Source organism: Aquabacterium sp. OR-4 (assembly GCF_025290835.2).
GTDB lineage: Bacteria > Pseudomonadota > Gammaproteobacteria > Burkholderiales > Burkholderiaceae_C > Pseudaquabacterium.
This window is the reverse complement of sequence record NZ_JAOCQD020000002.1, coordinates 1,753,401-1,810,080: the sequence shown is the minus strand read 5'-3', so window position 1 is coordinate 1,810,080 and position 56,680 is coordinate 1,753,401. Positions and strand designations below refer to the sequence as shown.

At 66.9% G+C, this 56,680-nt stretch carries 52 protein-coding genes, 1 tRNA gene and 1 pseudogene (2 of these 54 only partly in view); 37 read left to right on the top strand and 17 right to left on the bottom strand.

All coding sequences use genetic code 11. The features are described 5' to 3' along the window. The 9 genes from N4G63_RS20155 to N4G63_RS20115 all read left to right on the top strand — a co-directional run. Positions 1-1,008, top strand: the end of a protein-coding gene (locus tag N4G63_RS20155; protein WP_260787089.1) for a xanthine dehydrogenase family protein molybdopterin-binding subunit. Its footprint begins 1,281 nt before the window's first position; the window shows 1,008 of its 2,289 coding nt (coding positions 1,282-2,289); the start codon falls outside the window, past its left edge; it ends in the stop codon at positions 1,006-1,008. A gap of 128 nt (positions 1,009-1,136) precedes the next feature. Further along, complete coding sequence (locus N4G63_RS20150) at positions 1,137-2,081, top strand: chromate resistance protein ChrB domain-containing protein (protein ID WP_338001644.1); 945 nt, start codon at positions 1,137-1,139, stop codon at positions 2,079-2,081. Then, entirely contained in the window at positions 2,078-3,487 is a 1,410-nt protein-coding gene (chrA, locus tag N4G63_RS20145; RefSeq protein WP_443112072.1) for a chromate efflux transporter, read from the top strand. The genes N4G63_RS20150 and chrA overlap by 4 nt, the downstream gene beginning before the upstream one ends. 10 nt (positions 3,488-3,497) lie before the next feature. Then, positions 3,498-4,421 (top strand): Fe-Mn family superoxide dismutase, encoded by a 924-nt coding sequence (locus tag N4G63_RS20140; protein ID WP_260787091.1) that lies wholly within the window; start codon positions 3,498-3,500, stop codon positions 4,419-4,421. A 372-nt stretch (positions 4,422-4,793) separates the two neighbouring features. Continuing rightward, the gene (locus tag N4G63_RS20135; RefSeq protein WP_260787092.1) at positions 4,794-4,928 is read left to right on the top strand and encodes a hypothetical protein; all 135 of its coding nucleotides are present in this window, start codon (positions 4,794-4,796) and stop codon (positions 4,926-4,928) included. Positions 4,929-5,582: 654 nt separating this feature from the next. After that, positions 5,583-6,392 (top strand): nucleotidyl transferase AbiEii/AbiGii toxin family protein, encoded by an 810-nt coding sequence (locus tag N4G63_RS20130; protein ID WP_260787093.1) that lies wholly within the window; start codon positions 5,583-5,585, stop codon positions 6,390-6,392. Beyond that, positions 6,389-7,234, top strand: a complete 846-nt coding sequence (locus N4G63_RS20125; protein WP_260787094.1) for a hypothetical protein — start codon at positions 6,389-6,391, stop codon at positions 7,232-7,234. Before N4G63_RS20130 ends, N4G63_RS20125 begins: the two co-directional genes overlap by 4 nt. Before the next feature lie 195 nt (positions 7,235-7,429). Continuing rightward, positions 7,430-8,107, top strand: coding sequence for a hypothetical protein (locus N4G63_RS20120; RefSeq protein WP_314600117.1), 678 nt, complete (start codon positions 7,430-7,432; stop codon positions 8,105-8,107). Then, entirely contained in the window at positions 8,088-9,314 is a 1,227-nt protein-coding gene (locus N4G63_RS20115; protein ID WP_314600116.1) for an XRE family transcriptional regulator, read from the top strand. The genes N4G63_RS20120 and N4G63_RS20115 overlap by 20 nt, the downstream gene beginning before the upstream one ends. Before the next feature lie 32 nt (positions 9,315-9,346). On the opposite strand, the gene N4G63_RS20110 is transcribed toward N4G63_RS20115, so the two are convergent. Then, entirely contained in the window at positions 9,347-9,670 is a 324-nt protein-coding gene (locus N4G63_RS20110) for a helix-turn-helix domain-containing protein (RefSeq protein WP_260787097.1), read from the bottom strand. Positions 9,671-9,787: 117 nt separating this feature from the next. Between N4G63_RS20110 and N4G63_RS20105 the strand changes: the two genes are divergently transcribed. The 13 genes from N4G63_RS20105 to N4G63_RS20045 all read left to right on the top strand — a co-directional run bounded on the left by N4G63_RS20105 (position 9,788) and on the right by N4G63_RS20045 (position 24,606). After that, positions 9,788-10,336 (top strand): hypothetical protein, encoded by a 549-nt coding sequence (locus N4G63_RS20105; protein WP_260787098.1) that lies wholly within the window; start codon positions 9,788-9,790, stop codon positions 10,334-10,336. After that, positions 10,333-10,842 (top strand): hypothetical protein, encoded by a 510-nt coding sequence (locus tag N4G63_RS20100; protein WP_260787099.1) that lies wholly within the window; start codon positions 10,333-10,335, stop codon positions 10,840-10,842. The genes N4G63_RS20105 and N4G63_RS20100 overlap by 4 nt, the downstream gene beginning before the upstream one ends. 158 nt (positions 10,843-11,000) lie before the next feature. Further along, positions 11,001-12,143, top strand: a complete 1,143-nt coding sequence (locus tag N4G63_RS20095) for an AAA family ATPase (RefSeq protein ID WP_260787100.1) — start codon at positions 11,001-11,003, stop codon at positions 12,141-12,143. Next, positions 12,140-12,655 (top strand): hypothetical protein, encoded by a 516-nt coding sequence (locus N4G63_RS20090; RefSeq protein WP_314600115.1) that lies wholly within the window; start codon positions 12,140-12,142, stop codon positions 12,653-12,655. The genes N4G63_RS20095 and N4G63_RS20090 overlap by 4 nt, the downstream gene beginning before the upstream one ends. 138 nt (positions 12,656-12,793) lie before the next feature. Then, entirely contained in the window at positions 12,794-13,213 is a 420-nt protein-coding gene (locus N4G63_RS20085; RefSeq protein WP_314600114.1) for a ribbon-helix-helix domain-containing protein, read from the top strand. Continuing rightward, positions 13,204-13,869 (top strand): relaxase/mobilization nuclease domain-containing protein, encoded by a 666-nt coding sequence (locus N4G63_RS20080; protein WP_314600113.1) that lies wholly within the window; start codon positions 13,204-13,206, stop codon positions 13,867-13,869. The genes N4G63_RS20085 and N4G63_RS20080 overlap by 10 nt, the downstream gene beginning before the upstream one ends. Before the next feature lie 237 nt (positions 13,870-14,106). Continuing rightward, entirely contained in the window at positions 14,107-15,792 is a 1,686-nt protein-coding gene (locus tag N4G63_RS20075; protein WP_314600112.1) for a hypothetical protein, read from the top strand. Between the two features lie 131 nt (positions 15,793-15,923). Further along, positions 15,924-16,541 carry a restriction endonuclease subunit S gene (locus N4G63_RS20070; RefSeq protein WP_260787106.1) on the top strand — a complete coding sequence of 206 codons (618 nt, stop codon included), beginning with the start codon at positions 15,924-15,926 and terminating at the stop codon, positions 16,539-16,541. Further along, positions 16,538-18,073, top strand: a complete 1,536-nt coding sequence (locus N4G63_RS20065; protein WP_314600111.1) for a type I restriction-modification system subunit M — start codon at positions 16,538-16,540, stop codon at positions 18,071-18,073. Before N4G63_RS20070 ends, N4G63_RS20065 begins: the two co-directional genes overlap by 4 nt. Then, positions 18,066-19,205 carry a virulence RhuM family protein gene (locus N4G63_RS20060; RefSeq protein ID WP_314600110.1) on the top strand — a complete coding sequence of 380 codons (1,140 nt, stop codon included), beginning with the start codon at positions 18,066-18,068 and terminating at the stop codon, positions 19,203-19,205. The genes N4G63_RS20065 and N4G63_RS20060 overlap by 8 nt, the downstream gene beginning before the upstream one ends. Beyond that, a complete protein-coding gene (locus N4G63_RS20055) occupies positions 19,195-20,436 on the top strand; it encodes a restriction endonuclease subunit S (protein ID WP_260787108.1) in 1,242 nt (413 codons plus the stop codon). The genes N4G63_RS20060 and N4G63_RS20055 overlap by 11 nt, the downstream gene beginning before the upstream one ends. Positions 20,437-20,557: 121 nt before the next feature. Next, positions 20,558-23,854, top strand: coding sequence for a type I restriction endonuclease subunit R (locus N4G63_RS20050; RefSeq protein ID WP_314600109.1), 3,297 nt, complete (start codon positions 20,558-20,560; stop codon positions 23,852-23,854). Beyond that, on the top strand, positions 23,854-24,606 hold the full coding sequence (locus tag N4G63_RS20045) for a M48 family metallopeptidase (RefSeq protein ID WP_314600108.1): 753 nt from the start codon (positions 23,854-23,856) through the stop codon (positions 24,604-24,606). Before N4G63_RS20050 ends, N4G63_RS20045 begins: the two co-directional genes overlap by 1 nt. Before the next feature lie 17 nt (positions 24,607-24,623). Here the strand turns inward: N4G63_RS20045 and N4G63_RS20040 are convergent, their stop codons facing one another. The 4 genes from N4G63_RS20040 to N4G63_RS20025 form a co-directional block, all read right to left on the bottom strand. Next, the gene (locus N4G63_RS20040; RefSeq protein ID WP_260787112.1) at positions 24,624-25,526 is read right to left on the bottom strand and encodes a plasmid partitioning protein RepB C-terminal domain-containing protein; all 903 of its coding nucleotides are present in this window, start codon (positions 25,524-25,526) and stop codon (positions 24,624-24,626) included. Continuing rightward, positions 25,523-26,419, bottom strand: a complete 897-nt coding sequence (locus N4G63_RS20035) for a plasmid partitioning protein RepB C-terminal domain-containing protein (RefSeq protein WP_260787113.1) — start codon at positions 26,417-26,419, stop codon at positions 25,523-25,525. The genes N4G63_RS20040 and N4G63_RS20035 overlap by 4 nt, the downstream gene beginning before the upstream one ends. Further along, positions 26,416-27,927, bottom strand: a complete 1,512-nt coding sequence (locus N4G63_RS20030; protein WP_314600229.1) for a recombinase family protein — start codon at positions 27,925-27,927, stop codon at positions 26,416-26,418. Before N4G63_RS20030 ends, N4G63_RS20035 begins: the two co-directional genes overlap by 4 nt. Positions 27,928-28,190: 263 nt before the next feature. Then, entirely contained in the window at positions 28,191-28,442 is a 252-nt protein-coding gene (locus N4G63_RS20025) for a helix-turn-helix domain-containing protein (protein WP_205702781.1), read from the bottom strand. A 517-nt stretch (positions 28,443-28,959) separates the two neighbouring features. Here N4G63_RS20025 and N4G63_RS20020 point away from each other — a divergent pair. Next, entirely contained in the window at positions 28,960-29,754 is a 795-nt protein-coding gene (locus tag N4G63_RS20020; RefSeq protein WP_260787114.1) for a hypothetical protein, read from the top strand. A 168-nt stretch (positions 29,755-29,922) separates the two neighbouring features. Here N4G63_RS20020 and N4G63_RS20015 read toward each other — a convergent pair whose 3' ends face one another. Both N4G63_RS20015 and N4G63_RS20010 read right to left on the bottom strand, forming a co-directional pair. Further along, on the bottom strand, positions 29,923-30,678 hold the full coding sequence (locus N4G63_RS20015) for a hypothetical protein (protein ID WP_314600107.1): 756 nt from the start codon (positions 30,676-30,678) through the stop codon (positions 29,923-29,925). A 288-nt stretch (positions 30,679-30,966) separates the two neighbouring features. Continuing rightward, on the bottom strand, positions 30,967-32,136 hold the full coding sequence (locus tag N4G63_RS20010) for a ParB/RepB/Spo0J family partition protein (RefSeq protein WP_314600106.1): 1,170 nt from the start codon (positions 32,134-32,136) through the stop codon (positions 30,967-30,969). 1 nt (position 32,137) lies between these two features. Here N4G63_RS20010 and tnpA point away from each other — a divergent pair, with 1 nt between their 5' ends. The 4 genes and pseudogenes from tnpA (at position 32,138) to N4G63_RS19995 (ending at position 33,685) form a co-directional block, all read left to right on the top strand. Continuing rightward, positions 32,138-32,482, top strand: a complete 345-nt coding sequence (gene tnpA / locus N4G63_RS20005; RefSeq protein ID WP_260787118.1) for an IS66-like element accessory protein TnpA — start codon at positions 32,138-32,140, stop codon at positions 32,480-32,482. Further along, entirely contained in the window at positions 32,479-32,811 is a 333-nt protein-coding gene (gene tnpB / locus N4G63_RS20000; RefSeq protein WP_260787119.1) for an IS66 family insertion sequence element accessory protein TnpB, read from the top strand. The genes tnpA and tnpB overlap by 4 nt, the downstream gene beginning before the upstream one ends. Before the next feature lie 61 nt (positions 32,812-32,872). After that, positions 32,873-33,181: pseudogene (locus N4G63_RS28355) on the top strand (transposase domain-containing protein); the annotation flags it as partial. Continuing rightward, on the top strand, positions 33,164-33,685 hold the full coding sequence (locus N4G63_RS19995) for an IS66 family transposase (protein ID WP_443112089.1): 522 nt from the start codon (positions 33,164-33,166) through the stop codon (positions 33,683-33,685). The pseudogene N4G63_RS28355 and the gene N4G63_RS19995, both read left to right, overlap by 18 nt. 205 nt (positions 33,686-33,890) lie before the next feature. On the opposite strand, the gene N4G63_RS19990 is transcribed toward N4G63_RS19995, so the two are convergent. From N4G63_RS19990 to N4G63_RS19970, 5 genes are all read right to left on the bottom strand, one after another. Beyond that, positions 33,891-34,148, bottom strand: a complete 258-nt coding sequence (locus N4G63_RS19990; RefSeq protein WP_260787120.1) for a hypothetical protein — start codon at positions 34,146-34,148, stop codon at positions 33,891-33,893. Then, entirely contained in the window at positions 34,124-34,768 is a 645-nt protein-coding gene (locus N4G63_RS19985) for an AAA family ATPase (protein ID WP_314600105.1), read from the bottom strand. Before N4G63_RS19985 ends, N4G63_RS19990 begins: the two co-directional genes overlap by 25 nt. A 106-nt stretch (positions 34,769-34,874) precedes the next feature. Further along, entirely contained in the window at positions 34,875-35,870 is a 996-nt protein-coding gene (locus N4G63_RS19980; protein ID WP_314600104.1) for a site-specific integrase, read from the bottom strand. Between the two features lie 68 nt (positions 35,871-35,938). Next, positions 35,939-37,765, bottom strand: coding sequence for a DUF6538 domain-containing protein (locus N4G63_RS19975; RefSeq protein ID WP_314600103.1), 1,827 nt, complete (start codon positions 37,763-37,765; stop codon positions 35,939-35,941). A gap of 78 nt (positions 37,766-37,843) precedes the next feature. Continuing rightward, positions 37,844-37,920: transfer RNA gene (locus tag N4G63_RS19970), tRNA-Met, on the bottom strand. Positions 37,921-38,195: 275 nt separating this feature from the next. Between N4G63_RS19970 and ftsY the strand changes: the two genes are divergently transcribed. Continuing rightward, positions 38,196-39,437 carry a signal recognition particle-docking protein FtsY gene (gene ftsY, locus N4G63_RS19965; protein WP_314600228.1) on the top strand — a complete coding sequence of 414 codons (1,242 nt, stop codon included), beginning with the start codon at positions 38,196-38,198 and terminating at the stop codon, positions 39,435-39,437. Here ftsY and N4G63_RS19960 read toward each other — a convergent pair. Continuing rightward, positions 39,400-40,350, bottom strand: coding sequence for an AraC family transcriptional regulator (locus N4G63_RS19960; protein ID WP_314600102.1), 951 nt, complete (start codon positions 40,348-40,350; stop codon positions 39,400-39,402). The two genes, ftsY and N4G63_RS19960, sit on opposite strands and share 38 nt — an antisense overlap. A 90-nt stretch (positions 40,351-40,440) precedes the next feature. On the opposite strand from N4G63_RS19960, the gene N4G63_RS19955 reads away from it, so the two are divergent. Continuing rightward, positions 40,441-40,896 (top strand): hypothetical protein, encoded by a 456-nt coding sequence (locus N4G63_RS19955; protein ID WP_260787128.1) that lies wholly within the window; start codon positions 40,441-40,443, stop codon positions 40,894-40,896. Between the two features lie 183 nt (positions 40,897-41,079). Here the strand turns inward: N4G63_RS19955 and ffh are convergent, their stop codons facing one another. Continuing rightward, on the bottom strand, positions 41,080-42,489 hold the full coding sequence (ffh, locus tag N4G63_RS19950) for a signal recognition particle protein (protein WP_260787129.1): 1,410 nt from the start codon (positions 42,487-42,489) through the stop codon (positions 41,080-41,082). A 112-nt stretch (positions 42,490-42,601) separates the two neighbouring features. On the opposite strand from ffh, the gene N4G63_RS19945 reads away from it, so the two are divergent. The 8 genes from N4G63_RS19945 (at position 42,602) to N4G63_RS19910 (ending at position 53,475) form a co-directional block, all read left to right on the top strand. Further along, the gene (locus N4G63_RS19945; RefSeq protein ID WP_260787130.1) at positions 42,602-43,474 is read left to right on the top strand and encodes a cytochrome C assembly family protein; all 873 of its coding nucleotides are present in this window, start codon (positions 42,602-42,604) and stop codon (positions 43,472-43,474) included. Positions 43,475-43,483: 9 nt separating this feature from the next. Next, a complete protein-coding gene (locus N4G63_RS19940; RefSeq protein WP_260787131.1) occupies positions 43,484-43,732 on the top strand; it encodes a PP0621 family protein in 249 nt (82 codons plus the stop codon). Further along, positions 43,732-45,603 (top strand): two-component system sensor histidine kinase NtrB, encoded by a 1,872-nt coding sequence (locus tag N4G63_RS19935; RefSeq protein ID WP_314600101.1) that lies wholly within the window; start codon positions 43,732-43,734, stop codon positions 45,601-45,603. The genes N4G63_RS19940 and N4G63_RS19935 overlap by 1 nt, the downstream gene beginning before the upstream one ends. A 92-nt stretch (positions 45,604-45,695) precedes the next feature. Further along, positions 45,696-47,276 carry a sigma-54-dependent transcriptional regulator gene (locus N4G63_RS19930; protein ID WP_314600100.1) on the top strand — a complete coding sequence of 527 codons (1,581 nt, stop codon included), beginning with the start codon at positions 45,696-45,698 and terminating at the stop codon, positions 47,274-47,276. Beyond that, a complete protein-coding gene (gene ampD, locus N4G63_RS19925) occupies positions 47,263-47,928 on the top strand; it encodes a 1,6-anhydro-N-acetylmuramyl-L-alanine amidase AmpD (RefSeq protein WP_260787133.1) in 666 nt (221 codons plus the stop codon). Before N4G63_RS19930 ends, ampD begins: the two co-directional genes overlap by 14 nt. A 390-nt stretch (positions 47,929-48,318) precedes the next feature. After that, positions 48,319-51,225, top strand: coding sequence for a ribonucleoside-diphosphate reductase subunit alpha (locus N4G63_RS19920; protein ID WP_260787134.1), 2,907 nt, complete (start codon positions 48,319-48,321; stop codon positions 51,223-51,225). Positions 51,226-51,448: 223 nt separating this feature from the next. Beyond that, positions 51,449-52,714 (top strand): ribonucleotide-diphosphate reductase subunit beta, encoded by a 1,266-nt coding sequence (locus N4G63_RS19915; protein ID WP_260787135.1) that lies wholly within the window; start codon positions 51,449-51,451, stop codon positions 52,712-52,714. A gap of 194 nt (positions 52,715-52,908) precedes the next feature. After that, a complete protein-coding gene (locus N4G63_RS19910; protein ID WP_260787136.1) occupies positions 52,909-53,475 on the top strand; it encodes a hypothetical protein in 567 nt (188 codons plus the stop codon). A gap of 19 nt (positions 53,476-53,494) precedes the next feature. Here the strand turns inward: N4G63_RS19910 and N4G63_RS19905 are convergent, their stop codons facing one another. From N4G63_RS19905 to fba, 3 genes are all read right to left on the bottom strand, one after another. After that, positions 53,495-54,628, bottom strand: a complete 1,134-nt coding sequence (locus N4G63_RS19905; protein ID WP_260787137.1) for a hypothetical protein — start codon at positions 54,626-54,628, stop codon at positions 53,495-53,497. A 35-nt stretch (positions 54,629-54,663) separates the two neighbouring features. Next, a complete protein-coding gene (locus N4G63_RS19900; RefSeq protein WP_260787138.1) occupies positions 54,664-55,563 on the bottom strand; it encodes a phosphoribosylaminoimidazolesuccinocarboxamide synthase in 900 nt (299 codons plus the stop codon). Positions 55,564-55,717: 154 nt separating this feature from the next. Next, positions 55,718-56,680, bottom strand: partial view of a class II fructose-bisphosphate aldolase gene (gene fba, locus N4G63_RS19895; RefSeq protein WP_260787139.1) — the 3' portion only. It continues 102 nt past the right edge of the window; 963 of the gene's 1,065 nt are visible here — the last part of the coding sequence; its start codon lies beyond the right edge, outside the window; it ends in the stop codon at positions 55,718-55,720.

Genomic DNA, 56,680 nt, shown 5'->3' with positions numbered 1-56,680 from the left:
CATGTGCAGATGGCGGGCGGTGGCTTCGGCCGGCGTGCCATCCCGAGCAGCGAGTACGTGGTCGAGGCCTGCCACATCGCCCAGGCGGCGCGAGCCGCCGGGCTGCAGGCGCCGGTGCGCACGCTGTGGAGCCGCGAGGACGACATCGCCGGCGGCTACTACCGCCCGATGCACCTGCACCGCGCGCGCATCGGCTTCGACGCGCAAGGCAAGGTGCTGGCCTGGGACCATGCGCTGGTCGGGCAGTCGATCCTGAAGGGCACGTTCTTCGAGCCGATGCTGGTCAAGAACGGCATCGACGGCACCGCCGTGGAAGGCATGCGCGAGCCCTATGACATCCCGATGCGCCTGACCGTGCACCACCCGCAGCTCAATGTGCCGGTGCTGTGGTGGCGCAGCGTGGGCAGCACCCACACCGCCTATGTGATGGAGACGCTGATCGACGAGATCGCCCGCCGCACCCGGCAGGACCCGGTGGCCTACCGCCTGGCCCAGTTTGGCAGCAAGCACCCGCGCCACCGCGACGCGCTGAAGCTGGCGGTCGACCAGAGCGGCTACGGCCAGCGCAAGCTGCCGGCCGGCCGCGCCTGGGGCGTGGCGGTGCACGAGTCGTTCGAGACCGTGGTGGCCTATGTCGTCGAGGCCTCGCTGAAGGACGGCCAGCCGGTGCTGCATGCGGTGACGGCCGGCGTGCACTGCAACCTGGTGGTCAACCCCCGCACCGTTGAAGCCCAGGTGCAGGGCGCGGCGCTGATGGGCCTGGCGATGTGCCTGCCCGGCCATGCGGTGACGCTGAAGGACGGTGTGGTGGAGCAGGGCAACTTCCACAACTTCCAGCTCCCGCGCATCAGCGCCATGCCGCAGGTGGCGGTGCACGTGGTGCCCAGCGCCGATCCGCCCACCGGCATGGGCGAGCCCGGCCTGCCGCCGCTGGCCCCGGCCTTGGCCAACGCCATCGCCGCACTCACCGGCCAGGCGCCGCGGCAGCTGCCCTTCGCGACGGCCTGAGGCCGGGCGACGGCGCGGGCGACGGCGCGGGCGACCGCGCGGGCGGTGGCGGCGGCCACTGCCTGCGCGCCCGACTTGGCCTGATTTGAGAAATATCTATTTCTCAATGAGTAGCGTATGCTTCAGGCATGTGGTGCATGCTCTGCCTGACGCTTCCGACCCAGCCCAATGCCGTGCGGCTGAGAATCTGGCGCGCGCTGAAGACGCTGGGCTGTGGCGCGCTGCGTGACGGCGTCTATGTGCTGCCCGAAGCGCAGGCGGCACTGTTCGACCCTCTGGTGGCCGAGGTGTTGGCCCACGGGGGGCAGGCCAGCGTGCTGGACCTGTCTGCCCGCGACGAGACCCGCCGCGCCGAGGTGCTGGCGCTGTTTGACCGCAGCGAGGCCTACGGCCACTGGCACACGCAAGCGCATGCGCTGCTCGACGCCTTGCCCACGCTGGAAGAGGCCGAGGCCCGGCGGCGCTGGCGCGGCACGGCCGAGGCCTTGCAGGCGCTGCAGCGCATCGACTACTACCCCGGCGCCGCCGCCGAGCAGGCGACTGCCGAACTGGCGGCATTGCGCCAGGCGCTCGACGCACGTTTCTCGCGCGGTGAGCCCGTGGCCAAGGCGCCGCACGGCATTGCGCGGCTGGATGCGCGCAAATTTCAGGGCAAACGCTGGGCCACCCGGGCACGGCCCTGGGTCGACCGCCTGGCCTGCGCCTGGTTGATCCGCCGCTTCATCGACCCCGCGGCCCAGTTCCTCTGGCTGGCCGATCCGGCGGGCACCACGCCCGCACCGCGCGGCGCGCTGGGCTTCGACTACGACGGCGCGCGCTTCACGCACGTGGGCGCGCGGGTCAGCTTCGAGGTGCTGGTGGTGGCCTTCGGGCTGGGGGCCGACGCCCGCCTGCAGCGCATTGCCCGCGCCGTGCACTTCCTGGACGCTGGCGGCATCCCGGTACCCGAAGCCGCCGGCCTGGAAGCCGTGCTGGCCGGCCTGCGCGAGGTGCATGCCGACGACGATCAACTGTGCCTGGCGGCCGCGACGGTGTTCGACGCGCTGCATGCCGCCCCGGCCACCCCGGCATGACCATGAGCCCCCGCGCCGACACCTCTCAACCGGCCAGCACGCCGGCCACCGCGCCCGGCGATCCTGCTGCGCAGCCGCCCGCCGCCGTGGGCTTTGCCGAGGCCTTGCGCTTCTGGCTCAAGCTCGGCTTCATCAGCTTTGGCGGGCCGGCCGGCCAGATCGCGATCATGCACACCGAGCTGGTCGAGCGCCGGCGCTGGATCAGCGAGCAGCGGTTTCTGCATGCGCTGAACTACTGCATGCTGCTGCCCGGGCCCGAGGCCCAGCAGCTCGCCACCTACATCGGCTGGCTGATGCACCGCGCTTCAGGCGGCCTGGTGGCCGGCGCGCTGTTCGTGCTGCCCTCGCTGTTCATCCTCATCGGCCTGAGCTGGATCTACCTGCGCTTCGGCAACGTGCCGCTGGTGGCCGGCATCTTCTTTGGCTTGAAACCGGCGGTGACGGCGCTGGTGCTGCACGCCGCCCACCGCATCGGCACGCGGGCGCTGAAGAACCGCTGGATGTGGTGCATCGCCGCCGCCTCGTTCATCGCCATCTTCGCCTTCGACACGCCGTTCCCGGCCATCGTGCTGGCGGCGGGCCTGATCGGCCACTTCGGGGCGCGGCGCTGGCCGCAGGTGTTTGCGCTGGGCGGCGGGCATGGCAGCGCCAAGGCCAGCTACGGGCCGGCGCTGATCGACGACCACACGCCCACGCCGGCCCACGCCCGCTTCTCGCGCCGCCACCTGGCCCGGGTGCTGGGGGTCGGCCTGGGGCTGTGGGCGCTGGCGATGGCGGGGCTGGTAGCGCTGTATGGCCTGCAGGGCACGCTCACCCAGATGGGCTGGTTTTTCACCAAGGCCGCGCTGCTGACCTTTGGCGGCGCCTATGCCGTGCTGCCCTATGTGTACCAGGGCGCGGTGGACACCCACCAATGGCTCAGCGGCCCGCAGATGATCGACGGCCTGGCCCTGGGCGAGACCACGCCCGGCCCGCTGATCATGGTGGTGGCCTTCGTCGGCTTTGTGGGGGGCTGGCTGAAGCAGGTGTTGGGGCCCGACGCGCTGTTCCTGGGCGGCGCGCTGGCCGCGGCCGTGGTCACCTTGTTCACCTTCCTGCCGTCCTTCGTCTTCATCCTGGCCGGTGGCCCGGTGGTCGAGGCCACGCACGGCAAGCTCGGCTTCACGGCGCCACTGTCGGCCATCACCGCGGCGGTGGTCGGCGTGATCCTGAACCTGGCGATGTTCTTCGGCTACCACGTGCTGTGGCCGCAGGGTTTCAGCGGGCGCTTCGATGGTCTGTCGGCGCTGATCTGCGCCGGGGCCGCCCTGGCGCTGTTTCGTTTCAAGCTGGGTGTGCTGCCGCTGCTGGGGGCCTGCGCGGCCATCGGCCTGGCGGCGCACTGGCTCGTTCCCCTGGTCCGCTGAAGGAGCTCGCATGGATGCACGCACACAGAACCTGCCGTTTGAGCCCGCAACGCTGCACGGGCTGTCGCCCCGCCTGATCACCAGCCACCACCAGAACAACTATGGCGGGGCGGTGAAGCGCTTGAACGCCATCCGCACCGAGCTGGCGGCCTTGGCGCCTTCGGCCGCGCCTGGCTTCCAGCTCAATGGCCTGAAGCGCGAGGAATTGATCGCCACCAACTCGATGCTGCTGCACGAGCTGTACTTCGGCAGCCTGGGTGGCGACAGTGTGACGCTGACGCCGGCCATGGCGCTGGCCCTCGAGGCCAACTTCGGCAGCGTGGCCCGGTGGCGCGACGAGTTCACCGCCATGGGCCGAGCCCTGGGCGGCGGCTCGGGCTGGGTGCTGCTGGTCTACCAGCCGCGCGAGGGCACGCTGGTCAACCAGTGGGCGGCCGACCACACCCATGCGGTGGCCGGCGGCGTGCCCATCCTGGCGCTCGACATGTACGAGCACGCCTACCACCTGGACTTCGGCGCGGCCGCGGGCGCCTATGTCGACGCCTTCATGGCCAACATCAACTGGGCCGCCGTGTACGAGCGCTACCAGCAGGCCGTGCATGCGGCCAGCGAGGCCTTCGGCGCCACGCAGGACGACATCGGCGATGCGCTGCTGCTCGATGTGCGCCGGGCCGGGGTGTTCGACCAGGCGGGCACGATGCTGCCCGGGGCACGCTGGTGCGATCCGTCGACGGTGGCCCGCTGGGCCGGCGAGTTGCCGGCCGACCGCGCGCTGGTGGTTTATTGCGTCTACGGCCACGAGGTCGGGCGGGTGACCGCAATGCGCCTGCGCGCCGCGGGGCTGGACGCCCGCTACCTGCGCGGCGGCATCGACGCGTGGCAGGCCGCAGGGCGGCCGTTGGCCGACAAGCCTGCGGCAGCGTCAGCGCCATGAGCGCGCCGGGCCGCTTCCAAGAGCGAATCCCGCAGCGCGAGGCGCGGAGGGTGGACCAGTGACCACGCCGGCACCGAGGGTCGCGCTGCCGTACCCCCGGTGACCGCGCAACGCGCGGCCGGTCCGATCCGGCCGCCAGCCGCTTCGCGGCGCTCTTCGAGGCCCTGGCCGCAGCGGGTGTGCATGCCGAGCCCGCCGTCTGCCACGACGACTTTGCCGACGAGGTGGCGGCGCCGTGGCGCGGCGTGCAGGCCGTGCTGGTGGGTGCAAGCCCATCGAAGACGGGCGTCGCCGCGACCGGCTCGATGCGATGCTGCGCGAACAGGGCGGCCTGGCACACGACCAGTTGCCCTGCTGTGGGACTGCGACTTCATGCAGGGCGCAGCGCACGCAGACGGCACCCCGCGCTTCGTGCTGCGCGAGATCAGCTTCAGCAGCGTGTCGCCGTTTCCACCCTCGGCCATCGCGCCGCTGGTGGCGGCCCTTCGGCGGCGCACGGCGCACTGAGCCGATCCGCTGCCGGCACCGATTCATTCGCTCGTGCTGAAGGCTCGCCAATTGCGGCCGCAAGGGCGCCGCGCTGCGCGGCCATGGGCATCCTGCAAGCGGGCCCCGGCCGGCTGCCCAGGCCAAGAAAAAAGCCCCGCAAGTCTTTGACCTGCGAGGCTTTTTAGATTTTGGTGGCGCTTCAGGGAGCCACCACCAAGATCCGAAATTTCTCGGCTTCTTTCGAAGCAAATCAAAGACTTACGACGACCTCGACTCTCGGCCAGGGTTGTCAAAAGCGTCACCCCGAAGTGTAACCCCTGTCTGCGGGCGGCTGGGGCCATGGGGCGCTGTTAACGCGGGGCAAATTTCGCTGGCCCGTGGATGGCGGGTTTGTCACTCGTAGCCCAGTTGCAGGGCCTGCGCCTGGACTGCTTGGCCAAAGTGGGAATTGATCCGTGTGCCCGTGGCGGAGTGCAAGGCATCGATGGATCGCGCGACTGTTGAGTAACCTGGTCATGAAACAGCGCGGTATGCTCAATTTGAAGCACCGATCGACTGCATGGCCGTCGTTTTGTGCTTCAATTCGCCATTGACAACGACGTGCGCTGTTGTTGAAGCATGAATCGACAATTCTGTCGGTGATGCATGCTTCAATTCGCTGCGGGTAGTGTTATGGCTGCTGAACTGGAACTTGCCTTGGTGCGCGAAGCGCTGCAGACCCGTCTGCTCGTCGAGCTGATGAGCAACGCCATGCACAAGGAACTGGTTCTGAAGGGCGGCATGGCCATGCGGGCGGTCCATGGCAGTGTGCGCTACACCAAGGACATCGATCTCGATGCCGACGAGCGTGCGTCCAAGGAACGGATCCAGGGCGTTGTCCGGCGCTCCATCGAACGGGCTGTGTCGTCCGGCCTGATTGCCAACGCGGTGGTCACCGCCCCGAAGCAGACCGACACCACACTGCGCTGGAAGATCACCGGCACCCAGCCCAACAGCACGGCACCCATGCACCTGACGGTCGAAGTCTCCCGCCGGCCCAGGTTGGTCGAAGGCCATGTGGTCGAGGTGCCCCTGGACAAGTCGTTCAACCAGACCGGGCGCGATGTGCGAGTGCAGGTGCTGGACTCGCAGCACATCGCAGTGACCAAGGTGCTGGCCCTGACCGATCCGATGCGGATGGCGCCGCGCTACCTGTTCGACCTGAACGTCTTGCTCGAGGCCGGTGTTGAGGATCCAGGCCCGCTGCTCGCGCAGATGCCGGACGCCCAGGAGCGCCTGCCGCTGATCATGGCCGAGCTGTGGCCGAAGATCGAGGCGATGAGCCACGAGCAATTCCGCAACGATGTCGTGCCCTACCTGCCCGCGGACGTTGGCCAGGCCATCGACAGCGAGGCGTTCGACGCCATGCGTGTGGATGTTGGCGTGGCCGTGGAGCGGTGGCTGCAGACCGCTGCCGCCGCATCGCCGGAGGCCGGGTCATGAGCGCCGGCCTGGTGCCCACCAGCCCGGAGCGAACCGACCCTCCGGCAGATCAAAGTGTCGGCGACTGGAAATTCAGGCTGCTGGGCGGCTTGGCCGAGACTGGCACGCTGAGGGTCTTCACGGCCGCCGAGTTCCACAAGCTCGTGCTGCGATACCGCCCCGGCGCATCCACGAGCACGGCCCGGCTGCTTGCTCACTCGCTGGTGCAGGCTGGTGCCCTGCGGCGTGTTGCGTCGGGGGTGTACCTGAACCGGCGCTGCCTGCCGCCGGCCGAGCTGACCGAGATGGCTGGCCGTATCCGGGCTGGAGCCGTCATCTCGCTGCAGTCGGTGCTCGGCGAGTGCGGCTTCTTGAACAACCCGTCATCCATCGTGATGGCCATGGTGCCCACTTCGGCGAGCAAACGGCCGAACCTGGGTGAAGTGAAGACTTCGGGCGGCAGTGTTTTCAGGTTCTACGGCCTGGCCGAGCGCTTCTTCCCCGACACAGCAGATGATCGCTGGGCGCTGTACCAACAGGGTCGGCCTTGCGACATGTTCCGGCCAGAGGCGGCGCTGCTGCAATGGCTGTACCTGGCTGGCATGAAGCGAAGCACGGTGACGCCGCCACCCATGGATGTGGACATGGGGCAGCTCGATGAAGAACACTTGAACCAGCTGGCGCAGCGATGGCAGTTGCAGGCCGAGTTGAGTGCTTGGCACGATCAGGCGAAGTCTGTCGGCTTTGGCGAAGAGCAATACAAGTCCCAGATCACCGTCAGCGAGAAGCCCCATGCAGGAGTGGCTGCCGATGGGGCGGCTGCGCGTGAGCGACTGTTGGCCCGATTGGGGAAAAGTCGTTGAAGTCCGGACGAGCTGGCAGCCGATCGAAGGAAGTTCGGTGCGAGTCCTCGAAAGTCGAAATGGGTTGCCGCCGCATCATTGCGCCGCGCCCCTTGAGGCCCGGATGGGAAAGTTATACCGATAAAAGTGTTGGACACGAAAGTTCATCGTGGTAAATTCTCGTGTAACGCAACTATTTTCAGCGATGAAGACGCCATGAGTTCGTTTGAAACCAAAGGTCAAAGAGCACTTGAGGATCTCATCGCGCAGCATGTCGCTCGCGACGCCTTCATGGCGTTTGAAGATGCCTACTTCGATGGAGATAAAAAGGGGCGCCTCCAGGCCGGTGGGTTTGCGCGTGGTCACAAGCGGTCTGCCGCCGGTTCCATCAAGCACTTCTACAACAACGAAACCTTTCACGAGGCACTGCTGACCCACGGCGCCAATCCGTCTCCCCTTCGAGGGACGAGCCTGGTTGTCGGGCGTCTCGGAATCTTTAACATCGTCCGACTGAATGTGCCCGGTCACAAGTGGACGAATCTGCGCCGTAGTTCGACGAGGGCGGCCTTGGCTGCGCTCAACGAATACATTCAGCGCAAGTACGTCCAAGGGGACTTCTTCGCAGAGGCACGCGATGTTGCAGAGGCCACGCTGTTTGTCTTGGGCGTGATGGATGGCGAAGACGGAAATGGTTTGGCTCAATTGACACAGTGCATGGTGGCGCTTCCGGCTGCCGACATGCGCTCGTGGCTGTATCTGAAGCCCATGACTGAGTTTTTGAAGGTGTACGACCGTGCATCCAATGGCTCACAGGCAGACAACGCAATGCCCAAGCTCAAGGGTTCGCAGCGGAAGAAGAACACTGGCACTGAAGATGACAACGGGAATTCGTGACCTCCAGCCTGCAAGGTTGGAGCAGGCCCTAGCGGCAAGAAGTTTGACGAAGGGGCAGCTTGCCAGCCTCGTGGGGGTGAGCGCGTCGACCGTCACCAAGTGGTGCAAGGGTGATCAGTCGCCGGAAGCGGAGACTTTCGAGCGCATCGCGAGCGTGCTCAACCTGCAGGCCGAGTGGTTGACGCGTCCTGTTCTCAAGGCAATCGCGACGCCGCTGTACAGGAAGAATTCTTCTGCGCTAAAGGCAGGGTTGGCGAAGCTGGGGGCACGTACCGAGTGGGGTCAGGAGGTCGCTACGCGTCTGGCGGAGCACGTGGACTACCCCGACTTGAATCTGCCTGAGCGCAGCTTCACCGAGCCTGATCAAATCCGGAAGTCGGACATAGAGGCTGCGGCCGAGGAGTGCCGCGACCTGTGGCAGCTCGGACGCGCCCCTGTGCAGGACTTAATGCTCGCAGCCGAGGGGGCCGGGATCATCGTGTTTCGCGAGGAGACCGATGTTGCTGTTGTGGAGGGCTTGTCCAGCTGGAGTCGTGAACTGGAAGGGCGCCCCCTGGTGCACCTGTCTGCTGATAAGGCCAATGGTTTTCGCAGCCGATTCGATCTTGCGCACGAGATCGGGCACTTGATCCTGCACAAACACGTGGAGCAACGGTCTGACGACAAGGTCCGCTACAACCTCATGGAGCGACAGGCGCACCAGTTCGCTGGTGCGTTGTTGCTCCCAGCACAGACGTTCGCGAATGACGTTCGCGTGCCGATCAATCTCGATAATTTGCTGAGCCTGAAGCAACGCTGGGGCGCCTCCGTTGGCGCGATGCTGATGCGGTTGCACTTCTTGGGGCTTCTCAATGACGACGAGAAGCTCGTGCTGTTCAAGCGGCGCTCCGCTCGGTGGGGCGCCAAAGCGGAGCCAGGCGATGACGGCTGGGTCCCGGAGAGGCCGCGACTGTTGAAAAGGACCGTGGACCTGCTGGTGCGCGAGAGCGTCCTGCCCGTTGATCGTGTTGCCCCGTTCCTTGGGTTCTCGACCAACGATGTGGTTCAGCTCTGCGGGCTGGAGGCCACCTACTTCTCGGCACCTGGGCGTGTTGTTGAGTTGGCGACACTGAGGTCGGCGCGTACGCCCTCTGAGACAGGCGACGAGTCCGGCCCATCAGTGCGAGCTGCAGCAGTATTGGCATTTGAGGCGGGTCGGCGAAGATAAGCCAGCCTCTGCTGGTGCATCACAAGACTGGCTCAATCCAAGCCAGTCGCTTCACTGGCTGGCCGCATTGCGGCTTGAAGTACCTCCTCAAACCGCCGCACCAGCTCGGTAGCAGAGCACCCCAGCGCCGCCGCGATGCGCACAACCGCCACGAGGTTCGGCGCCCCCTGGCCGCGCTCCAGCTTGCCCATGTACGAGCGGTCGACGCCGGCCAGCAGGGCGAGGTTTTCCTGCGAGATCTTGGCTTCTCGCCGCATGTTGACCACGGCTACGCCGAACGCCCTGGCTATCGCAGGGTCTGCTGATGTGGCGCCGGCCGGGCGGCCAGCTTTGAGAGGTTTGGCTGCTTCATTCATGCGCCTCAGGTTTTCATCATGTATGCATAAAAACCACGGTTAAAAAATCCCTTTCGGATAGAGTTGCCTGCATCCGGTGGCCGATCTTGTGGTCGCCGACAACGGTCAAGGAGCACCATGCAACTCGCGCGTTTCCGTCGAGGCCAAGCTGTCGCCGCTTTCGTGTGCGCACTGCTGGTGGGGCCGGCTGCTCAAGAGGCGGTGGCCGCGGCTGATTCGATGCAAGCAGCTGCGGAAGCTGCCCGGCGCGATGTGGATCCGTCGGTCAATGGTGCTGTCGGTGATGTGCCCCGCACGTCGGCGGCAGGGCTGCTGTCGGATGCGGCGACTGCCGCACGGCGGGACAGCGATCCGAGCCTCAATGGCCGCCTGGTGGACAGCCTGCCGCCTCAGGCTTCCGTCGCTGGCGGTTCGGACCTCACCGGCGCCTGGGATGCCTACGAACGTTGTCACTGGCAGGCTGCCTTCGGCGCATTCGCTGCAGCCGCTGACGCTGGCGTTCCTGAGGGGGCCCGCATGGCGCTGGCGATGGCCAAACACGGCAGCCTGCTGTACCGGCAGGTGTTCGTCGTCTCCGCAGCGCGGCGGGGCTCGTGGCAGCGCCTGGTGCAGTTCGCGTCGGCCTCGGCGGCCAATGCGTCCTCGGCACGGGGAGTGACGCAATGATCAATGCACTGCAGTTCACTGACCTGGCCGTCGGCGGGTTCGAGGCCGCCGTGGAAGGCTTCGTCCATCGCCGTCAGGAACAAGCCGCGTCTGACGCCCTCGAAGACGCGCACGAAGCACGGGCGTCGGCAAAGGCCTGGCATGACTACGCCAAGGACCTCGAGCGTCGCAATGCGCAGCTGACCAGCAGCCTGGCCCAGATCCAACATGACTACCGCAAGGCCCAGTCGCGGCAGCAGAGCATCCAGGACACGTTCGAGCGGTACACCGTGGTGCTGACGCGGCGCATCCGGGAGCTGGACGAGAAGCTGCAGCAGGTCAGCGCCACGCGGTTTGCCTTGAACTGTGCGCGTGCCACTGAGCGCCAACGCCGCTGTCCGGAGGATGCGACCGAGGAGCGCATCGCCGCCGATGAACAGGGCTACAAGGCCAACATCGTGTGGTTCATGGCCCATCAGAACGTGCGGCTGGGTGTGCCGGACGTGCCGATGCCGAGGGCGACGTGACCGAGGCGCCCCCACGCCTCACCGAGGTTCTGGATACAGTGAGCACAACTTTCAGCTGAACGCCAAGCCGTTCTGTGGCGACCCAGGGTCGCGATCTTGTTGCACGCGGTGCGCGCCATGAGGGCTGCGCACGTCCGTGCCCTCAACAGGATCGCCGCATGACGCACCACAACACCTCCCCTGAACCGCAAGACGGAACTGAGAGCCCAGCTGACCGATTGCGGCGCAGATGTAGCGCCGATTCCGAAGTCGTCCGCATCGAGTCCATCGAGGACATGCTCTGCATGCCGACCGATACCGAGGCTGCAGCCGATACGGGCGCGTCCGCATCTCCCCGGCACATGCTGTGCACCTGGGAAGCCGTGGACGAGTTGGCCGCTGCGGTGGCGATGGACATCGGCAACGAAGACCTTCGGAAACGAAACGCCGCCGTCCTTGCCACGCTGCGGCGAACAAACGGGCGGTTTCGCCGGCTGTGGCGCCTGCCAGATGCCTGGCGCGCCGACATCGGCGCGCTGGAGCATGCCTTCCCGAACTTCGGTGAGGTGCTGGGGCATGTGCGCGCCATGGGAGCGCTCGCGGAACTGCACGATGGCGTGATCAAGCTCGACCCGATGTTGCTCGACGGCACCCCTGGCACAGGGAAATCGACCTTCGCCGAGCAGCTTGCCAAGATCGTGGCCGGCGGATTTCAGCGCATCCAGATGAGCTCGGCAGAAACCGGCGCCCAGCTCGGCGGGTCGTCCGCCACCTGGGCGAACAGCCAGACCGGACAGGTCTTCGAGTTGCTGGTGAACGGCCGTTTTGCCAACCCTGTGATCCTTCTCGACGAACTGGACAAGGCGATGCTGCAGCCAGGCGAGCGCTTCTCGCCGGTCGGGCCGCTGTACCCGCTGCTCGAGCCCGCCATGGCCAGGACCTTCCGCGACATCTCGGTGCCGATGCTGGAAATGGATGCGTCGTCGATCATGTGGCTGGCCACGTCCAATGAGCGCCGCCTGTTGCCAGAGGCCATCCTGAGCAGGTTGCACCCTTTCGACATCCAGCTGCCCGGGCCTGGGATCGCCGTGCAGGTGGTGCATTCGGTGCTGCGCCAGCTCGCACAGGCCGAACCCGTGTTCGCGCGCTTCCATCTGGGCTCGGACGCCGCAGCCAAGCTGGCACGGCACGGGCCCCGTGCCGTGCGTGGCCTGCTGCGGCGAGCGTGCGGAAACGCGGCTCAGGCGTCGCGCTGGATCCTCCATGCCGAAGATGTGCCAGACGGCCGTGTGGAGCGCGCGCCAATGGGGTTCCGCGCATGAGCACAGCGCCACTTCGCCGGGCATGGGACGGCCGAACGCTGGAGCAGGAACTGCTGGACCTCGAGGACTGGCGGCCGCTCAACGACGAAGAGTGCCAGGCCTGGAGGAGCGGCGAACTGGGCCCGGCCCCCGATGGCCAGCAGTACGGCATCAGTCCCTGCGGCATCGCTGTCGTCTACAGGGAACGGAGCCTGGAGGCTGCCGTCGTGGCGCTGCACAGCGTGGGCGCTCACGGCCTTCTGGTCGCCTTGCTGGACTCTGGGGAAGCGGACCAGCTCCACGGTGCGGCCCGGCTGGATGTCTGCATCGCGCTCGGTGACCAGGCGCGCGCGCTGCGGGCTATGGAAGAAGAGGCGCCCTGGGCGCGCGAGTACGTGCTCGACGACCGACTGCGTCCGTGGACGCGCCCCGCTGTCTGGCAGTGGGCGCAGGACCTTGCCCGGATCGTTGCCGCGCGCCAGGCGGCCGTGGCGGCGATGCGCGGCGAGGAAGGCCTCGGGACCGAATGCTGAACGACGTGTCGTGATCGTTGCTTGCAACGATGACGAAGCTTCGGATGCGATGCACCGCTCCTTCGACAGGGCGCGTTGGGTCTCTACCGGAATGACTCCAAAATGCGCAAGCAAGAATGAACAACAAGTGTGCGCACAATGACCAGCCCGACCAAGAAGACCGCTCGCCCGCGCCGCGTCAGTGCCCCGCGCTCAAAGGCTGCCAAAGCCCGGGTTAACTTCCGGATGTCGGAGACGGAATTGCAAGCCCTGGACGCGGCGGCCGAGCAGAACCACCGCAGCCGGTCCGAGCTGATCGTCCTCGGCTTGCAACGCTGCCTGGCTGACGGCGTCTGGCGGCCAAGCTCGTCGCCATCGGCCTTGCAGCAGCCAGGCACGGTGTCGCCGTCCCCTGAGCTGGTCACCCTGTCGCAGGCGTTGATGGGTGCGGTGATGGGGCTCGATGCCCTTTACGCCGGCAAGAAGCGCCCATCGAAGGCGATGCAGGAAGCTGCTGCCACCGTGGCCGACGCGCGCAGGATGCTCTCGGACCTGCTTCAGGATCTTCAGTGCTCCTGAAGATCATCAACCACCGGCGCAAGCAGCCGCGCCGGCGCGCCGACTTGCGGCGCCTGTTCCGCTACCTGTTCTCGCCCCAGCACTCCATGTCTGGCAAGGACGTGCGGTTGCTGGGACCGCCGCAGCTCTACAAGCTCGCGCTGACGGCCATGCCCTGGGGCGATGAAGTTGCCGATGCGGCCGCTCAGCTGACGCTGCAGATGGACCGCTACTGCCGGGCGGCCAAGGCGGGCGCGCAGATTCCGCCGGTCTGGTACGTGCACATCGTCATCTCGTTCGCGCCAGCGGCGGCCCGCATGCTGAGAGAGCCTCAAGACCCGCACCGCCATGTGCCGCAGTGGGCCTCGAGTGCGCAGAACGCCTACCGCCTGGCTCGCGACGCCTTGGACTTCTTCGGCTGGACACCGAACCGCCCGACCGTGATGGTGGCGCACGGCGACAAGCGCCACATCCACGTGCACGTTGTCGCGGTGATCCCCGTGCTCAACGACGACGACTGGAACGTGCTGAAGAACTCCCGAAAACAGCTGCACGAGGTGGCCATGCTGTGCGCTGGGGCCTACGGCATCCCGCTGGCGGGGCGTGCGGCGCATGCGCATCACCGGAAGTGGGGGCACCTGGTGGATGTTAGGCCAGGGGCTTCGCGGGGCAGCTGATCGGATGACATCGGGTGCCGGGGTGGCATGCTGAAGACATGATCATTCGCCACCGTGCCACCGTGCCACCGTGCCACCGTGCCACCGTGCCACCGTGCCACCGTGCCACCGTGCCACCGTGCCACCGTGATGACATGGTGATGTGGCGATGTGGTGACACTGCGCCGCAGTCCTGGTTGACCAGCTGAACGGACAATGGCTGGGGTTTGCAACAAGAGGTCAGGAGGAGCGGCGTTGTTGTCTACGGGTTCGAAGTCGCCTCGCGCGGGCATCTGGCTGGCGGTCGCCGTTGTGCAGGAGTCCAGCGCCAATCTGCTGGTTGCAGTTGTTCCGGTCTCTGATCCAGATCTGCCCTTTTTCATCGCCGATGGTGAACTCACTGTCGCCGCAGCTCGCCATGGGCGAAATGGAAAGGCTGCGCTGGCGATGTTGGCTGCGCAACGACCAATGGTCGGCCAGCTGACCCGCCTCTTGCTCGCCCGCCGTGCGTTCCCCGTGGGTACCGATGAGGGCCTGCGAATCCACTGCCAATCGGTGGCCGTTGATGCTGCGCGCAGGACGGTCTCCGTCGTGGCATCGCTGGTGCCGGGCAACAGCGCGGTGCCGAAGGCGGTGCGCGATGCGGCCATCGTCTGCGTGACCCGAGAGCGGGCCGCGGAGGCACAGGCTGCCGCGCGGTGGGCAGTCGATGAGATCGATGGTTCGGCGAGTCCGGGCGCGGGTGCCGCGGGAGCGGCGCATGAGCGGCCTGCGCTCGACATCACACCGTTGCTGGAACTGATGCCGCCCGGCTTTGCCGTCCGGCTGAACAAGTCCTCGGTGGCCTCGGCTGACCGGGCAATCACCGAGGCCATCCTGGCGGCGCCGGATCCTGCGCATCCGCCACCGCGTGACGGCCAGTACCAGGCGTTGATCGTGGACGCGGGCGCAGGCCGGCGTCTGGCCGTGGTCACCTGGCAGCCCCATCGAGGCGATCCGTCTTATGGCGAAGTCCGTACGGCGGCCGAGCGTCGGTTGCCACGGGCCTTCGCCTCGCCACGCCAGACCGGCGCGCATCCACCGTTGCAGCCTGTGGGCCGTCACGACGGCATCGTGCGCGACGCCAGGCCCTTCGATCCCGCCGACCCCGCCTGGGTCGGCGCCTTCGACAGCGAAGCGGTGTTCGACTTCCCAGACCCGAAGGCCGCGGCTGATCGGATCCGGGCGCTGCAGGGCCAGGTCGGGTTCGAGGCCATCGCCTGGTACCAACCGCACCACACGCATGCCGAGAGCGCCTGGGGCATCTACTTCGACGCAGCGAACCTGGACGACTTCATCAGCAGTCTGCTACTTGATCTGCAGCGCGAAGGCTTCGGCCGCGGCAGTGATGCCCTGGCGGCAAAGCTTGGCGTCGGCCTGGCCTATGAGCACGCGCTGTTTCATGCCCAGGTGGAGGCCGCGCTCACCTGGATGGAGCTGCAGGCCGGGCACGCCAAGTTCATGCCCTACCAAACCCCGGTGTGCACGGCCGTGCGTGGCACGGACGACTGGCTGGAAGAGGCGCTGGCCAACTTCTGGGCCTGGTCGTGGCTGAGCGCGGATTCGATGCTGGCCATGATCACCGGCGCGCTGACGGGCGGCCAGCACGCCGCGCTGGAGCACATCGTCCAGGCGACGCTGGACCGGTCCCCCGCCGGCCACCGGCGCTGGCGTGACGGCCGACAGCGAGAGCCGTGGCGAATCCTGGCAACACAGGCCGTGACAGGCAAGCCGACCTTGCCGCCGCCTGGCATCGGCCTGCCCCTGGAGCCGACCTTGCGTGGCCCACTGCCGTTCGACTTCCGCCCCACCGATGTGCCGCTGCGTTTCGTGGGCGCCGGCCGGGTGACAGCACGCCTTCTGCGCATGCCGGCTGCAAGCTCCGTTTGCCCAGGCAAAGTCTGAAGCTGCTTGCTCGCAGTCGGCCGGGCGCTGGGGGGTTCATGACACACCGCTGTGTCGATCAAATACTGCTCCAATCGGATTGAAGCAAATAGTGCTTGTGCTTGGCATAGTGGCGCGTATGATGCTCCACTGTGATTGATGCAAACTTCTTCTCGTTGAGTCAGGTGGCTGCCGTCCAGTCGGGCTATCCGTTCCGGGGCACCATTGAGGGTGCCCAGGACGGCGGCGTGATTGCGCTGCAGATGAAAGATGTCGATCCCGAGTCGGGCATTGCATGGGCGGGCGCGCTGCGCACGCACCTGCCTGGCCGCAAGGGGCCGAGCTGGTTGCAGCCCGGCGACCTGCTCTTTGTCGCCAAAGGCGCGCGCTTCTACGCGGTGGTGGTGGATACGCCGCCCATGCCCTCGGTCTGCGGCCCGGCCTTCTTCCACCTGCGCGTGCAGCCTGGCGTCGCGGTGGAGCCGGCCTTTTTGGCTTGGCAGATCAACCAGCCACCGTTTCAGCGCCTGCTGATGCAGAGCGCCGAGGGCAGCGGCCAGCTCAGCATCCGCCGCCCGGTGCTGGAGGCGTTGCCGCTGGCCGTGCCGCCCCTGTCGCAGCAGCACCGCATCGTTGCGCTGGACCGCGCCGCCCGCGCTGAGAGGGCCACCCTGCGTCGCCTCATCCAGAACCGCGAACAACAACTCCACGCGCTGGCCGAAGCCCTGTCGGCGGCCTCCATGCGCAGTCAACAGGCCACCCGCCCATGAACGATCTCACCACACCCCAACTCGCCCAAGCTGCTGTCAGCCAGGACGACATCAACGCAGCCGTCTGGGCCGCCTGCGACACCTTCCGCGGCACGGTGGACCCCAGCATCTATAAGGACTATGTCCTGACCATGCTGTTCCTGAAATACGTCTCCGACGTATGGCAGGACCACTACGACAACTACAAGGCCCAGTACGGCGACCACCCTGAGCTGATCGCCGAAATGCTCAAGAACGAGCGCTTTGTGCTGCCCGCCAGCGCCAGCTTCTACGCGCTGCACGCGCTGCGCCACACGCCCGGCAACGGCGAGCGCATCGACAAGGCCTTGCACGCCATCGAAGACGCCAACCTGTCCAAGCTGCGCGACGTGTTCCAGGACATCAGCTTCAACAGCAACAAGCTGGGCGACGAGCAGCAGAAGAACGACATCCTGCGCCACCTGCTGGAAGACTTCGCCAAGCCCGCATTGAACTTGCGCGAGGGCCGCGTCGGCTCGCTGGACGTGATCGGCAACGCCTACGAATTCCTCATCAAGAACTTCGCCTCCACCAGCGGCAAGAAGGCCGGCGAGTTCTACACCCCGCCCGAGGTGTCCACCCTGATGGCGCGGCTGATGGCGCCACAGCCCGGCGATGAGATCTGCGACCCCACCTGCGGCTCGGGCTCGCTGCTGATGAAGTGCGGCCGGCTGATCCGCGAAGGCGCCGGCAGCCGCAAATACGCCCTCTACGGGCAGGAGGCCATCGGCAGCACCTGGGCGCTGGCCAAGATGAACATGTTCCTGCACGGCGAGGACAACCACCGCATCGAGTGGGGCGACACCATCCGCAACCCCAAGCTGCTGGACGGTGCCAACAACCTGAAGCACTTCGACATCGTGGTCGCCAACCCGCCATTCAGCCTGGAAAAGTGGGGCTTCGAAGGCGCCGATGCCGACAAGTTCAGCCGCTTCCGCCGTGGCGTGCCACCGCGCACCAAGGGCGACTACGCCTTCATCCTGCACATGGTCGAGACGATGAAGCCCGGCAGCGGGCGCATGGCGGTGGTGGTGCCGCACGGCGTGCTGTTCCGCGGCGCGGCCGAGGGGCGCATTCGCCAGCAGCTGATTGAAGAAAACCTGCTCGACGTGGTCATCGGCCTGCCCGAGAAGCTGTTCTACGGCACCGGCATCCCGGCCGCCGTGCTGCTGCTGCGCAAAAACAAGGTCGATGACCGCGTGCTGTTCATCGACGCCAGCCGCGACTTCGAGGCCGGCAAGAACCAGAACGTGCTGCGCGAAGCCGACCTGCAGCGCATCCAGGCCACCGCGGCCGACCGCCAGTCGGTGCCGCGCTACGCCCACCTGGCAACAAAGGCCCAGATCGCCGAGAACGACTTCAACCTGAACATTCCCAGGTACGTCGACACCTTCCAGGAAGAGGCTCCCATCGACCTGATGGCCGTCCGCCGCGAACGCCTGGAGCTCAAGGCCGAGCTGGCGCGGCTGGAAACCCAGATGGACGCTTATCTGAAGGAGCTGGGCTATGAGTGAAAGGGGCAAAGGTGGCAAAGGCGGCGGTGCGAGCAGCAAGCCTGGCAGCCGGGCCTTGACGGTGGCGCCTGGCATCACGCGCTCATCGGCGGCCGAGTACCTGACCTTTGTTGCGGCCGCCGGCCAGGGGGGTGTGGAAGCCCTCTATGCCGATGAAAACGTCTGGCTGACCCAAAAGATGATGGGCCAGCTCTATGACGTGAACGTCCGCACGGTCAGCGAGCACCTCAAGAAGATCTTCTCGGACCGAGAGCTGGCCGAAGATTCAGTTATCCGGAAATTCCGGAAAACTGCCAGTGACGGCAAGACCTACGACACCCAGCACTACAACCTGGGCGCCATCATCGCGGTGGGCTACAAGGTCAATTCCGAGCGCGCGGTGCAGTTTCGCAAGTGGGCCAGCGCCATCGTCGAGTCCTTCACCATCAAGGGCTTCGCGATGGATGACGAGCGGCTGAAGAACGACGGCACGGTGTTCACGAAGCAGTATTTCGAGGAGCAGCTGCAGCGCGTCCGCGAGATCCGCCTGTCAGAGCGCAAGTTCTACCAAAAGATCACCGACATCTACGCCACGGCCATCGACTACGACCGCCAAGCACAGTCCACCCAGCGCTTTTTTGCCACCGTGCAGAACAAGCTGCACTGGGCCATCCACGGCCAGACCGCCGCCGAGGTGATCCACAGCCGCGCTGATGCGCGCAAGGACCGCATGGGCCTGACCTCGTGGAAGGACGCGCCCGAGGGAAAGATCCAGAAGTTCGACGTGGTGGTGGCCAAGAACTACCTGACCGAGAGCGAAATGGCGCAGCTGCAGCGCCTGGTATCGGCTTACCTCGATGTGGCCGAAGACATGGCCTTGCGCAACATCCCCATGACCATGCAGGACTGGGAGACGCGCCTAAACCGCTTCATCGTCGCGACAGACCGGGAGGTGCTGCAGGACGCGGGCAAGGTCACCGCCGAAATTGCGCGAGCGCACGCCGAGAGCGAATTCGAGAAGTACCGCGTCGTGCAGGATCGGCTGTACGAGTCTGACTTTGACAGGCTGGTGCAAGGGGCTGGGGAGGAGCCGGCGGGATCACTGTTGGTCGATGAGGTCAAGGCAACGAAGGAGGCGGGCGATGCTTCCTGAAGGATGGTCACGCAGTAGGCTTGGCGACTTGGTTGCCGATGTCGAGTCTGGTGTCAGCGTGAACGGCCTGGATAGGGCGGCTGGCCAGGGCGAATATGGAGTGCTGAAGATCAGTGCTGTCACCAGCGGCGTGTTCGATCCGACGCAGAACAAGTTAATTCGAGCGGATGAAGTTTCGCGCGCAAAGTCGAATCCGCGCGCGGATCGGATCATCGTCAGTCGCTGCAACACCGCCGAACTGCTGGGCGCGAGCGCCTACATCGAACAGGATCACCGAGACCTGTTTCTTCCCGACAAGCTATGGCAATTGCAGCCAACTTCGACAAGGCCGGTTCACATGCGATGGCTGGCAAATTGGCTTGCAAACGCACCGACGCGGGCTGAGATTTCTGCGCTTGCGACGGGCTCAAGCGGCAGCATGAAGAACATATCTAAGGAGCAGTTCCTAAACCTTGCCGTAACGGTACCGCCGCTGGACGAACAGCGCCGCATCGCCAGAATCCTTACCGCGTGGGACGACGCAATTGTTGTGGCGGGAGCGCTCTGGGCCAAACGGATGGAGCAGGCCAGGCTCGTCCGCGAGACGCTGATCGGTACTGCGCTGAGGCACGCTCGTGTCCCCCTTGCGGATGTTGCTGACGTGCGCACAGGCCTGGCCAAAGGAAAGACCGGGCAACGGGACGCGATCAAGGTGCCATATCTCCGCGTCGCCAACGTCCAGGACGGCCGACTCGACCTGAGCGAGGTCAAGCTCATCGAGGTGGCTCGCGAACATGTCAGCCGGTACGCGCTGCAGGCCGGAGATGTTCTGATGACCGAGGGCGGCGACTTCGACAAGCTCGGCCGCGGGACGGTGTGGTCGGGCGAGATCGATCCCTGCCTGCACCAGAACCATGTCTTTGCGGTGCGTCCCAAGCTTGGCCGCGTGCTCCCAGGCTTCATCGCCGCCATGGCCGCCAGCGACCACGGGCGCAGCTACTTTCTCAGCTGTGCCAAGCGCAGCACGAACTTGGCAAGCATCAACTCGACCCAGCTGAAGGCCTTGCCAATTCCACTGGTGCCGATAGCGGAGCAAGAGCGAATCGTCGCCATCGTTGATGCAGCCATGCAGGTAGCTCACGGCACCAAAGAGATGTTCGACCGGCTCGTTCAGGAGAAGGCCGCCCTGATGGCCGACCTGCTGACCGGCAAGCGCCGGGTGCATCTGGAGCGTGAAGGAGTTGCTGCGTGATTCATCCAATCGCCCCCCGGATGCCCGCGTCTTCTAAACTTCGGTCAACACAGCCGCCACGCCTCTGCCCACGCATGCGCAACCTCGGCGGCTTTTTGTTGCCTGGCCGGGGCGCACCGCGATGACCACGCCGAACCCCCGAGAACAGTACAGCGCTCACATCCCCGCGCTGCATCTGCTGTGCAACCTGGGCTGGAGTTTCCTGTCCACCGCGCAGGCGCTGGCCCTGCGCGGAGGGACGCGCGAGGTGATCCTCAAGCACCGCTTGGTGGAGGTGCTGCAGACCCGGCGCTACGACTACAAGGGCCAGAGCTACCCGCTGTCCAGCAGCGGCATCGAGCAGATCGTGCGCGAGCTGTCAGCGGTGAACTTGGCCGAGGGCTTGTTGCCGGCCAACGAACGGCTGTACGCCAAGCTGGCCCTGGGCATCACGGTCACCGAGTTCATGCCCGACGGCAAGAAGCACCAGCCGACGATTGCGATCATCGACTGGAGCAACCCCGACCCGACGGCGAACCGCTTCGATGTGACGGAAGAGCTGCAGGTGCTGTCGACCCAGGGTACGCACCACCGCGCACCCGACATCGTGGGCTACGTCAATGGCCTGCCTCTGGTGGTGATCGAAGCCAAGCGGCCCGAGGGCTCGCACGCTGCGAAATCGATGGTGGCCGAGGGCGTCAGCCAGCACCTGCGCAACCAGCGGCCGGACGAGATTCCCCAGCTGTTTGCCTACGCCCAGTTGTTACTGGCCATCAGCCAGACCGAGGGCCGCTATGGCACCACCGGCACGGCGGCCAAGTTCTGGGCCCGCTGGCGCGACGAAGAATTCAGCGAGCCGCACTGGCTGGCGTTGAAGAACGCGCCGCTCGCCACCGACGTGCGCGACCGCCTGTTTGACGGCAAGCCACCAGCGCTGCGGGCGTACTTCGAGGGCCTGTGGGCCGAGACCATGGCCACGTCCGAGCAGGACGTATTGCTGATCGGCCTGCTGGCGCCAGCCCGGTTGCTCGAATTTCTGCGCGGCTATGTGCTGTTCGACCGCAAGGTGGGCAAGATCGTCGCCCGCTACCAGCAATTCTTCGGCATCCGTGCGCTGCTGCAGCGGCTGGGCCAGCTGCGGCCCGACGGTGGTCGCGAGGGCGGGGTGATCTGGCACACCACGGGATCCGGCAAAAGCTTCACGATGGTGTTCCTCACCAAGGCGCTGTTGCTGGTGGAGGCACTGGCCGAGTGCCGCGTGGTGGTTGTGACCGACCGGGTGGACCTGGAAAGCCAGCTGGCACGCAATTTCATGTCGGGCGGCGCCTTTGGTTCGGCCATCGCCTCGGTGAAGGATGGTGAAAAGAGCCGGGCGCTGTCGGGCCGTGACCTGGCCCGGCGCATCGGCAGCGGCACCGAACGCATCTCGTTCACGCTGGTGCACAAGTTCAACGCGGCGTCCAAGCTGCCGGAGTGCCGCAACGACTCCCCCAACCTGATCGTGCTGGTGGACGAGGGCCACCGCAGCCATGGCGGCGAGACGCACGAGCGCATGAAGCAGGCGCTGCCCCGTGCGGCCTACGTGGCCTTCACCGGCACGCCGTTGCTGAAGAACGAGAAGACAGCCAGCAAGTTCGGCCCCATCGTGCATGCTTACACCATGCAGCGGGCGGTGGAAGACGAAACCGTGGCGCCGCTGCTGTACGAAGAGCGGGTGCCCGAGCTGACGATCAACGAAGAGGCGGTGAACCGCTGGTTCGACAAGCTGACGGCCAGCCTCAGCGACGCGCAGCGCGCCGACCTGAAGAAGAAGTTCGCCAAGAAGGGGGCGATCTATGGCGCGGCCGGCCGCATCGAGCTGATCGCCTGGGACATCGCCAGCCACTTCGACCAGAACTTCAAGCAGCTGGGCACGGGGCTGAAAGGTCAGATCGCCACCGACAGCAAGCAGGATGCCATCCGCTACAAGAAGGCGCTGGACGACACCGGCCTGGTCAGCAGCGCCGTCGTGATCTCGGCGCCGGACACCCGCGAGGGCAATGCCGAGGTCGACGAGGACACCCTGCCTGAGGTGCAGAAGTGGTGGAAGCAGACGGTGTTGGCCAGCGGGCGTGACCCGGAAGACTACGAGAAGCAGCTGATCGCCGACTTCGGCAGCGATGGTGAGCCCGACCTGCTGATCGTCGTCGACAAGCTGCTGACGGGCTTTGACGAGCCGCGCAACGCGGTGCTCTACATCGACAAGCCCCTGAAGGGCCACAACCTGATCCAGGCCGTGGCGCGGGTCAACCGGCTGCACGATGCCAAGCGCTTCGGTCTGCTGGTGGACTACCGCGGCATCTTGAAAGAGTTGGACACGGCGATCCGCGCCTACCAGGACCTGGAAGAACGCACCCAGGGCGGCTTCGACCTCAACGACCTGGAAGGCCTGTACCAGCAGGTCAGCACCGAATACAAGCGCCTGCCGGCGCTGCACGACAAGCTTTGGTCCTTCTTCAAGGGCGTGGCCAACAAGCGCGACCGCGAGCAGTACCGCCAGGTGTTGACGCCGAAGTTCGTGACGGCCCCTGATGGCGAGGAGTACGACGAGCGCCAGAAGCTGCGCGATGACTTCTATGCCGCCGTCACGGCCTTCGGCCTGTGCCTGCAGACGGCGCTGGCCAGCCGAAGCTTCTTTGAGGACAAGAGTTTCTCGGAAGGCCTGATCGCGCAGTACAAGGCCGACCTGCGCTTCTTCACCGAGCTGCGCCAGACTGCCCGTCGCGACGCGATGGAGGTGGTGGACTACAGCGTCTACGAAGACCAGATCCGCCGCCTGGTGGACAAGCAGGTCATCGGCAAGGAAGTGCGTGAGCCCGAGGGCGTGTACCTGGTGCATCAGCTCGGCCAGCCCGAAGACCCGGCACAGTGGTCCGAGGAGAAGACCCGCAACGAGACCGACTTGATTCGTACGCGGCTGCGCAAGACCATCGAGCAAGAGCTGGCAGAAGACCCGTACGCGCAGAAGGTGTTCGGCGAGCTGCTGCGGCAGGCCATCGCCGAGGCTGAGGCCATGTTCGAGCACCCGCTGAAGCAGTACGCCCTGTTCAAGGACTTCGAGGACAGGCTTGGTGCCCGCCAGGCGCCTGGCACGCCCGACGCGCTGGCCGACCAGCCCCATGCCCGGGCCTACTTCGGCGTGCTGCGCCTGGTGATGGGCGATGACGCCGTGGCCGCCATGGACGTCCCTGCACGCGATGCCGTGGTGGCGCAGGCCTTGGCCATCGACCAGGTGGTGCGTGATGCGGTGGCCGAAAACTCGCTGAGCCCGCAGAGCATCGAAGCGGCCATTCGCAAGGGGCTGCTGCCGCTGTTGTTCAAGACCCTGGGCCTGGACGGCGCGAAGCAGGCCGTGGACCAGATCGTGCAGATCACGCGTTTGGGGCTTGGAAAAGCGTGATGGCCGGTGCCGAGGTCCGGGCAGGGCGCTTCAGCGTCCGCTACGGAGACGAAGTCATTTCGTTTTCGTTGCGGGTACAACGGGATCGAAAGCCATCGAAGGTGGCGATCCACGTTGAGCCCGATGGGCGGGTGCTCGTGGACGCACCCGAAGGCGTCGGACACGAAGCAGTCATCGTCGCCGTAAAGAAACGGTCGCGATGGATCCTCGATCACGTAGAGGCTGCTCGTGCGCGTACGGCCCATGTTCGCCCCCGTGAATACGTCAGCGGTGAGGCGGTGCACTACCTGGGCCGTCGGTATCGCTTGCGGGTCATCGTAGACGAAGTGGCAACGCCGTCATGCAAGCTGCGCGGTGCTTGCCTGGAAGTGGTCGCGCGCGAAGCGGCTTCGGCAACGGTGCAGCAGGCGCTGGACCATTGGTATCGGCAACGTGCCCGAGAGGTGCTTCGTGAGCGGATGGATTCGGTTGCGATGGGGCTTCGCTGGGTGAAGGCATCGCCGCCGATGCGATTGCAGGCCATGCGCGTGCAATGGGGCAGTTGCTCCCCCACTGGGCGCATCACCTTGCACCCCGGACTGGTCCGGGCGCCGCGCGAATGCATCGACTACGTGGTGCTGCACGAGCTGTGTCACCTGGCCAGCCACGACCACAGCCCGCGGTTCTATCGGCTGCTGGATCGGCACCTGCCGGGCTGGAAGGCCGTCAAGCAGCGATTGGATGGCATGGCAGAGGACGTGCTCCGAATCTGAACCGGCGGGTTGCAGCGCTACTGCGTCGGCAGTTGCTTGATCTCCGCTATCAGCTGGAGCTGTTGCAGGTACTCGGCGTGCGTCTTGGCCAGCCAGCGGACGACGGCGGCGTTTTCGAGCAGCGTCTTGCCAACGTAGGTCTTGATGATCTCCAACTGCAGGTTGGCCGGCCCGTAGCCTTCCTCCAGAAGCTTGGTGTCGGCCTGCACGGCAGCCAGTTCACGCTGCAGTCGCTGAAGAGCCTCCGTCGGGCCGGCGCGCTGACCCTTTGCTGTCGCCGCTTCCGTCAGTTGTTCCGGCGGTGTGGCCTGCAGCATGGCCAGCGCCAACTTGATGGTGTAGTTGTTGAGGTTGATCATGGCCTGCGCCACGTCAATCTGCCGGAACGGCTTCATCTGTTTAAGCACCTTGAACATGCCATGGGTGGCAGGCTTGTCGGCCAGCAGTGACACCGCCTCGCTGCAGATGCCATCGAGCAGCTTGAACTGCTGCCGTATGGCGCCGGGGGATACGGCCAGCACATCGGCCAGTTGCTGGACCGACACGCCCCGCTCGGCGGCACGGACGATCATGCGGTGCTCCTGCACCACCGAGAGTCGGTTGACGCGCTTGTTGTAGGTGTAGGCCTCGTCGTCCGTCGAGATGAGGCACAGCGCATGCTGCGCGGCCAATTCGCGCAGCGCCTCCAGGCGCATGCGTCCGTCAAGCACCGTGAACGTGCCGGCAGTCTCGCGGCTGTGCGCCACCACGATCGGCTCCACAAGGCCGATGGCCTGCACCGATGTGCGAATCTGGTGATATTTGACGGTCTCTTTGATGCCGGCCGGCAAGGGGATGCCCGGCTGGAGCAGGTCGAGCGCGATCTCCTTGCAATTCCGCTCGAACCCCAGCCGGACCGACTTTGGCGGCTTCTGGCTCATCGCACCAGGCCCCCGCGCGGCACCAATTCAGCCAAGGGTTGCGGCACGCTCACCAGCTTCTCGGAACGTAGCAGGGCGCAGAACTCCTTGCTCGCGAACAGTTCCTTGAAGATCTGCTGGGCCAGCAGCAGCGACTTCTGCGTGTACTCGGCCTTCTTTTGGATCCGCCGGTGCATTTCGACGTCGCGCTGGTACAGCTTGGCCAGGTCCTCGGGGCTCATCTGGCGCCGCGTCGGGCCCCTGGCAAACGAATTGGTGCCCTTTTTGCCGCTGCGCTCCCGCTGCTCGAGGATCTTACGCACAACGGTGATCTTTCGACCCGTCAACTCGCCGCTTTCGTAGGCATCCATCAGCAGCTGCTGTGCGTCGGCGCCATTCGCACGAGAGATGCTGACAGCCAGGTTGATCGGGATGTGGCCTGCTTCGGTGGCCGCCAACAATCGCTTCTCGCCGCGCTCCAGCAGGTTCACCACGTTGTTGACCCACGAGGGCGTGCAGCCGAGCTTGGCCGCCACTTCGGAATCGGTGTAACCGCGCTGCTTGAGGACACGCACATGCTCGAGCGTCTCCACGGCGCGGGGCGTTCGCCGGGCAACGTTCTCCACAATGCTCATCACGTGCCCGGTCTCTTCGTCGACGTCGACGATCAAGGCGGCGATCTCGGTCTGCCCCAGCATCCGGCAGGATTCCAGGCGCCCTTGTCCGCAGATCAGCGCATAGGGCGTACCACCTTGCCCCGGCGGTACGCGCCGCACAGTGATCGGCCTCTTCAGACCGACCTGATCAATGCTCTCGGTGATGGTCTTGTGGATCCTCGGGTTGCGGACACGTGGGTTGACTACCGCGATGTCGGCAATCGGGATCATTTCAATGTGGGGGGACGATTGGGTCATGCGGCGTCCTGCAGAGAAACACGTCCCGCCACTTGGTAGAAGAAGTCGAGCGAATCCGTGCGGTAGGCATCCAGTGTGAAGCCGTTGTCTTCCAGCGTCGGCAACGTGTCTGGAATGAAGTCGATGGCTGGGAAAACGTAGTAGTCGAAGACCCGCTGGTTTCCGGGGTCCATGCGAGCCACGACGGTGATGTCCGGCAGCAGGCTGGCGTCGAAGCGGATCCGCCACCGTTGCGATCCAGCGGGTGTCGGTTTCGATCTCGCGATCACCAGCGACACGGTGAACTCGCCGTTGACGGTGAGCAGGTCTGTCAAGGGGTCACGCACCGTCCAGCCGCCTGTGCTGACGAGGTTGGCCGCCATCTGCTCGATCAGTTCGGGATGGTGGCGCCGTAGCGCCCGATTAATCTCCAGATAGGCATAGTCGCGCCGCGGGGTGTAGCCGATGAGGCTGTAGGCCCGCAGCAGGCAGCCGAACCTGCTGCGATATGTGGAGCTGGACGGCGCGTCCTCGTCTTCATCGATGACGATGCCGGACAAGGCGCCGTGCTTCTGCAGTGTCCGCCGGAGAAGGTCCAGCAACTGATCGTCATCCAGATGCTGAGAGCGCGCGGCGATGATCGCCTGGGCTTGCACGAACATGTGCATCGGAACAATGGCTTCGAACGCACTGTCGCGACGCACCCATTCGTCCGGCGGGTTGCGCACGTGCCGGACCTTCAGCTTGTACGACGTGCGATTGTAGACGTTGTTGCCGATGTACTTCTCGTTGGTCAGGATCTGGTGGACCGTGCCGCGCGTCCAGGCGCGCCCCGCGTCCGACGGGATGCCTTCCCGGTTGAGCACGGAGGCGATCACGCGCTCCGGCATGCAGTCTTCGAGAAAGAGCCGATAGATGCGATGCACGACCGCCACCTCTTCGGGCGGGCCGGGGACCAGCACCACGCGGTCGGTCTGGATGCTCTTCTTCTCGCCGCGCGACAGCAGCCCCTTGACGTTCTGTTGCTCGTCGACCAACTGACGCCGCAGCCCGAACCCGGCGACGCCACCTTGGCGAAAGCCGTGCCGGACGATGTTGCTGGCGCCGGCAAACACTTTCACTGAAAGCTCACGGCTGTACTCGGCCGCCATGCTGCGCTTGATGCCGATGAACACAGTGGACGGCAACGAGCCGTCGTTGTTGAAGGGCTCGGCACAGTAAATGACCCGGATGCCGCGGCTCTTGCACGCGTGCTCATAGACAGCGGCTTCGTCGGGGTCAGGGAAGCGGCCCCAGCGGCTGACGTCGTAAACCAGTACGGAACTGAACTTCGGATTGGGTTGCTTCACGTCGTGAAGCAACGCCTGCAGACCACTGCGACCTCGGAGGTTCAGCCCGCTCTTGCCGGAATCCTCGTACGTCCGCACGATCCGCATCCCGTGGCGGGCTGCGTACTCGCTGATCGTGGCGGCCTGATTTTCAGTCGAGTACCTCTGATGCTCCGTGGACATGCGAACGTACTGGGCCACCGGTATCCCGGCGTCCTCGGCATCGTCTTCATCGCTCTGCCCAGCCTGATCCTGCACCCGATAGCCTCACCTGATCGCAACGCTTACATGTGATGCCTACATGGTCTGGTCAGTTCGTGACGGCTTCATGACGCGGGCGCCGACGCACTGTCTTGGTACCTCCCCGCATGAAAGGCTGGCAGGCAGCGGCTTGATGGCATGGCGCGAGATGTGCCCTCGTGATCGGGGTTGGGAACGCCTGCTGCAGCAGAGACTTTCCTGCTTTATGCCTCGCGTTTGCAGCGCTCAACGATGGCGCGCACGAGCTCAGCCGCGTCCACCTCCAACGCGTCAGCAATCCTGACCAAGACGGCCAGCGAGGGCTGCGTCTGCGCCACTTCCACGCGCGCGATGAAGGACCGGTGGACGTCCGCGCGGTGCGCCAACTCCTCTTGGCTGATGTCAATGCGGCCGCGGCGCGCTTTGATTTCAGCGGCGGCGGCTCGCAATACCAGTTCGTCTTGGGCTTTGCGCATCCTCGGAAATGGTGAGGATGTGGTCGCATATATGCACCCTCATATATGGTACAAAGCGAGATTGAACCGATCTCTCTCATGGCCGCAATGCAGCTGTCCAGACGGTCGCCATCGAGCCGGTTGAACCGGCGCAACGTCTCGCCTGAGGAGGCCAAGAACATGAAGACTCGCCCGTTTGCGGCAACCGCTGGCCTAGTCGCGGTGGTATTGCTGAACGCTGTCGCTGTGCGTGCAGCCGATACCGACCCGCGCCGCCAGAGCGGCGAGCGAGCCGCAGATCGGAGCAATACGCCTCTGGCTGCATCCAGCATTCCGGATGCTGTTCTCCTTGCTGCCGCGATAGCCGCGCGCAAGGACTCCGATCCTGAGCTGAACGGGGCCATCCGAGTCTTCCGCCCAGCGCGGGCCTCTGCGGAGCGGCGCTGACCGCATCAGCCCAGACCAAGGCCGCGAGGTCTGCGTGTGCAGACCGGGGCTCGGCCGCATGCCCCCAGTGCTTCCCTTCGATCAAACCAACATGACTCTGTCTGCCCTCCGCCCCTGTCGCAGCCTCATCGCCACCGCACTTCTCGCCGCCCTGAGCGCCGGCCCCGTTCAAGCGGCATCGATCTACAAGCCGCAGGACACCAAGGGCGCAATTGCCTCGTACGACCTTCTCGGCGTGAAGCTGGGCATGAGCGAGGCCGAGGCCGTTACAGCCATCCGAAAGCGCTTCCCGCCGGGTAGCAAGGACGCCAACGATCGGCCGATCAACCTCAAACAGTCCGACTACGAGCTCACCAGCCCGGCAACCGGTGCCAAGGTGAGGGCAGGCATCCGCTTCGATCTGCATCCGGAAGCGAAGTCGAACTTCGATTTCGTGAAGGTCTTCCTCCACGAAGGGAAGGTCTGGGCGGTCTGGCGCGACGATGCGAGCGGTCGGTATGCCTACGAGAAGATGGTCGCCGACGTGCAGGCCAAGTACGCGGACGCCGCGCCCATCAAGAGCGCCTTCATGATCGTGAACGGTGGCACCATCGCGCCGCAGCAAGGTGATCCCGCCATCCACGGTGCCGAGCTGTTTGAAGGGCAGTGCTTGGACTTCCCGTTCGTCCGCAGCGGCAGCGGTGACAAGATCAGGCTCGACCCCGCCTGCCGCAAAGCTTTCGGCGTCAGCTACCAGCCCCAGCACAGGAACGGGGTCAAGATCCTGGCGTCCGGATTCGGCCAACTGGTGGACCTCGATGCAGGGCGCTCGTTCATGAAGTACATGGCTTCTGGCGCGGGCAACATCAATGGCGAGAAGCCGAAGACCGGCGACGCGAAGCTCTGAACAGGCATTCCGTGAACCATCGGCAGGTGAAGGCCAACGAGCTCGAGGACATGAAGGATCGACGCCGGAAGCCCGTGACGTGACGACACGGGACGCAGGCCGAGAGCCTGGCGGCGCACGACACCGTTGCGTCAGGGCAAAGGTGTTGCCCCGACGTACGAGCGAACATCAGAGAATGAAGCTGCCCTGATCGGCGTAGCCAGAAGGCTCGATGGCCAGCTCGGCCAGCTGAGGTTTGAGGTCGCGCTTGCAGTGGAAGGCCTCACCGCCGTCCTGAATCCAGACGCCCAGTCGGCGCTCCACCCAGCCATGCGCCATCGCGTCGGCCCAGTCCAAACCGTGGTGCCACTCCGGCTTGATGTCGGTTCTCTTGGGGCTGAGCAGCACGCAGATGGACAGCTCGTCGCCGGCATGGGCGTCCACGCTCACAAGTGCAGGCAGACGGCCGTCGACCAGGAAGCGGTACATGTGCGCCTGGCAGCGTTGGTTCTCCGGCGAGGCGCCGGGCCACCAGTTGTCGGTAGGCGTGAGGCCGAATAGCCGCTGATCAAGACCGGCGTTGATGGCCGACACCATCAGGTTGCGCCAGGCCCACCAGCGCGCACTGCGCTTCTTGCGCAGAGGGTCGTTGCGGAAGGGCGTGTAGGAGTGTTCGAACTCGGGCACGAGGCGAGCCCCACCTGGGATCGCGTGGTGACCGAGTTCGTGCAACCGTTTCACCATGCGTGCATTGCTGGGCTTGGGAACCTCGACCGTGGCGCGGCCGCTGAGTGCGTCGCGAAGCGCGGCATGGGTCCTGAAGCCAAGCGCCGCTGCGAGGGCCTCGCTCATATGGGCGGAGGGGACACCGCGTGTGCGGTGTTGGGCGCCATGCTTGAGATGTCGCACGGCGGCCGAGGAAACGAAAAAAGTCGAAACAGACATGCCAAATTCCTTAGTGCATGGTCGATGTCTGCCGATTACGCACCGACCAGAGGAATGGGCACGGTCTGCGAATCAGAAAGGGAAGCGGAAAACGTTGTTTAACCCGGCAGCAGGTTCAGCGTAACGCGGCTGTGGGCGCATCTTATTCGTTTTGACAGGTGCCGTATGCACAGCGCCTGCGCGCCGCCACCCGACTTCCTGCACGCCGAGCCCTTGCGGAGGTCAAGCCCTTGTCCCGCCCTCGGATGGAAGCATGCTTCCATCCATCCTGCACTCCGATGAGCAGACTCATTGCGCCGCAGAGATCGACCGGTCGCTTCGCCGCTTGTGCAAGAACAAAGTCACTTGGGCGACCAGGGCTTCGCAGTCGGACTTGGACAGGCCGGCGTGGACCCGAAGCGTCACCGCACTGGGCCCCGAGGACTGAATCTCGACGATGGCTCTGGTCTGTGCATCGACGGCAGCCGGGGCAGGTTGATCGGCCTGGGTGATGGAGCCTCCATCACCCACGGCAAGGCGCCGGGGCACCAGCCTCACAATGGCCTGCCTGGCTGGCAGTGGCCCGTCTACTTCCAGCAGACCGCGCGCGCGGTGCAGTAGGCCCTCGGCATCCTGCGTCCAAGCTGCACGCAGCCGCTTTGCATCGTCGCAGCCGATCTCCACCGGGTTCCGGAAGACCGCGATCAGATCGGCGGGCATCCCAGCTAACCACATCTTCCGGCCGGCGTCGGCTTGGTCGATGCCCAGGGCTTCCGCCATCTGGCGCTGGCTGCTGTACAGCTGAGCATCCATCAGCTGCTTGTAGAACAGGCCAGCTTCATAGGCAGACAGGGGCGCCCGGTCCCTGTTCTCGGCGTGGGCCCGCCTTACCAAGTCCCCTTCGGCGAGCTTTTCGACGATTGCGCGAACGGGCAGGCCGAGCTCCAAGCAAGCCTGGCGGCGCCGATGGCCGTAGACCAGTTCGTAGCGTGGCTGCGCAGTGCCGCTGCGGCCCGAGGGCAGGGCGCGGACGAGGACAGGGACGTGGTTTTCACCATCATGTTGGATGCTCCTTTTGAGGTTTTGGAATGCGTCGCTGCGGTAGCTCTCGTCGTGCCGGTTGAACCAGCGCGACACATCGATCTGCCTGGGGTCCAACAGCAGCACCGTCGGCGCTGACGCCTTCGGCTTCTCGCTACGCTGGGCCTGGCCAAGCTTGATCGTGGTCCGGATCTGGACAACCTTCTCCCCGCGCTTCATCGCCGCTCGGGCAACGCCGCGCACCGCCTGGTCAAGCCGGGCGCTGCGATGCGCGCCGGCACCAACGCCTGCATGCAGGGCCGCAGCGTCGTTCATCGGTGCGGTGGCGACGAGAGGTTCAGGCGGATCCATCATGAACTGTAAGCGTCCGGCGAACCCATCTTGAACCGGGGCGGTGCGGCGATAACGATCCTGTCCAGTTAACGAATAGCTGGACACGATGGATACGGAGAAGAGTCGTAAGCGACGGCGCCACAGCGCCGAGCTCAAGGCGCAGATCCTGGCCGAGTGCGCCGTGCCGGGCGCGTCAGTAGCCAAGGTCGCAATGGCGCACGGGATCAACGCCAATATCGTGCATGGCTGGCGCAAGCTGGCCCGCGAGGCAGGTGCAGTGACTGTGTCGCAGCAGTTCGTGCCGGTGGCGGTCGCGACGACCGCGGTGCCGTCGGCGGACAAGCAGGCCATCGAGGTTGAGCTGCGCCGCGGCGCCATCACGGTGAAGCTGAGCTGGCCCATGAGTTCGGTGATGGATTTGTCGGGCTGGATGCGCGAGTTGCTTCGGTGATCAAGGTCGAAGCGGTGTGGCTGGCTGTGGAGCCACTGGACATGCGCGCTGGCACCGAAGCAGCGCTGGCGCGCGTGGTCACGGTGTTCGGCGCAGCACGGCCGCACCATGCCTATCTGTTCGCCAACCGGCGCGCCAACCGCATGAAGGTGCTGGTGCACGACGGCATCGGCGTGTGGCTGGCGGCCCGGCGCTTGAACAGCGGCAAGTTCGCTTGGCCCAAGGACATCAGTGGCACGCTGACGCTGAGCCGGTCGCAGTTCGATGCGCTGGTGCTGGGCCTGCCCTGGCAACGCATCGGTGAGGCGGGCGTGATCACGCTGCTGTAGCGCGTCCATTGCGGCATCTGCCAATGGTGGTCGCAGGCTGCGCTTGGCACGATCACACTCCGTGATCGCCGAAGACCTCGACACGCTGGATCCGGAGCAACTGCGCCAGGCACTGCGTGCCTCGCGCGCCGAGATCGCGTTCAAGCAGGCGGTCATCGACAAGCTCACGCACGAGAACGCGCTCCTCAAGCGGCTGAAGTTCGCCGCCAAGAGCGAGGCCTACAACGCCGAGCAGAAGAGCCTGCTGGACGAGACGCTGGACAGCGATCTGGCGGCGGTGGCCGCCGAGATCGAGGGGATGCAAGCCCCGACCAAGGCGCCTGGTGAGAAGCAAACCCCCAAGCGCGAGAAGCTGCCGGCGAACCTGCCGCGCCGCGAGGTTCACCACGAGCCCGAGGACACCACCTGCGGCTGCGGCACACCGATGCAGCGCATCGGCGAGGACGTGGCCGAGAAGCTGGACTACCAGCCGGGCGTGTTCACGGTGGAGCGGCACATCCGTGGCAAGTGGGTGCGGCAGCAGCGGCAGAAGATCCCGGATGGTTCGGCCACAGCTCGGGCGATCGACTACAGCCTGAACCGCTGGGTGGCGCTGACGCGCTTCCTGGATGATGGTGATCTGCCGATCGATAACAACTGGGTGGAGAACCGCATCCGGCCCATTGCGATCGGACGGCAGAACTGGCTGTTCGCCGGATCACTTCGCGCCGGTAAGCGTGCCGCTGCTGGCATGAGCCTGATCCACTCAGCCAAGCTCAACGGGCTCGACCCCTACGCCTACATGCGGTACGTGCTCGAGCGGCTTCCTACGCAGCCGGCCAGCCGGATCACCGAACTCCTGCCGCATCACTGGCAGCCCATCACCTCCGCCTGAGCTCCGCACCCGTCGTCAAGACGGGTTCGCCGGACGCTTACCATGAACTGACCAGGGGTTGCGACAACAAGCAGTCTGCCGAGACCGCGGAGGTTTGTCGCGCCGAGCGCAGGCAGCGCGCTGCCTGCGATGTCGAACAGCACCGACGGACGGTGACACGGTGACGTGGTGGCATGTCACCACGCCACCACTTCGCTGGCGCGGTTCAGTCCCCCGCCAAGGGCGGCAGGCCACGCTGCCGGAGCAACTCACTCACCCCTTCGAGCAGCAGGCGCTGTAGCGACGTTCGTTCGCGCATGGCGAGTTCCGTGGCGCGGTGCCAGTCTGCGGGGCTGAGGCGGACAGCGATGCCCACGCGCTTGTTCTTCCCACGCGTGGGGACGATGCCCGGGCTCGTCGAGGCGTTCGCCTCGTCCACTGGCTTGACAGCGAATTTGCTCAGGCTGCTTGCGGCGTTTGCCATGCTTGTTCCTTCATGTGTTCGTACAACCAATCCCAGTAGACGTTGATCTCGGTGGCGGCTTTCGACCTGCCGGGCGCAAACTCGGTCACCGCAAGGCCAGCCGTCAGCGCGCGCGAGTAAGCCCTGCGGTCACCGATCACCACCGGCGCCACCCGTCCGCCGCCGCCCAGCGCCTCGATGGCCTGCATGACTTCCGGAGCGCGGGTGGGCGCGCGGTTCACCACGAAGGAGTAGCCCCGGCCGGCGGATCGAGCCAGGGCCACCGAGCGGGCGGTGGCCGAGAGGTCGGGCATCGTCGGTTGCGTCGGGATCACGATGTGGTTGGCCGCGCGCAGCAGTGCGGCCGTGCCGGGTGCCGCGTGCGGCGGGCAGTCGATGACCGCCAGGTCGAAGCTCTCTGACTCGGCGCTTTCCAGAAGCTGCGTGATGGACGACGGCTCGACGCGGGCGACGAAAGGGTCCGTGGCCTGTCGGTCCTGGGCCCAGCTGGCCACCGTGCCTTGGGGGTCCGCGTCGATTAGGATCACCTTCATCGACCGCGCCGCCGCGACCGCGACGTGCACGGCGATCGTGGACTTTCCGGCGCCGCCCTTTTGAGAGAAAACGGCGAGTTTCAGCATGACCGCCCCCACGATGCAACGCCGCCTTCATGCCGGCATGTCGCCATGTCATCACTGTTGTTGGCGAGGTTTGGCCAGGCTGGCCGGTCATCGCGAGAGCTTGGCTTCATGGCATGTCCTTGGGTTCGCTGAGCAGGTTCCTGGCGTTCTGGGCGCGGCGCACGGCGTCGATGTCGTTGGCGCTGGGTTCTGCCTCCAGCGGTCGGCCGCCTCGGGCGTGACGCGCCGCGGCGTAGTTGCGGCCTGCCGTGGCCGTGCTGGCGTGGCCCATCAAGGCGGCGACTTCCACCTTCGAGTAAGTCGCCTTGGCACGCGCGGCGAAGCAATGTCTCGCCGTGTACAGCGACGGATACCGGTCCCGGCCCGGAAAGGTCTCGCGGGCAACATCACAGATCAGGTCGCGCACGCCGTCGTAGAGCGTCTTGTAGCCGTCCTCGCCGAAGCTGCGCACCAGTTCCAGAAAGGAGGCGACGATTGCCAGTTCCGTGCGATCGCACTTGCCCAGCCCGATGGTCCGGGTCGCCGAGTGCGAGCGCCCGTTGGTCGCCTTCGCGTTCACGACGACCAGCGACGCGCCGTCGAGCATGGCCCGGCGCCACTCGCAGGGCCGCAGGCCCGTCAGCAAGGTGGCGGTGATCCAGTGGCGGGCCGGTGTGGCCCAGATGCTGCGGGACCGACCGAATGCTTCGCTCAGCCTGGCCCAGTCCTGCATCGACAGCCACTTGGCCTTTTGCTGGGCGCCGCGTAGCGTCTGAAGGTTCCGCGCACGTTTCTCCCGGAGCTCATCCTGTCGGTCGGACTCGCTCGCCGAAGGTTCGGGGTCGATGATCTTCAGCACGTCCCAGTCCCGCTCACCCGGTTCGGCCTCGATCAGGTGCAGGATGGCCGCGCGGTACAGGCGTGCGGTGGCCTCGGTCACGGTGGGTTCCAGGCAAGCGTAGGCGATGGCCACGCGCACGTTGCGATCCGGGATCTCGGCCATGTCGCCCGCTGCCAGCAGCTTGGCGGCGTGGCGTTCGAGCCGGGCCACCACGCGCCTGTAGAAGCTCTGCGTCTCCCGCGTTTGTGTGAGTTGTGTGGTTCGCATTTCAGGCGCGCTCATGTGGTTGTTAATGCGGCGTGGTGGTGGTGCTGAAATGCGACTGGGGGCGTGCTGCCTGAAATGCGGGATCAGGCCGCTGCGGTGCCGGGTTCCGCAGGGGCCGGCGACGCGGCGTCGGCCGGTCGGCCGCAGGCGCCGGCGACCCGCTCCGTCATCGTCTGCGCCACCTTGTGGCTGTTGGCGTGCCAGCCCGACTTCCACCGCTTCCCTTCCAAGACAGTGAGTTCTTGGACGATGGCCGCAGCCTCTTTCAGGCCTGCGAAGTCGATGCCGAAGGTGAGGCAGCGATCGACATGCTCGCGCAGTCGCAACATCAGCGGCTTGTCGTTGTCGGCAAAAGCCGCCGCATCGACGTAGGTATCGAGGTGCGTCGCGTTGCCGCGATTCCCAGCGGCGCCACGCCCTGCCTGCAGCCGAAGCTCGGTGTCCTGCGATGCGTGGCCGACGATCAGTTCAGCGTCGCCGACCGGCACCCCGCGCACGTGCATGCGCGTGATGGCGGTGTGCCTGAACGAATGGAACACTTTCTTGGCGGTCTTCAGATCGCAGTCGCGCAGATGCTCCGAGTACACGCGGGAGAGGTGCTTCGAGGGATCGTTCTTCCGCGTCTTGTTCATCGGGCGATGCGGAAACAGCGCCTGTGCGCCGGCCAGGCGCAGCTTCTCGACGTAGGCCAGGAAGCCGAGTTCGACGAGCGCCGACGCGATGGGAATCCTGCGGACGGAGTTCTGGGTCTTGGGCCCGTCGCTGTCGTTGAGCTCCTCGGTGATGTTGATCACCCACAGCTGCGATGGCGCGTCGAGCACGATGTCGGCCACGCGCAGGCCGACGAGTTCTCCCGCGCGTGCGCCGCTGAAGAGCGCCAGCAGCGGCGCCCAGAAGTCATCCGCCGCGTTCAGGTTGCGCAGATAGCGCCGCGGTTCGAAGATGCCTTGGATCTCGGCTTCATCGAAGAGGTCGTAGTGGTTGGACTTCTTCTCCTTGCTGGAGATCACGCGGTACTGCGCGGTGGCTCGGTCGAAGGCGTCGTCGATCGGGCTGATGGCGATCCAGTCGTTGGCCAGCGCCTGGACGAAAAAGTCTTGGAGGTGGCCAAGCGCTTTCTTGATCGTGCGCGCGTTGAGGGTCTTCAGCTCTGCCTTGGTCGGCTCGACCGCGGTGTCTTCAGGCGACGTCGCCGCACGCTTGCGGTCTGCGAGGGCCACCCTGGCGGCCTTCGACGGACGCTTGGCGTAGCGATCGACGAAACCTTTGACGTCGGACCGGGTGACTTCGTGGACACACACGGTCTCTCGGTCGCGGCCTTGCGCAGCCAGATCATCGAGCAGCAGGGTCAGCGTGCGCAGCTTCTCGCCGGGCGTGCTGCGGGTGCCGCGCGTGACCTCGGCGGCCGATCCCGCGTTCGCGGCAGCGACGAACTGCTGGATGGCCTCGACCATCGGCGTCGGGCGAGCGACGCGGTGAGCGCCGCTGGCGGCCTGCTTGAGATCCTGCACGAGGCTGGCCATCGCCTGGCTGGGATCTTCGCCGCGGCGGATGGCCTGCATCAGCGCGTCGCGCAGGTCGCCGTTCTGCGTCAGGAAGCTCTGGAAGAGGCGGAGGTCGTTGTCGTCCTTGATCTCGGCTTCGATGCCGCCCGGCAGCTTGAGGTTGAGCGGGGTGATCAGGTGCCGGAGATCGGCGGCAGGGTCCTTGGACATGGCGGCGCGCAGTCGTTCGAGTTCTAAGTTGAGCTCGAGCGCGAGGATGCGTGCTGTCCGGCAGTCCTTCGTGCGAAGGGAGACCCTGATCTCGCGGCGCGCGCCCACGCGCTCGCGCAGAGGCACCGGCACGATCCACCGGAAGGTGAAGGTGCCGTGTCGGTTGCGGGCGAGTCGAGCGGGCTTGGCGGCCAAAAGTGGATACCCTAGGTGGATACCCCGGCCAAAGAAAAAGCCTCGCAAGTCTTTGACCTGCGAGGCTATTTTAGATTTTGGTGGCGCTTCAGGGACTCGAACCCCGGACCTGCGGATTATGATTCCGTCGCTCTAACCGACTGAGCTAAAGCGCCAAGAGCCCGCGATTATAGCCAGGATCTTGGAACCTTTCGCAAGCCCCCCGGCGCCGAATCCCAAACGCATGTTCAGCTTCTTCAAGAAAAAGCCCACACCCGACCCGGCCGACGCGCCAGCGGCCGCGCCCGCAGCCAGCCCCGCCGCCGAGCCCGAGGCGCCTACGGGCGAGGGCAGTTCGTGGTGGAGGCAGGCGGTGGGCAAGCTCACCGGGCGGGCGGCTGAACCGGCGGCGGCGGCGCCTGCGCTGGCTCCGGCCCCGGCGCCGCAGGTCATGCCGGCGCCAGTGCCAACGCCAGTGGACGCGCCGGCCCCGGTGGCACCCGCACCCGCACCCGCACCCGCACCCTTGGCCGCAGCACCTGCTGCATCGGTGGCGGCCCCAGTGGCAGCCCCTGCGGTCGTGCCGCCCGAACCGGCCTCACCACCCGCGCAAGCCGTTCAAGCCGTGCCGGTGGTGCCATCGCCCGCCTTGCCGCGGCCCATGCCCGTGGCGCCGGCGGTGCCAGCGCCTCCCGCACCCGTACCTGCACCTGCACCTGCGCCCGCGCCCGCACCTGCACCCGCACCCGCACCCGCACCCTTGGCCGAAGCGCCTGCGCCAGCCCCGGCGCCCACGCGCCAAAGCTGGTTCGACAAGCTGCGCAACGGCCTGCGCAAGACCGGCTCGTCGATTGCCCAGGTGTTCACCGGCACGCAGATCGACGATGCGCTGTACGAGGAGCTGGAGGCCGCGCTGCTGATGGCCGACACCGGCGTCAAGGCCACCGAGTTCCTGCTCACCGACCTGAAGCGCCGCGTCAAGGAGGCCAAGGCCACCGATCCGGCGCGTGTGAAGGGCCTGCTGGCCGATGCCGTGGCCGAGCTGCTGGCGCCGCTGGAAAAGGGCCTTGAGGTGGGGCGCTACGAACCCACGGTGATGATGGTGGTGGGCGTCAACGGCGCCGGCAAGACCACCAGCATCGGCAAGCTCACCAAGCACCTGGCCGATGCCGACCAGCGCGTGCTGCTGGCCGCGGCCGACACCTTCCGCGCCGCGGCGCGCGAGCAGCTGGGCATCTGGGCCGACCGCAACAAGGTCGAGATCATCAGCCAGGAAGGGGCCGACCCCGCGGCGGTGAGCTTCGATGCCGTCTCAGCCGCCAAGGCGCGCGGCCGCGATGTGGTGATCGTCGACACCGCCGGCCGCCTGCCCACCCAGCTGCACCTGATGGAGGAGCTGAAGAAGATCAAGCGCGTGATCGCCAAGGCCGACGCCACGGCGCCGCACGAGGTGCTGCTGGTGGTGGATGGCAACACCGGCCAGAACGCGCTGACCCAGGTGAAGGCCTTCGACGACGCGCTGCAGCTCACTGGCCTGATCGTCACCAAGCTCGACGGCACGGCCAAGGGCGGCGTGCTGGCGGCCATTGCCCGCGAGCGGCCGGTGCCGGTGTACTTCATCGGCGTGGGCGAGAAGCTGGAAGACCTGCAGACCTTCAGCGCCCGCGAGTTCGCGAAGGCCTTGCTGGAGTAAGCGGGGCGGCGGCCTCGGGCAGCCACACGCGCAGCGCCGGCCGCGCCAGCACGGCCGAGGGCGGCAACCCGAACATGGCGCGAAAGGCCCGGGTGAAGTGGGCCTGGTCGGCAAAGCCGGCGGCCAGTGCGGCGTCGGTGAGGCTGTGGCCGCGTGCCGCCCACTGCGCGGCCTGGGTGAGCCGGCACCACAGGCGGTAGCGCCGCAGCGGCGTGCCGGCCTGCGCGCTCACCAGGTGGCGCAGGCGCGAGGCCGACAGCGCAATGCCGGCCGCGGCCGGCGATGGCAAGCCGCGCAGCGGCGGGGCGCCGCTGGCGGCCGCGTCGGGCGCCAAGGCCAGGCTTCGCACCTGGGCCAGGGCGCGCAGCACCTGCGCCGCACCGTGGCGCCGGCTGGCCAGTTCGCCGGGCGGGGGTGGCGCCAGCGGGGGCAGCGCCTCGCACAGGCCGGCCATCAGCCGGGCCAGGCGCGGCGCGCTGTGCAGCCGCCGTGCCCAGCGCAGCGCCCGGCACCAGTTGGCGGCCCCAGGCAGCGGGCAGGCGCCCGTGGCCGCATCCGATGCCTGCGCCGCCGGGCCGGGCGCCAGGCGCAGGGCGGCGCGTGCGGCCCGGCTGCCGGGCTCGAGGTACAGCACCGCCACCGCGCCATGGCCACCATCCACCCGGTGCGGCCAACCGGGCGCAATGCACCAGGCGCTGGCACGCTGCATCGGCGCCTGGGCATCGGCCGCGGCCACGCCCACCGGCCCATCCAGGCCCACCAGCAGGGCCGGGGCGGCATGGGTGTGCGGCGCCACCGGCCCGAGCGGCCCGACAAACAGCACGGCCAGCGCATGGAACACCAGGCAGCTGTCGGCGCCGGTGGCCGCGCGGGCCGGGGGGCGACGGCCCTGCAGCACAGCCGAATCGTTCAATGCCGCGCCCTCCGCGCTGCCTAGAGTGCGCGCAGTGTGCCAGCCGCATCGGGTGGCTGGATGCGGCATCCGCCGCAGGGAGCAACGGGCATGAATGGATCGATCGCGGCCAGTTTGGCGCTGGCCTGCGCAGGAGGGCTGCTGCTGGTGGGCCTGCTGCTGGGGGTGTGGAAGTACCGGGCCATTCGCCGCAGCGCCCAGGCCCAGGCGCCCGAGTACGTGAGCACCGCCCACCGCGCGGCGCTGATGTATGCCTTTGCCACGGTGCTGCTGGGCCTGCTGGCGCAGCACAACGCGCTGCCCACGGCGTGGGCGGTGGCCTGCGTGCTGGCGGCGGTGGCCAGCTTCGTGCTGGCCATCGGCTCGTATGTGCTGCACGGCGTGCTGCGCGACACCGACAACCAGTTTGCCGAGCCGATGCGCGTGGGGCCGCGCGTGGTGCACAGCCGTGTGGCCGATGCCGTGATGGCCGGCAAGGCACTGGCTGAGCTGGCTGCGGTGGGCGGCCTGCTGGGGGGCTACCTGCGGGCGCTGGGCTGGGTTTGATCGGGGGCCGGGCTCATGTCCGGCCTTGCCCCACGGCCGGGCTTTGCATGCCCGGCCGCTTCGGCAGGCACTCGCCCGTCCTCAGGACGGGCTCATGTCCAGCCTTGCCCCACGGCCGGGCTTTGCATGCCCGGCCGCTTCGGCAGGCATTCGCCCGTCCTCAGGACGGGCTCATGTCCGGCCTCAGCCCATGCCGGGGGGCATCATGCCTTTCATGCCGCCCAGGCGTTTCATCATCTTCATCAGGCCGCCGCCCTTCATCTTCTTCATCATCCCCTGCATCTGATCAAACTGGTTGAGCAGGCGGTTGACGTCCTGGATCTGCACGCCGGCACCGGTGGCGATGCGGCGCTTGCGGCTGGCCTTGGTCTTGCCGTCCATCAGCAGCGCGGGGCGGGCGCGTTCCTTGGCCGTCATGGCGTTGAGGATGCCTTCCATGCGGCGCATGTCCTTCTCGGCCTTGTCCAGGTCGGCCTGGCCGGCCTTGGCGGTCATCTGCGAGGGCAGCTTGTCCATCAGTTGCCCCAGGCCGCCCATCTTCTTCATCTGGCTGAGCTGGGCGAGAAAGTCGTTGAGGTCGAAGCCGTCGCCCGACTTCACCTTCTCGGCCAGCTTCTGCGCGGCCGCCATGTCCACGCCCTTGGTCACCTCTTCGACCAGGGCCACGATGTCGCCCATGCCCAGCACGCGGCCGGCATGGCGCTCGGCGTCAAACGCCTCCAGGCCGTCGATCTTTTCGCTGACGCCGGCAAACTTGATCGGCGCGCCGGTGATCTGGCGCACGCTGAGCGCCGCGCCGCCGCGCGAATCGCCGTCCATCTTGGTGAGCACGATGCCGGTCAGCGGCAGGGCCTCCTTGAAGGCCTTGGCGGTGTTGATCGCGTCCTGGCCCTGCATGGCATCCACCACGAACAGCGTCTCCACCGGGTGGATGGTGGCGTGCAGGTCGCGGATCTCGGCCATCAGCGCCTCGTCGATCGCCAGGCGGCCGGCGGTGTCGACGATCAGCACATCGAAGTAGTGGCGGCGCGCGTGGTCGATGGCCGCCAGCGCGATGTCGTGCGGCTTCTGGTCGGGCGTGGACGGGAACCACTCGCCGCCGGCCTGCTGGGTGACGGTCTTGAGCTGCTCGATGGCGGCCGGGCGGTACACGTCGGCCGAGACGGTGAGCACCTTCTTCTTGCGCCGCTCGATCAGGTGCTTGGTGAGCTTGCCGGTGGTGGTGGTCTTGCCCGCGCCCTGCAGACCGGCCATCAGGATCACGGCCGGCGGCTGGGTCACCAGGTTGATGTCGGCCACCGGGCGCAGCGTCACGCCATCGGGGGCCAGCTCGCCCATCGTGGCCGCCAGCTCCTTGTGCACGATGCCCACCAGCGCCTGGCCGGGGTTCAGCGAGCCGGCCACCTCCTGGCCCAGGGCCTTGTCCTTCACGCGGGCGATGAAGTCGCGCACCACAGGCAAGGCCACGTCGGCCTCGAGCAGGGCCATGCGCACCTCGCGCAGCATGTCCTGCACGTTGGATTCGGTGATGCGGGCCTGGCCGCGCATCGTCTTGACCAGGCGTGACAGGCGATCGGAAAGGGTGGAGGCCATCTTCTCAATGTGGCCGAGGCGCGATGCCCCGGGTGCCTTGCGCAACGTGAAGCGGCCGTAGGAGCACGGCCGCGAAAGTACACTCGTTGCGATGATTCTACCGTTCGCCCCCATGGCCAGCCTGGGCGCGGCGCCACTGGCGCTGGCGCTGGTGGCCATGCTTGCCTATGCCGTGGCGGCCCTGCCGGCGGCCGGGCCGGGCGGCACCGCCCGCTGGCCGGCGCCGGCCCTGGTGGCCGGCTGGCTGCTGCATGCGGTGCTGCTGGTGCTCGATGTGGGCGGCTGGGGCCGCGAGACACCGGGCGCGCGCCTGGGCTTCGGCCCGGTGCTGTCGCTCACCGTGTGGCTGGTGGTGGCGGTGCATGCGGTCGAGAGCCGCTTCGTGCCGCTGCCCGCGGTGCGCCGCGTGCTGGCGGTGATGGGGGCCGGTGCGGTCTTGCTGGCCTGGGCCTTTCCGGGCGGGGTGCAGGCGCTGACCAGCCCGTGGGCGCCGCTGCACTGGGTGCTGGGCGTGGCCTCGTACGGCCTGTTCGGTGCCGCGGTGCTGCATGCCTCGATGCTGGATTCGGCCGAGCGCGCGCTGCGGTCGCGGGCCGGCCTGCTGGCCGTGGGCTCGGGCCAGATCGGCCTGCCGGCCGCGGCCGGCGCTGGCCTGCCGGGTGCTGCACGCCCGGGCCCGATGGGCATGCCGCTGCTGCGGCTCGAGCGGCTGACCTTCCGCTTCGTCGAGGCCGGCTTTGCGGTGCTCACCGCCGCGCTGGTGCTGGGCGTGGCCACGGCCGCGCCGTTCCGCTTCAACCACAAGACGGTGTTCTCGCTGCTGGGCTGGGCGGTGTTTGCGGCGCTGCTGGTGGGCCGCCATCGCCAGGGCTGGCGCGGCCGGCGCGCCACGCGCTGGCTGTACGGTGGTGCGCTGCTGCTGCTGCTGGCCTACGCCGGCTCGCGCTTTGTGTTCGAAGTGGTGCTGGGCCGCTCGGCCGGCTGAGAGTTGATCTTGAAATACCTGTTGCTGCTGCTGGTTCTGGGCCTGGTGCTGTGGAAGGTGGCGGCGCGCCTGCGCGTGAAGCCACCACCGCCGCCCGCCAAGCCCGCCGCCGGCACCCCCGGGCGCGCGCCGGCCGCCATGGTGGCCTGTGCGCATTGCGGGCTGCACCTGCCGGCGGCCGATGCGCTGCTGGAGGGTTCGCACATCTACTGCAGCCCGGCGCACCGCGCGCTGGGCCCGCGCACACCGCCGGCGTGATGGCCGGATCGCGCGGCACCGAACGCCGCCGCCAGCCCGACCGTCGGCAGGGAGACCGGCGCCGGCCGCCGCGCTCGACGCTGGGCGACAGCTGGCTCAGCGTGTGGGGCGATTCGCGCACCAGCAGCCGGCGCGATGGCGGGGCCGAGGCCGATGCCGGTGGCGGTGGCGACAGCCGGCTGCTGCGCCGCGAGGCCGAGCGTCTGGTGTCGGGCGATGGCGCCGCGCTGCCGCGCATCCTGCGCACCTATGTGATCGCACGGGCGGCGCTGGGCATGGCGCTGGTGGTGGCGCCCTGGGTGGCGGCCCTGCTGGGCAGCCGGCCGCCGCTGCCGATGATGCTGGTGGCCCTGGTCTATGCCAGCCAGGCGGTGTCGCTGTGGGTGCTGCGCGGGGTGCACGACGACGCGCCGGCCGATCGCCTGCTGCCGCGGCAATGGCTGTGGACCATCGGCATCGACCTGCTGGCCTTCGTGCTGCTGCGCCTGCTCGATCCCACCGGGCTGCTGAACTATGGCGCGCTGCTGGTGCTGCCGGTGCTGATGGCCGGCGTGCTCACGCGGCGGGTGCTGGCGCTCGGCACGGCCGCCGCCGTGGCCCTGGTGCTGCTGGCCACCGCCTGGTGGAGCAGCCAGCCGGCGGGCGACCTGCTGCTGGCGCTGTCGCAGGCCGGGCTGTCGGGGGCCGGGCTGTTTCTGGTGGCGCTGCTGTCGGCCGAGCTGGCGCAGCGCCTGGCGCGCGAGGAGCGCAGCGCACGCAGCAGCCTCGAGCTGGCGCGCCAGCAGACCCAGCTCAACCGCGTGGTGATCGAGGAGATGAACGACGGCGTGATGGTGGTCGACCGTGCCGGCACGGTGCGCACCATCAACCCGGCCGCGCGCCAGTTGCTGGGCGTGGCGGGGCAGCGCATTGCCTTGCCCTGCCCGATGTCCGGCGAGCCGGTATTGGCCGGGCTGTGGCAGGCGCTGCAGCAGGCCTATGTGCAGGGCAACTGGCCTGAATCGGCGCGCGAGCAGGTGCTGCCGCAGGCCGAGGGCGAGGGCCGCGCGGTGCAGGTGCGCGCGCGCTTCACGCGGCGCAGCGGCATCGCCGCCGACGACACGCCGCCCGAGGACATCTGCGTGCTGTTCATCGAAGACCTGCGCCTGCTGCGCAGCCGCCAGCGCCAGGAGAAGCTGGCGGCCATGGGCCGCATGTCGGCCGGCATCGCGCACGAGATCCGCAACCCGCTGGCGGCCATCGCCCAGGCCAATGCGCTGCTGCTGGAAGACGACCTGCCGCCCACCCAGCAGCGCCTGACCCGCATCGTGGCCGACAACGTCGACCGCCTCAAGCGCATCGTCGACGACGTCATGGCCGTGGCCCCCGGCGCCGCGCCCAGCAGCGCCGAGATCGATGCCAACGCCGAGGTGGCCGTGGTGGTGGCCGACTGGCGCCGCAGCGCGCCCAGCAGCTGGCGCGCCGACGAGCGCCTGAGCGTGAGCCTGCCCGGGCATGCGCTGCGCGTGCGCTTCGACGCCGACCACCTGCGCCGCGTGCTGCTGAACCTGCTGGACAACGCCGTGCGGCATGCCGGCGAGCAGCCCGGTGCGGTGGTGCTGACGCTGCGCCCGCTCACCGGTGACCGCGCCGTGCTGCTCAACGTGGCCAGCGACGGCGAGGCCATCGCGCCCGAGGTCGAGCGACACCTGTTCGAGCCCTTCTTCTCCACGCGCAGCCGCGGCGGCGGGCTCGGCCTGTATATTTGCCGCGAGCTGTGCGAGCGCTACGGCGCCAGCATCGAGTACCGCCCTGGCGCCGTCGGGCAGCTTCATGTCGGTCACCGCAACCAGTTCAGCGTGGTGATGCGACGCGTGGCCGCGGCCAGCTGAGGCCGCTGCCGGCCGCCGCGCCAGCCGCGCGACGCCGCACCCCACGCCGCCCCCAAACGCTGCCGCCATGCCGCCCCCATGAGCCCTCTGCAATGACCGCGCCCTACAGCCTGCTGGTGGTGGATGACGAGCCCGACCTGCGCACGCTCTACGAGCTGACCCTGATCCGCGAGGGCTACGACGTCGACAGCGCCGGCACGGTGGAAGAAGCCTGGGCGCGGCTGGGCGAGCGCCAGTACAGCGCGGTGATCACCGACATGAAGCTGCCCGACGGCAACGGGCTCGACCTGCTGCGCCGCATCGAGGCCCAGGGCCGGCCCGAGAAGACGCTGGTGATCACCGCCTACGGCTCGGCCGAGAACGCGGTCGAGGCACTGAAGGCCGGCGCCTTCGACTACCTCACCAAGCCGGTCGACCTGCGCCAGTTCCGCAGCGTGGTGGCCTCGGCACTGGGCCGCAGCCTGCCGGCGCCGGGGGCTTCATCAGGTGCCGCGGGTGCCGCAGGTGCCGCACCCGTGCCCGGTGCTGGCGCAGCGGCCGTGGCCGTGCTGGCGGCGCTGCCTGCCAATGCCGCCAGCGCCGCCAGCGCTGTCGCCGAGCATCCTGCGCTGCGGCGCCTGAGCGGGCAGTCGGTGGTGATGCAGCAAGTGCGCGCGCTGATCGAGCGGGTGGCCCGCGGCATGGCGCCGGTGCTGGTGCAGGGCGAGTCGGGCACCGGCAAGGAGCTGGTGGCGCGCGCCATCCACGAGGTCAGCAGCCGCGCGGCCATGCCCTTCGTGGCGGTGAACTGCGGGGCCATTCCCGAGCAGCTGCTCGAGGCCGAGTTCTTCGGCTACCGCAAGGGCGCGTTCACCGGCGCCACCGAAGACCGGGTCGGCTTCTTCCAGGCCGCACAAGGCGGCACGCTGTTTCTCGACGAGATCGGCGACCTGCCGCTGGCCATGCAGAGCAAGCTGCTGCGCGCGATCCAGGAGCGCTCGGTGCGGCCGATCGGCGCGGTGGCCGAGGCGCCGGTGAATGTGCGCATCGTCAGCGCCACGCACAAGGACCTGGCGGCCGAGGTGCCCGAAGGCCGTTTCCGCCAAGACCTGTACTACCGACTCAACGTCATCCAGATCCGCATGCCGCCGCTGCGCGAGCGGGTGGACGATCTGGCGCTGATCGGCAGCGCGCTGCTGGCCCGCATCTCGGCCGATGCCGGCGTGTCGCCACCGCCGCGCCTGACCACCGAGGCCACGCAGCTGCTGTCGCGCCACAGCTTTCCGGGCAATGTGCGCGAGCTCGAGAACCTGCTGCACCGGGCCGTCACGCTGACCGGCGGTGACCTGATCCAGCCACAAGACCTGGGCCTGCCGCTCGACGACATCGGCGAGGCCGAGTCGGCCGCGGCGGGTGCCGGGCCTGGCGCGGCATCTGGTGCGGTGCCCACCGGCCCGGCGCCCGCCGAGACGCCGACGGCCGACGACGCCACCCGCGCCGACGCGCTGTCGCTGCCCAGCGATCTGGCGGCCTACCTCGACCAGGTGGAGCGCGACATCCTGATGCGCGCGCTCGAGAAATACCGCTTCAACCGCACCGCGGCCGGGGCCAGCCTGGGCCTGTCGCTGCGCCAGATGCGCTACCGCATGGCGCGCCTGGGTGTGCAGGTGGCCGAGCAGCATGGCGGCGACTGAGCCCGGCCCGAGCGCGCCGCTGCCACCGGTCTTGCCATCACCCGCTGCGCCTGGCGCCTGGCAGGCCGGCTGGTGGTTGGCGGCGCAGCGCTGCCCCTCGCCCAACCATGGCCCGCGGCCGCCGGGCGAGGAGATCGCGCTGGTTGTGCTGCACTCGATCAGCCTGCCGCCCGGCCAGTACGGTGGCGACGCCATCGAGCGCCTGTTCACCAACCAGCTCGACTGGGACGCCCACCCCTACTACGGCCAGATCCGCGGGCTGCAGGTCTCGGCGCACTTTCTGGTGCGGCGCGACGGCCGGGTGCTGCAGTTCGTCTCGTGCGATCACCGCGCCTGGCATGCCGGCGCCTCGCACTGGCGTGGCCGTGACAACTGCAACGACTGGTCGATCGGCATCGAGCTCGAAGGGCTGGAGGGTGAAACCTTCGAGCCGGCGCAGTACACCGTGCTGGCGCGGCTGCTGGCCGACATCGCCCAGGCCTACCCGGTGCGCGATCTGGCCGGGCATGAGCATGTGGCGCCGTTGCGAAAGCGCGACCCCGGCCCCGGCTTCGACTGGCAGGCGCTGCAGGCGCAGGCGCTGTGGCCGCGCCACTGGTGCGCCGCCGAGCCAGCAATGGCGCGGCCTGGCGGGCCGAAACCGGCCGCTTAGCCAGTGCTGGCGCGGCTTCGCGCCGCCATCGCCACCAACCACGCGGCGCGGCGGCGCATGCCCCGGTTCAAGGCCTGTTTCGGGTGCCGCCATGCACCAGCACAAAGCAGGGTAAGCACGCTACCGGTAGTGCTTGAGAGTGGCACGTACCCCCAGATATAGTGTCCCTTCGTGCTATGCTGAACGCCTTGAACACCTTGCCCTGACGCCTTCGCGCGGCGCCTGTTCACCCTCCTCACCTGCAGCCTGATCCGCGGTGCCGCCTGGCACCCGGGCCGCCGGTGTTGTTGGGTGACCGGCGCCACAGGGCAGCACAGCCAGCGCGTGCCCACGGGCACGCCGAACCAAACATCCAGCGGCACCGCGCCGTCATTCACGCAAGGGGAATCCATGCAAACTCTCGTCACCAGCAGCCCAGCCGTCGGAATCGCGCCGCATGCCGCGGCCAGCAGCGAAAGCCCCATGTCGGCCTACGCGGGCTACCAGATCATCCGACGCAACGGCTCGGTGGTGGCCTTCGAGCCCAACAAGATCGCGGTGGCGCTGATGAAGGCCTTCCTGGCCGTGCACGGCACCCAGGGTGCGGCCTCGGCCAGCGTGCGCGAGACGGTGGATGCGCTGACCGAATCGGTGGTGCGCGCGCTGCTGCGCAGCCGTCCGGGTGGCGGCACCTTCCACATCGAGGACGTGCAAGACCAGGTCGAGCTGGGCCTGATGCGCGGCAGCCACCATGAAGTGGCCCGGGCCTATGTGCTGTACCGCGAGCGCCGTTCGCAGGAACGTGCGCGCCAGGTCGAGCAGGCCGCCCCGCCGGTGCCGGCGCTGCAGGTCACCGACAAGGGTCGGCGGGTGCCGCTGGACGTGGCCGCGCTGCATGCGCTGATCGAGTCGGCCTGTGCCGGCCTGGGCGCTGACGTGAAGCCCGAGCCCATCCTGGCCGAGACGCGCCGCAACCTCTATGACGGCGTGCCGATCGACGAGGTCTACAAGGCCGCCATCCTGGCCGCCCGCACGCTGATCGAGAAAGACCCGGCCTACAGCCGCGCCACCGCGCGCCTGCTGTGCCACACCATCCGCCGCGAGATCCTCGGCGCCGAGGTCACGCCGGACGAGATGGCCGAGCGCTATCCCGAGTACTTCCCGCAGTTCATCAAGAAGGGCGTCGAGAGCGAGCTGCTCGATCCCAAGCTGCAGCAGTTCGATCTGGCCCGCCTGGGCGCCGCGCTGAAGCCCGAGCGTGACCTGCAGTTCGACTACCTGGGCCTGCAGACCCTGTTCGACCGCTACTTCCTGCACGTGAACGAGCAGCGCATCGAGATGCCGCAGGCCTTCTTCATGCGGGTGGCCATGGGCCTGTCGCTCAACGAGATCGACCGCGAGGCACGCGCCATCGAGTTCTACGACGTGCTGTCGTCGTTCGACTTCATGAGCAGCACGCCCACGCTGTTCAACAGCGGCTCGCTGCGCTCGCAGCTGTCGTCGTGCTACCTCACCACCGTGGCCGACGACCTCGACGGCATCTACGAGGCGCTGAAAGAGAACGCGCTGCTCAGCAAGTTTGCCGGCGGCCTGGGCAATGACTGGACCCGTGTGCGCGCGCTGGGCAGCTACATCAAGGGCACCAACGGCAAGAGCCAGGGTGTGGTGCCGTTCCTGAAGGTGGTGAACGACACCGCCGTGGCGGTCAACCAGGGCGGCAAGCGCAAGGGCGCGGTGTGCGCCTACCTCGAGACCTGGCACCTGGACATCGAAGAGTTCCTTGAGCTGCGCAAGAACACCGGTGACGACCGTCGGCGCACGCACGACATGAACACCGCCAACTGGATCCCCGACCTGTTCATGCGCCGCGTGCTCGAAGGCGCCGACTGGACGCTGTTCTCGCCCAGCACCTGCCCCGACCTGCACGACAAGTTCGGTGCCGAGTTCGAGGCCGCCTACACCGCCTACGAGGCCAAGGCCGACCGTGGCGAGTTGAAGCTCTTCAAGCGCATGCCGGCCAAGGACCTGTGGCGCAAGATGCTGACGATGCTGTTCGAGACCGGCCATCCCTGGATCACCTTCAAGGACGCCTGCAATGTGCGCAGCCCGCAGCAGCACGTGGGTGTGGTGCACAGCAGCAACCTGTGCACCGAGATCACGCTGAACACCAGCGACACCGAGATCGCGGTCTGCAACCTGGGCTCGGTGAACCTGGCCCAGCACCTGACCGACGGCCCCGACGGCAAGGTGATCGACCAGGCCAAGCTCAAGCGCACCGTGGGCATCGCGATGCGCATGCTCGACAACGTCATCGACATCAACTACTACGCGGTCAAGAAGGCGCGCGACAGCAACCTGCGCCACCGCCCGGTGGGCCTGGGCCTGATGGGCTTCCAGGATGCGCTGTACCAGCTGCGCTTGCCTTACGCCAGCCAGGCCGCGGTGGACTTTGCCGACCGCTCGATGGAAGCCATCTGCTACCACGCCTACTGGGCCAGCACCGAGCTGGCCGAGGAGCGTGGCCGCTACAGCAGCTACCGCGGCAGCCTGTGGGATCGCGGCATCCTGCCGATCGACAGCCTCGACCTGCTCAGCGCAGCACGTGGCGGCTATGTCGAGGTCGACCGTTCGGTGAGCATGAACTGGGACGCGCTGCGCGCGCGCATCGCCACCCACGGCATGCGCAACAGCAACTGCGTGGCCATCGCCCCAACCGCCACCATCAGCAACATCATCGGCGTGGACGCCTCGATCGAGCCCTGCTTCGGCAACCTCTCGGTCAAGAGCAACCTGTCGGGCGAGTTCACCGTCATCAACGAGTACCTGGTGCGTGACCTCAAGCGCCTGGGCCTGTGGGACGACGTGATGGTGATGGACCTCAAGCACTTCGACGGCAGCCTGCGCCGCATCGACCGCGTGCCCGAAGAGCTCAAGCAGCTCTACGCCACCGCGTTCGAGGTGGATGCCACCTGGCTGATCGAGGCCGGCGCGCGCCGCCAGAAGTGGATCGACCAGGCGCAGAGCCTGAACATCTACCTGGCCGGTGCCTCGGGCAAGAAGCTCGACGAGACCTACAAGCTGGCCTGGCTGCGCGGCCTGAAGACCACCTACTACCTGCGCACCATGGGTGCCACGCATGCCGAGAAGTCGACCGTGACCGCCGGCGCGCTGAACGCCGTGCCGGGTGGCATGGGCAGCGGTGGCCTGTCGGCACTCGATGCCGCGGCCGCGCAAGCCCAGCAGGCCATGGATGCGGTGCCCGCCAGCGACATCAAGTTCTGCTCGATCGACAACCCCGACTGCGAAGCCTGCCAGTAAGCGGCGCTGCCGCTGCCGCGCTGATAAACCGCAAAGTGAGCGGGCGGTCTTGCGCTCAAGATCCCCGCTGTCGTGTGATCCCTGCCACGCTTGTGGTGCCGTGGCAGGGCATCACCTCACACCAACGATGCAAGCGTGCAACGACGAAGTCGTCTGCATGTCAAGAAGTGCTTGGTGTTTGAACACGACACTCCGATAATTCGCACCCATAGGACGAAATCGCATGCTGGTCTGGGAAGACGACGTCGCATCCCCTTCGACGACACCGCCACAGGGTTCCACACCGCAAGCCGCCAATGCATTGCGGCCTGAGGCCTCTTCTCCTCTTGCGCCGATGCAGCAGGTGGCAGTGGCCTCTGTGGCCCCCGCAGTGGCAACGGCAACTGCCCGCACAAGCGCTGCACCCGCGCAAGCGGTCGCCGCATCGGCCGACCCGGTGGCCACGCCGCAACTGGCTGCAGCCAAGAGCACGCGCCGTGTCAACGTGGCCGAGAAGCGCATCATCAACGGCCAGACCGACGTGAACCAGCTGGTGCCGTTCAAGTACAAGTGGGCCTGGGAGAAGTACCTCGCCACCTGTGCCAACCACTGGATGCCGCAAGAGATCAACATGTCGCGCGACATCGCGACCTGGAAGGATCCCAACGGCCTGACCGAAGACGAGCGCCGCATCATCTGCCGCAACCTCGGCTTCTTCGTCACCGCCGATTCGCTGGCGGCCAACAACATCACGCTGGGCACCTACCGCCACATCACCGCGCCCGAGTGCCGCCAGTTCCTGTTGCGCCAGGCCTTTGAAGAAGCGATCCACACCCACGCCTACCAGTACATCGTGGAGAGCCTGGGTCTCGACGAGAGCGAGATCTTCAACGCCTATCACGAGGTGGATTCGATCCGTCAGAAGGACGAGTTCCTGATCCCGTTCATCGACGCGATCATGGACCCCAACTTCCGCACCGGCACGCTCGAGAACGACCAGACGCTGCTGCGCTCGCTGATCGTGTTTGCGTGCCTGATGGAAGGCCTGTTCTTCTACGTCGGCTTCACGCAGATCCTGGCGCTGGGCCGCCAGAACAAGATGACCGGCGCAGCCGAGCAGTACCAGTACATCCTGCGCGACGAGTCGATGCACTGCAACTTCGGCATCGACCTGATCAACCAGATCAAGCTCGAGAACCCGCAACTGTGGACGGCCCAGTTCAAGGCCGAGATCCGCGGCCTGTTCGAGAAGGCCGTCGAGCTCGAGTACCGCTATGCCGAAGACACCATGCCCCGTGGCGTGCTGGGTCTCAACGCATCGATGTTCAAGGGCTACCTGCGCTACATCGCCAACCGGCGCGCCACGCAGATCGGCCTGGAAGCGCTCTTCCCGAACGAGGAGAACCCGTTCCCCTGGATGAGCGAAATGATCGACCTGAAGAAGGAGCGCAATTTCTTCGAAACCCGCGTCATCGAGTATCAAACCGGTGGCGCACTGAGCTGGGACTGATTGGGCCGGGCACGCAGGTGCCTGGCGCAAGGTCCCGCGGTCAGAACAAGATCCGCGTCCGTGTCGAGTTGCTCACCAGAAGCAACCGCCGCGGACGCATCCCCGTTCACCGGGGAGCCAGCAAGGGTCTCGAGGCCCGCGTGGCGCTGCGGTGAATCACGCCGTCGCTAGACCGACGGAATGTGTCTTGCAACTTGATCAAGGAGTTTGTGATGGCAACTGCGAAGAAGGCTGCTCCGGCAGCGAAGCGTCCGGCTACTAAGCCAGCCGCCCCCGCCAAGAAGGCTGCACCGGCCAAGAAGGCTGCTGCTCCGGCCAAGAAGGCCGCTCCGGCCAAGAAGGCTGCTGCTCCGGCCAAGAAGGCTGCTGCTCCGGCAAAGAAGGCCGCGGCTCCGGCGAAGAAGGCTGCCGCTCCGGCCAAGAAGGCTGCTGCTCCGGCCAAGAAGGCTGCTGCACCGGCCAAGAAGGCGGCACCGGCGAAGAAGGCTGCGGCACCGGCGAAGAAGGTCGCTGCGCCCGCCAAGAAGGCGGCACCGGCCAAGAAGGCCGCCGTGCCGGCGAAGAAGGCTGCACCGGCCAAGAAGGCGGCGGCTCCGAAGGCTGTGGCCACGAAGGCTGCCCCGGCCAAGAAGGCCGCTGCAAAGAAGGCGGCTGCGAAGAAAGCGCCCGCCACCCCTGCGCCTGCGCCTGCGGCACCTGCTGCAAAGACGGCTCTGAGTCCCGCGGCGGCTTGGCCGTTCCCGACAGGGAACAAGCCCTAAGCGCTGACGTAGCGACTGTCTATGGAGGCCCGGCAATCGCCGGGCCTTCTTTTTTGGGAATACTGTCGATCTTCTCTACGATTGCCATGGCAAGCGACATGGTCGATTGTTGGGTAGCTTGGTGCGCCTGAAGGTGGGCATCAGCATGCTCGCCATACGCAGAGGCCAAGTCTGGGTGCCCGCAAAGATTGGCTGTTTGCCGGGCTCGACCAAACACATACGCTTGGTTGTCTTCGTCGTCAGTAGCCGTTAGCGATGCAACGGCCACACCTATCAGTTCCATGGCGTCAGACAGCCGGCCAAGGTTGGCGTAGCTCCATGCGCGACTAGCCAGCAGAAGTGGAACCTCTCGCTTTGGCAACATGTCGGCTCGCACCTTGTCGAGCATGTCGCTTGCCTCGGCGTACTTCCTCCCGACTAGAAAAAGTTGCCCGCGCACTAGGGGCGTCGACTCCTCGAACGAGACAGCGCCAACGGCAAAGTCGTAAGTTCGGAACGAGCCCACTTCCATGTTCGCCCTGAGTAGCTCGGACGCAGAAACCTCACCAAACGCGTCTGCGATCAAGATATTCGCGGCCCGGCAAATTGCAACGTTGAATAACATCGCACTCAGCAAGGCTTGATCGCCCTCGGCGGTGGCATGTCGGCGGGCGCTCTCGTACCAACGGCGTGCAAGGGGATAACTGCCAGCCATGTGGATCGTATCGGCCAACGTCAAGCTCGCTCGGCCCAAGGCATGATGATCTTGAACGTGCGCGTGCTCGAAGGCCTCGACTAGGAATCGAGACATTTCGTCGTACCGACTGTTCTCGAGGGCGATCAAACCCATCCAGGCGGCACAAGCCGGCAGAAAGGCCTCGGTCCTGAGGGCGACCGCGAGCGCATATGCGCGTCGCATTCGCTCCCACGAGGGTTTCACCCTGATCTGAAAATAATGCCCCACCCCCTCCGCCAACATCACCCACGGCGCGATCTCGTGGTGCAGTTCCACGCCGAAGGTTTCGCGGATGCGCAGGATCAGTGACTGGGCTTCGTCGTGCTGGCCCTGGCGGGCGCGGTGCACGGAGATCTTGCACGCCGCGCGTGCCCAGTGCACGCGGTCGGTGGCGTTACGGGCCTGGGTTTCCAGGTCGTCCAGCAGTCGGCAGTACATCGCGGGCCTCCCCGGCCCGCGTGCAGGCTGTGGTGTCAGCCCTGCAGCGTGGCCAAGGCCGTTCTATACCGCTGCGCCGTGGCGTTGGCAACCTGGGTTGGTACCGGGGGGGCCGGTGCCTTCTTGTTCCAGGGCTCACCGTCCACCTGGGCACCCTCCAGCCAGTCGCGCAGGTACTGCTTGTCGAAGCTGGGCGGGTTGATGCCCTCCTGGTAGCCGGCCACCGGCCAGAAGCGCGAGCTGTCGGGTGTGAGCACCTCGTCCATCAGGGTCAGCGTGCCATCGGCATCGAGGCCGAACTCGAACTTGGTGTCGGCGATGATGATGCCGCGCGTCAGCGCCAAGGCGGCGGCCTCGGTGTACAGGCGGATGGCGGTGTCGCGCACCTGCTCGGCCAGCGGGGCGCCGATGATCTCGGCCATGCGTGCAAAGCTGATGTTCTCGTCGTGGTCGCCCATCTCGGCCTTGGTGGCCGGGGTGAAGATCGGCGCCGGCAGGCGGCTGGCGTTGTGCAGGCCGGGCGGCAGCGGCACGCCGCAGACCTGGCCGTTGTCCTGGTACTCCTTCCAGCCCGAGCCGGCCAGGTAGCCGCGCACCACGGCTTCCACCGGCAGCGGCTTCAGGCGCTTGACCAGCATCGAGCGGCCCTGCACCTGGGCCACCTCGTCGGCGGCCACCACGCTGGTCGGGTCGTCACCAGTGAGGTGGTTGGGCACCACATGGCCCAGCTTGTCGAACCAGAACAGCGCCATCTGGGTCAGCAGCAGGCCCTTGCCGGGGATGGGCTCGCCCATCACCACGTCGAAGGCCGAAATGCGGTCGCTGGCCACCATCAGGATGCGGTCGTCGCCCACCGCGTAGTTGTCGCGCACCTTGCCACGTGCCAGCAGGGGCAGCGAGTGGAGGCTGGTTTCGAACAGGGCGTCGGTGCTCATCGGCTTCTCGGCAAGGGCGGGTGGGGGCGGGCGGCTGCCACGGGCAGGGCCGGCGGGAAGGGGCCGTATTGTGCCTGCCGGGGCCCGCGCGGCCATGCAAAAGGGGCCCGCAGGCCCCTGGGGGTCGATCGCTGCGGCGTGCTTGCCGCCGCGCTCACTTCACCAGCTGGGCCAGCTGGCCGCCGGCATAACGCGCTGCCATGTCGGCCAGCGTGTGGCCCTTGATCTTGCCGGCCTGGCCTTCGCAGCCAAACTCCATGTAGCGCTGCTTGCAGATGGCCTTGGCGGCCTCGCGTGCGGGCTTGAGCCACTCGCGGGCGTCGAACTTGTCGGGGTTCTCGGCCATGAACTTGCGCACCGCGCCGGTCATCGCCAGGCGGATGTCGGTGTCGATGTTGATCTTGCGCACGCCGTGCTTGATGGCTTCCTGGATCTCCTCGATGGGCACACCGTAGGTCTCCTTCATCTTGCCGCCGTACTGGTTGATGATGGCCAGCAGTTCAGCCGGCACCGACGACGAGCCGTGCATCACCAGGTGGGTGTTGGGGATGCGCGCGTGGATCTCCTTGACGCGGCTGATGGCCAGGATGTCGCCGGTGGGCTTGCGGCTGAACTTGTAGGCGCCGTGGCTGGTGCCGATGGCAATCGCCAGCGCGTCGAGCTGCGTGGCCTTGACGAACACCGCGGCCTCTTCCGGGTCGGTCAGCATCTGGCTGTGGTCGAGCTTGCCTTCGGCGCCGATGCCGTCTTCTTCGCCGGCCTCACCGGTTTCGAGGTTGCCCAGGCAGCCGAGCTCGCCTTCCACCGTGACGCCCACCTTGTGTGCCATGGCCACCACCTGGCTGGTGACGCTGACGTTGTAGTCGAAGTCGGCGGGGGTCTTGCCGTCCTCGCGCAGGCTGCCGTCCATCATCACCGAGCCGAAGCCCAGGTGGATCGCGCCTTCGCACACCTTGGGGCTGGTGCCGTGGTCTTGGTGCATCACCAGCGGGATGTGCGGGTAGGCCTCGGTGGCCGCCTGGATCAGGTGCTTGATGAAGGGCTCGCCGGCGTACTTGCGGGCGCCGGCGCTGGCCTGCAGGATCACCGGGGCGCCCACTTCGTCGGCCGCAGCCAT

Bases quoted from the DNA above. Each gene is read 5' to 3' on its own strand.
- N4G63_RS20095 (WP_260787100.1), top strand. From the start codon at position 11,001: ATGACGCACCACAACACCTCCCCTGAACCGCAAGACGGAACTGAGAGC.
- N4G63_RS19990 (WP_260787120.1), bottom strand. From the start codon at position 34,148: ATGGCAAACGCCGCAAGCAGCCTGAGCAAATTCGCTGTCAAGCCAGTG.
- N4G63_RS20035 (WP_260787113.1), bottom strand. From the start codon at position 26,419: ATGACCCAATCGTCCCCCCACATTGAAATGATCCCGATTGCCGACATC.
- N4G63_RS20135 (WP_260787092.1), top strand. From the start codon at position 4,794: ATGCAGGGCGCAGCGCACGCAGACGGCACCCCGCGCTTCGTGCTGCGC.
- N4G63_RS20110 (WP_260787097.1), bottom strand. From the start codon at position 9,670: ATGAATGAAGCAGCCAAACCTCTCAAAGCTGGCCGCCCGGCCGGCGCC.
- N4G63_RS20045 (WP_314600108.1), top strand. From the start codon at position 23,854: ATGGCCGGTGCCGAGGTCCGGGCAGGGCGCTTCAGCGTCCGCTACGGA.
- N4G63_RS19930 (WP_314600100.1), top strand. From the start codon at position 45,696: ATGACCGCGCCCTACAGCCTGCTGGTGGTGGATGACGAGCCCGACCTG.
- N4G63_RS19985 (WP_314600105.1), bottom strand. From the start codon at position 34,768: ATGCTGAAACTCGCCGTTTTCTCTCAAAAGGGCGGCGCCGGAAAGTCC.
- N4G63_RS19935 (WP_314600101.1), top strand. From the start codon at position 43,732: ATGGCCGGATCGCGCGGCACCGAACGCCGCCGCCAGCCCGACCGTCGG.
- ampD (WP_260787133.1), top strand. From the start codon at position 47,263: ATGGCGGCGACTGAGCCCGGCCCGAGCGCGCCGCTGCCACCGGTCTTG.
- N4G63_RS20140 (WP_260787091.1), top strand. From the start codon at position 3,498: ATGGATGCACGCACACAGAACCTGCCGTTTGAGCCCGCAACGCTGCAC.
- N4G63_RS20020 (WP_260787114.1), top strand. From the start codon at position 28,960: ATGACTCTGTCTGCCCTCCGCCCCTGTCGCAGCCTCATCGCCACCGCA.
- N4G63_RS20060 (WP_314600110.1), top strand. From the start codon at position 18,066: ATGAGTGAAAGGGGCAAAGGTGGCAAAGGCGGCGGTGCGAGCAGCAAG.
- N4G63_RS19955 (WP_260787128.1), top strand. From the start codon at position 40,441: ATGAATGGATCGATCGCGGCCAGTTTGGCGCTGGCCTGCGCAGGAGGG.
- N4G63_RS20055 (WP_260787108.1), top strand. From the start codon at position 19,195: ATGCTTCCTGAAGGATGGTCACGCAGTAGGCTTGGCGACTTGGTTGCC.
- N4G63_RS19905 (WP_260787137.1), bottom strand. From the start codon at position 54,628: ATGTACTGCCGACTGCTGGACGACCTGGAAACCCAGGCCCGTAACGCC.
- N4G63_RS19980 (WP_314600104.1), bottom strand. From the start codon at position 35,870: ATGAGCGCGCCTGAAATGCGAACCACACAACTCACACAAACGCGGGAG.
- tnpA (WP_260787118.1), top strand. From the start codon at position 32,138: ATGGATACGGAGAAGAGTCGTAAGCGACGGCGCCACAGCGCCGAGCTC.
- N4G63_RS20065 (WP_314600111.1), top strand. From the start codon at position 16,538: ATGAACGATCTCACCACACCCCAACTCGCCCAAGCTGCTGTCAGCCAG.
- N4G63_RS20125 (WP_260787094.1), top strand. From the start codon at position 6,389: ATGAGCGCCGGCCTGGTGCCCACCAGCCCGGAGCGAACCGACCCTCCG.
- N4G63_RS20050 (WP_314600109.1), top strand. From the start codon at position 20,558: ATGACCACGCCGAACCCCCGAGAACAGTACAGCGCTCACATCCCCGCG.
- ftsY (WP_314600228.1), top strand. From the start codon at position 38,196: ATGCCGGCGCCAGTGCCAACGCCAGTGGACGCGCCGGCCCCGGTGGCA.
- N4G63_RS20115 (WP_314600116.1), top strand. From the start codon at position 8,088: ATGACAACGGGAATTCGTGACCTCCAGCCTGCAAGGTTGGAGCAGGCC.
- N4G63_RS19915 (WP_260787135.1), top strand. From the start codon at position 51,449: ATGCTGGTCTGGGAAGACGACGTCGCATCCCCTTCGACGACACCGCCA.
- ffh (WP_260787129.1), bottom strand. From the start codon at position 42,489: ATGGCCTCCACCCTTTCCGATCGCCTGTCACGCCTGGTCAAGACGATG.
- N4G63_RS20015 (WP_314600107.1), bottom strand. From the start codon at position 30,678: ATGTCTGTTTCGACTTTTTTCGTTTCCTCGGCCGCCGTGCGACATCTC.
- N4G63_RS20025 (WP_205702781.1), bottom strand. From the start codon at position 28,442: ATGCGCAAAGCCCAAGACGAACTGGTATTGCGAGCCGCCGCCGCTGAA.
- N4G63_RS20150 (WP_338001644.1), top strand. From the start codon at position 1,137: ATGTGGTGCATGCTCTGCCTGACGCTTCCGACCCAGCCCAATGCCGTG.
- N4G63_RS20040 (WP_260787112.1), bottom strand. From the start codon at position 25,526: ATGAGCCAGAAGCCGCCAAAGTCGGTCCGGCTGGGGTTCGAGCGGAAT.
- N4G63_RS20130 (WP_260787093.1), top strand. From the start codon at position 5,583: ATGGCTGCTGAACTGGAACTTGCCTTGGTGCGCGAAGCGCTGCAGACC.
- chrA (WP_443112072.1), top strand. From the start codon at position 2,078: ATGACCATGAGCCCCCGCGCCGACACCTCTCAACCGGCCAGCACGCCG.
- N4G63_RS19945 (WP_260787130.1), top strand. From the start codon at position 42,602: ATGGCCAGCCTGGGCGCGGCGCCACTGGCGCTGGCGCTGGTGGCCATG.
- N4G63_RS20090 (WP_314600115.1), top strand. From the start codon at position 12,140: ATGAGCACAGCGCCACTTCGCCGGGCATGGGACGGCCGAACGCTGGAG.
- N4G63_RS20085 (WP_314600114.1), top strand. From the start codon at position 12,794: ATGACCAGCCCGACCAAGAAGACCGCTCGCCCGCGCCGCGTCAGTGCC.
- N4G63_RS20120 (WP_314600117.1), top strand. From the start codon at position 7,430: ATGAGTTCGTTTGAAACCAAAGGTCAAAGAGCACTTGAGGATCTCATC.
- N4G63_RS19920 (WP_260787134.1), top strand. From the start codon at position 48,319: ATGCAAACTCTCGTCACCAGCAGCCCAGCCGTCGGAATCGCGCCGCAT.
- N4G63_RS20100 (WP_260787099.1), top strand. From the start codon at position 10,333: ATGATCAATGCACTGCAGTTCACTGACCTGGCCGTCGGCGGGTTCGAG.
- N4G63_RS20105 (WP_260787098.1), top strand. From the start codon at position 9,788: ATGCAACTCGCGCGTTTCCGTCGAGGCCAAGCTGTCGCCGCTTTCGTG.
- N4G63_RS19900 (WP_260787138.1), bottom strand. From the start codon at position 55,563: ATGAGCACCGACGCCCTGTTCGAAACCAGCCTCCACTCGCTGCCCCTG.